Here is a 57,671-nt window from a genome sequence, read left to right on the forward strand (position 1 = left end):
TCGTCTCGCCGCCGCGATCAGGCGCGGCGAAGGAGATCTCGTCGAGGATGCGCTCCATCACGGTCTGCAGCCGGCGGGCGCCGATGTTCTCGACCGTCGAGTTGATCTCGACCGCGATGCCGGCGATCTCGTCGATCGCGTCATCCGTGACGACCAGGGTCACGCCCTCGGTCTGCATCAGCGCGACATACTGCTTGATCAGGCTCGCTTCCGTTTCGGTCAGGATCCGGCGGAAATCGCTCTTGTCGAGCGGCTTCAGCTCGACCCGGATCGGCAGACGGCCCTGCAGCTCGGGCAGGAGGTCGGCCGGGGTCGCGACATGGAAGGCGCCGGAAGCGATGAACAGGACGTGGTCGGTCTTCACCGGCCCGTACTTGGTCGCGACGGTCGTGCCCTCGATCAGCGGCAGCAGGTCGCGCTGCACGCCTTCGCGGCTGACGTCGCCGCCGACACGGCCCTCGCGGGCGCAGATCTTGTCGATCTCGTCGAGGAAGACGATGCCGTTCTCCTCGACCGCCGCGATCGCCTCCTGCACCAGAGCGTCCTGATCGAGCAGCTTGTCGCTCTCCTCGGCGACGAGGACGTCATAGCTGTCCTTCACCAGGATGCGGCGCTGCTTCTTCTGACCGCCGAAGGCCTTGCCGAGCATGTCGGAGATGTTCATGACGCCGATCGAGGCGCCCGGCATGCCGGGAACCTCGAAGCTCGGCACCGACGGGCCGCCGGCGGTCACTTCGATCTCGATCTCCTTGTCGTCGAGCTCGCCGTTCCGGAGCTTGACGCGGAAGCTCTCGCGCGTCGCCGGGCTCGACGATTTGCCCACCAGCGCGTCGAGCACACGCTCTTCGGCCGCGAGTTCGGCCTTGGCCTTCACCTCGGCGCGCTTGGAAGTGCGGACGAGACCGATCGCGGTCTCGACCAGATCGCGCACGATCGATTCGACGTCGCGGCCGACGTAGCCGACCTCGGTGAACTTGGTCGCCTCGATCTTGATGAAGGGGGCGTTGGCGAGTTTCGCCAGACGGCGGGAGATCTCGGTCTTGCCGACGCCGGTCGGGCCGATCATCAGGATGTTCTTCGGCAGCACCTCGTCGCGCATCGCGCCTTCGAGCTGCTGGCGGCGCCAGCGGTTGCGGAGCGCGATGGCCACAGCGCGCTTGGCGTCCTTCTGGCCGACGATGAACCGGTCGAGTTCGGAGACGATCTCCCGGGGCGAGAAATTGGTCATCTTGGGGAGCCTCGTGGGGCGCGGGCGATCAGAGAGCGATGCCTCGGGCCCGCGGTACTGGACAGGGGGACGATCTCAGGGGCCGGAGCGGGCGCCGGCCCCGTGTTGGTCGATAACGTTGCTAGATATGTTGGGGCGGCAGGCGGTTCTTCAAAGCGTCCGGCAGCGGCTTCATCACGAAGCCGCGCACCGGGCGCCAGGCGATCCCGAGCACCAGGACGAACAGGCCGACCAGCGTCAGCGCGACTGCCACCGGCGTCTCGCCCGAAAGCGACGATGCCCGCGCGATCAGGAACACGACGCCGGCCAGATAGGACAGCGCCGAGACCAGCAGCGCGCGACGGTCGACCACCAGCGCGACCGCCACCAGCAGCGCGGCGAGCGCGATGATCGCCCAGGCGCTGGACGGCTCGATCGAGCGCGCGGCCCACAGGCCGAAGGGCCCGGCGCCACCCTCGGCGAACTGGCCGAGCACGCCGTGGACGAGCGCCGCCGCTGCGATCATGTGCAGCCAGAACCCGGCCGCCGCGCGGGCCGTGCGCCGATGCGGATCGCTGGCGTCGAAGGCCATGGCGACCGCGAAGGTCGCCAGGCCGTAGACCGCGACGACCTTCAGCGCGTGGGCGGCCGCGAAGCCGGGCGCGAGCTGATAGAGCGCCGTTCCGGTGACGACCGCACCCGCCGCGGCGGCGAGGCCGGCCGCGAACGGCACGCCGAAACGCAACCCGAACAGCACGGAGCCCACCAAGGCGGCACCGGCCGCCGCCGTCACCGACCACGGACCGTCGGGCGCGAACACGTTCGCGTCGATGACGATGCCGAGCGCGAAGCCCGCGGCCAGAACGATCATCGGCAGCCGGGTCCGCCGCCAGAGCCGCAGGGCCTCGGCGAGGCCCCAGACCACCAGCGGCATGAACACCAGCGCGCCGGCGACCGCGACGCCGATGCAGAACAGGATCACGCCGATCGAGAGGAACACCTCGTTGAAGTTCCTCGCGACCTCGACGACCTCGCCCTCCGACGCCGCGTCGTCGGCATCGGCGCGGGCCTTCAGGAAGGCCGCGAGCCGGTCGGCGGTGGCGCGGTCGAGAATGCCGGCGGCGACAGCCGCGGCGAGGTCGTCAGGCCGCATCGGCGAGCGTCTCCACCACGAGGTTCTCGTTGGTATAGACGCAGATGTCGGCGGCGATCTTCATCGCCTTGCGGGCGATCGCCTCGGCGTCGAGGTCGCCGTCGGCGAGCGCGCGGGCGGCGGCCAGCGCATAATTGCCACCGGAGCCGATCGCGGCGATGCCGTGCTCGGGCTCCAGCACGTCGCCGGTGCCGGTCAGGACCAGCGTCGTGGTCTTGTCGGCGACGATCATCATGGCCTCGAGCCGGCGCAAATAGCGATCGGTGCGCCAGTCCTTGGCGAGCTCGACGCAGGCGCGGGTGAGCTGGCCCGGATATTGTTCGAGCTTCGATTCCAGCCGCTCGAACAGCGTGAAGGCGTCGGCGGTCGCGCCCGCGAAGCCGGCGACCACATCGCCGCCCTTGCCGAGGCGGCGCACCTTGCGCGCGGTCGACTTCATCACGGTCTGGCCCATGGAGACCTGGCCGTCGCCGGCGACCACCACCTTGCCGCCCTTGCGGACCGACAGGATGGTCGTCGCGTGCCAGCCCGGGAACTCGGACCGGCCGTTCATCTCGTAACTCATGCGGAAACACCGGGGTTGGACCCGGCCGGAACGGCGCGGACTGGGGCGTCCGGGGCCGTGCCGTCGGTCGGGGGAGGTTTGAAGTCGACCTTATGTAAGCGGGACGACGTGAACTGCAAATGAGCGACGCGGCTGCGCCTGATCCGGCCGGTGAGAGCCGGGCCGGCACTTCAGCCGATCAGCTTGCTGACCACCTTGGCCGTGTAGTCGACCATCGGGATGATGCGGCCATAGTTCAGGCGCGTCGGGCCGATGACGCCGAGCACGCCGACGATGCGGTTCTCCTGATCGCGGTAGGGCGATACCACCAGCGACGATCCGGAGAGCGAGAACAGCTTGTTCTCCGAGCCGATGAAGATGCGCACGCCGTCGCCGCTCTCGGCATTGCCGAGCAGCTGGATCAGGTCGCGGTCGCGTTCGAGGTCGTCGAACAGGAGCCGCAGCCGCTCGAGATCCTCGGCGGCCTTCAGGTCTTCGAGCAGGTTCGCCCGGCCGCGCACGATCAGCTGCTGCGGCCGGCCCTCGGCGGCGCCGGCCCAACTGACCAGCCCGGTCTCGACCACGCGCTGGGTCAGCGCGTCGAGCTCGGCCTGCCGTTCGCGCTGCAGCCGCTCGAATTCGGCGCGCGCCTCGTTGAGCGTGCGGCCGCGGATGTTGGCATTGAGGTAGTTGGCGGCCTCCACCAGCGCCGACATCGGCAGACCGGTCGGCAGGTCGACCAGCCGGTTCTCGACCGACCCGTCCTCGCCGACCAGCACAACGAGGCCGCGCGCCGGCTCCAGCCGGACGAACTCGATATGCTTCAACCGAACGTCGGACTTATGGGCGAGCACGACGCCGGCGCCGCGCGACAGGCCGGAGAGCAACTGGCTCGCCTCGGTCAACACCTGCTCGGTCGAGCGCTGCTCGCCGCCGGCGCGCACCTCGGCCTCGATGCGGGTGCGCTCGTCCTGGCTGAGATCGCCGATCTCCAGCAGTGCATCGACGAAGAACCGGAGGCCCAGTTCGGTCGGCAGCCGGCCGGCGGATGTGTGCGGGGCGAAGATCAGGCCGAGATGTTCGAGATCGGCCATGACGTTGCGCACCGAGGCCGGGGACAGCGTCTTCGACAGGATGCGCGAGATGTTGCGCGAGCCGACCGGCTCGCCGGTGTCGAGATAGGTGTCGACGATACGCTTGAAGATCTCGCGCGAACGCTCGTCGAGCTGGGCGAGGGAGGTCTTCGGGATCTCGGTCACTGGCGGCCTCGGCATTTCGGACCGTGGGGCGGTCCAACCCCGAACATGACCTTCCGGGGGGCGCCTCCGCAAGAGGCGGGATCGCGCGGGCCTCGGGACGGGAGCGATTGACGCTGGGGCCGATCGGAGACAGCATGAATGCGCGTTAACCCTTCGGGATGTTTCACCATGTCCTTTTCGAGCAGGATGCCGGCCCTTGCCCTCGCCTTCGGCCTGATCGCGACCGGGCCGGCCCTGGCCGAGCCTTGCGGCGCCGACAGCCAGCCGTCGCCGGCGAGCCATGACGCCGCCAGCATCCAGTTCTGGAACGGCACCGACTTCCCCAACGACGTGCTCTGGTCGGATTTCCGCGGCGGGCTCAAGAGTTACGGCTCGCTCAGCCCCGACGAGGGCAAGGACCAGCAGACCTACGCCGGCCACGTCTGGTACGTCGAGGTCGACACGCCGCAGGGCCGTCAATGCGTCGGGCCGGTCGCGGTGTCGCGGCGCGGCGGCGAATGTCAGGTGTTCATCAAGCGCGCGGGCGGGCGCTTCACCATGAAGGCGCAGGGCGACTGCGAGTTCTGAGGCTCAAGCTGCCGCCAACTGCGCTCCCGCCCGCGCGAGGGCAACGATCCTCGCGCTCTCGCTTTACCTGCCCCGCCCTTCGGGATAGGGAACGCGCAGCTTTGACAAGTCCGGAACGAGAACCCTATGCGCCCGTCCAAACGAGCCCCCGCCGAACTGCGCCCGATCACCCTGGAGCGCGGCGTCTCCAAATATGCGGAAGGCTCGTGCCTGGTGAAGTTCGGCGACACGCATGTCTTGTGCACCGCGAGCCTCGAGGACGGCGTGCCGTCCTGGCTGCGCGGCCAGCGGCGCGGCTGGGTCACGGCCGAATACGGCATGCTGCCGCGCGCCACCCATGACCGCACCCGCCGCGAGGTCACCTCCGGCAAGCCGTCCGGCCGCACCCAGGAGATCCAGCGGCTGATCGGCCGCTCGCTTCGTGCCGTCGTCGATCTCGAAGCGCTCGGCGAGCGGCAGATCTCGATCGACTGCGACGTGATCCAGGCCGACGGCGGCACGCGCACGGCGGCGATCACCGGCGCCTGGGTGGCGCTGCGCGACTGCCTCGAATGGATGGGCGCGCGCGACATGATCAAGAAGACCGTGCTCAAGGACCATGTCGCCGCGGTTTCCTGCGGCATCTGGAAGGGCGTGCCCGTGCTCGACCTCGACTATGCCGAGGATTCCGTCGCCGAGACCGACGCCAATTTCGTCATGACCGGTACGGGCGGCATCGTCGAGATCCAGGGCACCGCCGAGGGCAAGCCCTTCACCGACGAACAGCTCATGGCGCTGATGGGCCTTGCCAAGGACGGCATCGCCAAGCTGGTCGAGCTGCAAAAGCTCGCCATCCTCTGAGACCCTGCCCGCTCCGCGAGCGCGCGTCCTCTCCGACCCCGAGGCGTCCATGACCCACCGAAAGCTCTCCGGCGGCCGCCTCGTGGTCGCGACCCACAACAAGGGCAAGCTCGCCGAAATCGTCGACCTGGTCGGCCCGTTCGGCCTCGATGCGGTCTCGGCCGGATCGCTCGGACTGCCCGAGCCCGACGAGACCGGCACGACCTTCGAGGCCAATGCCGAGCTGAAGGCACTCGCGGCGGCCAAGGCGTCCGGCCTGCCGGCGCTGGCCGACGATTCCGGCCTCTGTGTCGAGGCGCTCGGCGGCGACCCCGGCATCTATTCGGCGCGCTGGGCCGGTCCCGACAAGGACTTTATGCGCGCCATGCGCAACATCGAAGAGCTCCTGCAGGACAAGGGTGCGACCACGCCGGAGGCGCGCCGCGCCTATTTCGTCGCCGCGCTCTGCCTCGCCTGGCCGGACGGTCACGTCGAGACGTTCCGGGGCGAGGTGCACGGCGATCTCGTCTGGCCGCCGCGCGGCGACAAGGGCTTCGGCTACGATCCGATGTTCCGGCCCGACGGCTACGCCGTCACCTTCGGCGAAATGGCCGCGGAGGAGAAGCACGGCTGGAGCCGCGGCGGACCGGAAGGCCTCAGCCACCGCGCCCGCGCCTTCGCGATCTTCGCGCGCGCCTGCCTGGAATGACCTTGCCCGGATTGCCCTCGTCTGGAATGCCCCGTCTGGAATGCCCCGCCTGGAATGATAGGGCTCGCTTTCCCATCTTGAGATCGGCGCGGCGATGGCGGACCCTGCGGCAGCATCGACGAATCGCAACCGCGCCGCATGGTCCGGCCGAGACGGCCGACTATGGGCCGCCCGTCGATCCGAACGTCCAAGCTTTGAATGGTGGCCGATCCCATGACAGTCGCAGTCACTGCCGCCTCCGTCGCGGGGCGCGCGAACACGAACGCGAGCCATCAGGGCGAAACGAACCGGGGCGCCCCCGGCTTCGGCGTCTACGTGCACTGGCCGTTCTGCGCCGCGAAGTGCCCTTACTGCGACTTCAACAGCCACGTCCGCCACGATCCGCCCGATCAGGCGCGCTACATCGCCGCCTTCAAGGCCGAGCTCGATCACATGGCGGCGCTCGCCCCTGGCCGGACGGTCGATTCGATCTTCTTCGGCGGCGGCACACCGTCCCTGATGGCGCCGAAGACGGTCGGCGCCATCCTCGACCACGTCGCCGCCAAGTGGCGGCTGTCCAAGGATGTCGAGATCACGCTGGAGGCCAATCCGACCTCGGTCGAGGCCGAGCGGTTCAAGGGCTATCGCGCGGCCGGCGTCAATCGCGTCTCGCTCGGCGTGCAGTCGCTGAACGATGCCGACCTCAAGGCGCTCGGCCGGCTGCACGACGTTGCCCAAGCGCTGACCGCGATCGGCATTGCGCGCGAGACCTTCCCGCGCATCTCCTTCGACCTGATCTACGCCCGGCCGCACCAGACGGTCGCGGACTGGCGCGACGAGCTCGGGCGCGCGCTCGCCTTCGCGGCCGATCATTTGTCCGTCTACCAGCTCACCATCGAGGAAGAGACGCGCTTTGCCGATCTTTACCGGCTCGGCAAGCTCGCCGTGCCGGACGAGGACACCGCGGCCGACCTCTACCATGCGACGCAGGAGATCCTGACCGCGGCGGGCATGCCGGCCTACGAGATCTCCAACCACGCCGCGCCGGGCGCGGAATGCCGGCACAACCTCGTCTACTGGCGCTATGGCGAATATGTCGGCGTCGGTCCCGGCGCGCACGGCCGGCTGGCGCTCGCCGACGGCCGCCACGCGACCGCGATCGAGAAGGCGCCGGAGCGCTGGCTGACGCGCGTCTCCGGCCAGGGCCACGGCATGGTCACGGACGAACTGCTGACGCTGGACGAACAGGCCGACGAATACCTCCTGATGGGCCTCCGGCTCAACGAGGGCATCGATCTCGACCGCTACGAGGCATTGGCGGGGCGCACGCTCGATCCGGCACGGCTCGCGAGCCTGGTCGAGCACGGGCTCGCAGTCGTGGTCGAGGATCCGGCGACCGGCGAACGGCGCGTGCGCGCCACGCCGGCGGGCTTCTCGGTACTCGATGCGGTGGTGGCGGATCTCGCGGCGTGAGGAGCGCGGATCCGATACAACCTGAGCGAAATCCTCAAGCTTAACCGCCCCTTAAATCGCCATCTTTAGCCTGCACTCGGGGACGATCGGCACCCGCGCGATCGATCGCGCCGGACCGCGACGAGGATGGCAATGGCTCCGCGAAAGACGCAGCGGCGGGAACCGGTGTTCGAGAGCGACGACGACGCTCCGGACCGGCTGGACCTGCGCCTGCACCCGGAAGACCGCCCCTCGAACGGCCGCGCCGCGTCTCGTGGCGGCAGCGGCCGAGGCGGGCGCGTCGAGCCCTCCGCCTTGTCCTTCGAACCGGAGCTGCGCGCCAGCGCGGCCGCGCGCGCAAGCCCGAACCGGACGACGACGAGGATTTCGACGAGGCGCCGGCGCCGAAGCGCGGCCGGGCCAAGGCCGAGGCGCCCTCAAAAACGAAGCGCCGCATGCCGCGACCGCCGCGCACGACCTTCATGGGCGTGGTGCGCCGGCTGTTCTACTGGGCGATCGTGCTCGGCATCTGGGCCGCGATCGGTGTCGGCGGCATCATCGTCTATTACGGCGCCCACCTGCCGCCGACCTCGGAATGGGCGGTGCCGAAGCGGCCGCCCAACGTCAAGATCGTCGGCATCGACGGCGCGCTGATCGGCAATCGCGGCGACACCGGGGGCGAGGTCGTCAAGCTGAAGGAGATGTCGAAGTACATCCCCGAAGCCGTGATGGCGATCGAGGACCGGCGGTTCTATTCGCACTGGGGCGTCGATCCGATCGGCCTGGTGCGCGCCTTCACGGTCAATCTCGGCTCCAAGGGGCTCGTGCAGGGTGGCTCGACGCTGACCCAGCAGCTCGCCAAGAACCTGTTCCTGACGCCGGAGCGCCATTTCGGCCGCAAGGTGCAGGAGCTGATCCTGTCGTTCTGGCTCGAGAAGACCTACACCAAGGACCAGATCCTCGAGATGTACCTGAACCGCGTCTACATGGGCGCGGGCGCCTATGGCGTCGACGCGGCGGCGCGGCGCTATTTCGGCAAGTCGGCCAAGGATGTGAGCCTAATGGAGGCGGCCATGCTCGGCGGCCTCCTGAAGGCGCCGTCGCGCTATGCGCCGACGCGCAATCCCGACCTCGCCAAACAGCGCGCCTCGGTGGTGCTGCAGGCGATGGTCGACAGCGGCTACATTTCCGCCGAGGAGCGCAAGGCCGCGCTCGACGCGCCGAACACGATCATGACGCATCCGAACGCCGGCGCGGAAAACTACGTCGCCGACTGGGTGATGGACATCCTGCCGAGCTACGTCGGCGCACTCGACAAGGACATCACGGTCGAGACGACGGTCGACGGTTCGCTGCAGATCCTCGCCGAAGCCGCGTTGCAGACGGCGCTGCTCCAGTACGGCGACAAGAAGGACGTCAGCCAGGGCGCGCTGGTCGCGATCGATCCGACCGGCGGCGTCAAGGCGCTGATCGGCGGCATCGACTATTCGAAGAGCCAGTTCAACCGCGCCGTCCAGGCCAAGCGGCAGCCGGGCTCGACCTTCAAGGTGTTCACCTATCTGACCGCGATGGAACAGGGCCTGACGCCCGACACCATCCGGCCGGACGAGCCGTTCAGCTACAAGGGCTGGAGCCCGAAGAATTTCGAGAAGGAATACAAAGGTCCGATCGCGCTCAAAGACGCGCTGGCGCAGTCGATCAACACGGTCGCGGCCCGGCTCGCGGTCGAGGTCGGGCCGAAGAAGGTCGCCGACACCGCGATGCGCATGGGCATCACCTCGGCCATGATGCCGACGCCGTCGATCGCGCTCGGCACCTCGGAGGTGACGCCGCTCGAGATCACCGGCGCCTATGTGCCGTTCTCGAACGGCGGCTACGGCGTCGTGCCGCATGTGATCGAGCGGATCCGCTCGGCCGACGGCAAGGTGCTCTACGAGCGCAAGGGCTCCGGCCCCGGACGTGTGCTCGATCCGGTGCCGCTGGCCGAAATGAACGTCATGCTGCAGGAGACGCTGATCTCCGGCACCGGCAAGAAGGCCGCGCTGCCCGGCTGGCCGTCCGGCGCGAAATCCGGCACCAGCCAGGATTTCCGCGATGCCTGGTTCATCGGCTACACGGGTCTCCTGACCACCGGCGTCTGGCTCGGCAACGACGACGGCACGCCGACCAAGCGCGCCACCGGCGGCTCGCTCGCCTCGATCGTCTGGCACCGTTTCATGACCGATGCGCTGCGCGGCAAGCACCCCGTGCCGATCCCCGGCGCCGACGGCCGCGTCGATCCGAACGCGGTGCCGGCGGCCCTGCAGCCCGTGCCGGTGCAGCCGGGCCAGCCGGATGCCGCGACGCCGATGGCGAGCGGTCAGCCGACCGCGCCGAGCCCAGCCCCGAACCAGCCGGCTTCGAACCAGCCCGTCGCGCTGGCGCCACTGCCCGCGCAACAGCCGGCGTCGAGTGCCCAACCGGACGCTGGGCGGCCGATCTCGCTCGCGCCCGTCCCCGTGGCTCCCTCGGCCCCGACCCGGCCGGCGCAGCAGCCCACGCCGGCGGCGGCGCAACCCGCACCGCGCCCGGCGCAGACCGTTCAGCCCGCACCGGTCGCGCGTACCCAACAGCAAGCCGTGCAGCCGCAGCCGGTTCAGCCGCAGCCCTACCCGGTCCAGCAGCCGCGACCCTATCCCGCGCAGGCGGCCGTGCCGCCGCAATATGCGACCGGCCGAGCCGTGCCGCAGGCTTATCCCGCGCCCGCGGGCCCGATCCCTCCCGGCACGATCGGCGAGGCGGCGCGCGGTGGCGCGAACGGCCCCGTGCCGCCGCGTCCGGTCGGCCCTCCGGCCGGCTACTCGACCATGCAGCCGAGCCGCGGCGGTCTCGACGGCGTGCTCGACAGCCTGTTCGGGCGGTGAGGGTCGGCCTTTCCCTTCCGGCATTGGACTCTTCCCCCCATCCGTGGCACTGATCGCGGCTCGAAACGAGGCGCGTGTCATGGCGGTCGGGGTAAAGATCTGCGGGCTGAAGACGGAAGAGATGCTGCGGGCGGCGATCGAGGCCGGCGCGGATCAGATCGGCTTCGTGTTCTTCCCCAAGAGCCCGCGCAATGTCAGCGTCGAGACCGCCGCCGGGCTCGCGCCGGTCGCGCGGGGCAAGGTCGAGATCGTTGCGCTGGTGGTCGATGCCGACGATGCGCTGATCGATGCGATTGCGGCACAGGTGGTGCCGGATCTGTTCCAGCTGCACGGGTCCGAAACGCCCGAGCGGGCGGCGGCGATCCGGTCGCGCACCGGTATTCCGGTCATGAAGGTGATCAAGATCGCCGACGCGGCCGACCTCGCGCCGGTTTCGCGCTTCGCGCCGGTGGTCGACCGCTTCCTGTTCGAGACAAAGCCGCCGGCCGATCTCAAGGGCGCGCTGCCGGGCGGCAACGGCGTCACCTTCGACTGGCGACTGATCCGCGGTCTTGACCCCGGACGGCCCCATATGCTTTCCGGAGGGCTCGACGCGGAAAACGTCGCCACCGCGATAGCGACTGCGCAAGCGCCGGCGGTAGACGTCTCTTCCGGGGTCGAGCGGGCGCCGGGCGAGAAGGATCCCGACAAGATCCGCGCCTTCATCCGGGCGGCCCGCGAGGCGGTGGTTCCCGCGTGAGCCGCGGCCGGCCCGCGCCGGAGCACTCCATCCGGGACCGGCTGCCGCCGAAGGCACCGATCCGAACAGTTTTCAGAAGAACAAGGTCTTGTCTCCGGTGAACACGCTAGCGAACACCCTCCGCGCCGGCCCCGACGATCGGGGCTTCTTCGGCCTCTACGGCGGCCGCTTCGTCGCCGAGACCTTGATGCCGCTGATCCTCGAATTGGAACAGGCCTATGAGGACGCCAAGGCGGATCCGGCGTTCCATGCCGAGCTGAAGGCGCTCAACACCCATTACACCGGCCGGCCGAGCCCGCTCTACTACGCCGAGCGGCTGACCGAGCACCTGCGCGAGACAGCGGCTGCGGCTGGCAACAAGGCCGGCGGCGCGAAGATCTACTTCAAGCGCGACGAGCTGAACCACACCGGTTCGCACAAGATCAACAACTGCCTCGGCCAGATCCTGCTCGCCCGCCGCATGGGCAAGACCCGGATCATCGCCGAGACCGGCGCCGGTCAGCACGGCGTCGCCTCGGCGACCGTTTCGGCGCGCTTCGGCTATCCCTGCTTCGTCTACATGGGCAAGACCGACGTCGAGCGTCAATCGCCGAACGTGTTCCGCATGAAGCTGCTCGGCGCGGAGGTGATCCCGGTCACCTCGGGCGCCGGCACGCTCAAGGACGCGATGAACGAGGCCCTGCGCGACTGGGTCACCAACGTCACCGACACCTACTACATCATCGGCACCGCCGCCGGCCCGCATCCCTATCCGGCCATGGTGCGCGACTTCCAGTCGGTGATCGGTGTCGAGACGCGCGAGCAGATCCTCGCGGCGGAAGGCCGTCTGCCCGACGCGCTTGTCGCGGCGATCGGCGGCGGCTCGAACGCGATCGGCCTGTTCCATCCGTTCCTCGACGACGACGTCAAAATCTACGGCGTCGAGGCCGGCGGCCACGGCATCGACGTCGAGAACGGCCATGCCGCCTCGATGACCGGCGGTCGCCCCGGCGTGCTGCACGGCAACCGCACCTACCTGTTGCAGGATGCCGACGGCCAGATCCTCGAAGGCCATTCGATCTCGGCCGGCCTCGACTATCCGGGCGTCGGCCCGGAGCATTCGTGGCTCAAGGACACCGGTCGCGTCTCCTACGTGCCGGCGACCGACAAGGAGGCGCTCAATGCCTTCCAGGTCTGCACCCGGCTCGAAGGCATCATCCCGGCGCTGGAGCCGAGCCACGCGCTCGCCCACGTGCTCAAGCTCGCGCCGACCATGGATCGCGAGCAGATCATCGTCATGAACCTGTGCGGCCGTGGCGACAAGGACGTGTTCACCGTCGCCAAGGCGCTCGGACAGGAGATGTGAGACAGACCATGACCCAGTCCCGCATCACCAAGCGTTTCGCCAAATGCGCCGCCGAGGGCCGGCCGGCGCTGATGACCTATGTCGTCGCCGGCGACCCGGACTACGACGCCTCGCTCGCGATCCTGAAGGCGCTGCCGGCGGCCGGCGCCGACATCATCGAGTTCGGCATGCCGTTCTCCGACCCGATGGCCGACGGCCCGGCGATCCAGGCGGCGGCGCTGCGCGCGCTCCACGGCGGCCAGACGATGATCCGCACGCTCGAGATGGTGCGCGCGTTTCGCGAGGGCGACGCCGAGACGCCGATCGTGCTGATGGGCTACTACAACCCGATCTATTCCTACGGCTGCGAGGCGTTCCTGATCGCCGCCAAGGCCGCCGGCGTCGACGGGCTGATCATCGTCGACCTGCCGCCGGAAGCGGACGACGAGCTCTGCATCCCGGCGATGGCGCACGGCATCCATTTCGTGCGCCTCGCGACGCCGACGACCGACGACAAGCGTCTGCCGGTCGTGCTGAAGAACACCTCGGGCTTCGTCTACTACGTCTCGATCACCGGCATCACCGGCATGGCCTCGCCCGACGCGGCGCGGGTCGCCGGCGCGGTGCAGCGGATCAAGCGCCATACCGACCTGCCGGTCGCGGTCGGCTTCGGCGTCAAGACCGCCGAACAGGCGCGCGAGATCGGGCGCGATTCCGACGGCGTCGTGGTCGGCTCGTCGATCGTCGCGGCGATCGCCGGCAGTCTCGACGCGGCGGGCAAGCCGACGGCCGAGACGGTGCCGGCCGTGACGCGGCTCGTCGCCGAACTCGCCGGCGGCGTCAGGAGCGCGCGCGACGAAGTGGCGGCTTGAGGCAAGCCACTGTCGGCCCCAAAACATTCCCCGGCCGGGTGATCCCGGCCATTCTGAAGGCTCGGGCGATCCCGGCCATCCTCGTGACCAGATCGGCGGCGATGCTCGCGCTCCCGCCGATCGTCCGGAGCAAATCCCGTGAACTGGCTCACAAACGTCGTCCGCCCGAAGATCAAGAACCTCCTCTACAAGAAGGAGGTGCCCGAGAATCTCTGGATCAAGTGTCCGGAGACCGGCGAGATGGTGTTCCATCGCGATCTCGAGGCGAACCAGTTCGTGGTGCCGAGTTCGGGCTACCACATGCGCATCACCGGCAAGGCGCGGCTCGGCCACCTGTTCGACGACGGCCGCTGGGACGCGCTGCCGCTGCCGGCGGTGGTCGCTGATCCGCTCAAGTTCCGCGACGAGCGCCGCTACACCGACCGCCTGCGCGACGCCAAGGCCAAGACCGGGCTCGAGGACGCGATCGTGGTCGGCGCGGGCGCGATCGACGGTCTCGCGGTGACGGCCGCCGTACAGGATTTCGACTTCATGGGCGGCTCGCTCGGCATGGCGGCCGGCGAGGCGATCGTCACCGGCCTGATGAGCGCCCGCGACAAGGGCACGCCCTTCGTGCTGTTCGCGGCCTCGGGCGGCGCGCGCATGCAGGAGGGCATCCTGTCGCTGATGCAGATGCCGCGCACGACCGTCGCGATCCAGGCGCTCAAGGCGGCGAAGCTGCCCTATATCGTCGTGCTGACCAATCCGACCACCGGCGGCGTCACGGCCTCCTACGCCATGCTCGGCGACGTCCATATCGCCGAGCCCGGCGCGCTGATCGGCTTCGCCGGTCCGCGGGTTATCGAGCAGACCATCCGCGAGAAGCTGCCGGACGGCTTCCAGCGCTCGGAATATCTCTACGATCACGGCATGGTCGACATGGTCGTGCATCGCCACCAGATCCGGCCGACACTGTCGCGCCTGCTGCACGTGATGATGAAGAAGCCGCGGCCCGAGACCGCCGGGGCCGCCGTCCCGGCGGTGGCCGCCTGACCAGCTGATCAATGCGGGCTCGCTCCCGCGGGAGCCGTTCGATCGATGAACCAGTCCGCGCTCGACGCGCTCCTCGGCCGTCTGGAAATGGCGATCCCCGCGGGTTGGGATCTCGGGCTCGACCGCATCACGCGGCTGCTCGCGCGGGTCGGTGACCCGCATTTGAGGCTGCCGCCGGTCATCCATGTCGCCGGCACCAACGGCAAGGGGTCGACCACCGCGTTCCTGCGCGCGATCCTGGAGGCCGACGGCAAGAGCTGCCACGTGTTCACCTCGCCGCATCTGGTGCGCTTCAACGAGCGCGTCCGCATCGGCCGGCCCGGCGGCGGGCGGCTCGTCTCGGACGACGAGATCGTCGCCGCGATCGAGGCAGCGGAGCGCGCGAACGGGTCGGATCCGATCACCTTCTTCGAACTGTCGACGGTCGCGGCCTTCATGCTGTTCGCCGAGCATCCGGCCGACTACACGCTGGTCGAGGTCGGCCTCGGTGGCCGGCTCGATTCGACCAATGTCGTGCCGACGCCGCTCGTCTCGGTGATCACCTCGATCTCGATCGACCACGAGAAGTTCCTCGGCGACACGATCGAGAAGATCGCGGGCGAAAAGGCCGGCATCATCAAGCGCGGCGGCCGCGTGGTGTCGAGCCCGCAGGTGCCGGCGGTCGAGGCCGTGCTGCGGCGCAAGGCGGATCGCGAACGCGCGCCGTTCTTCAACGGCGGCGAGGACTGGACGGCGACGGCCGAGAACGGCCGGCTGGTCTATCAGGACGAGATGGGCCTGCTCGATCTCGTGCCGCCGCGCCTGCTCGGCCGGCACCAATACATCAACGCCGGCACGGCGATCGCCACCTTGCGTGCCGCCGGCATCGCGCCCGACGCCGAGACGATCTCGCGCGGACTGGTCGGAGCCGAATGGCCGGCGCGCATGCAGCGGCTCTCGTCCGGCCCGCTGACCGAGCAGGGACCGGCCGGCGCTGAGGTCTGGCTCGACGGCGGACACAATCCCGGCGCGGGCGTGGTGGTCGCCGAGGTGATCGGCGATCTGGAGGAACGCGTCTCGCGGCCGTTCTTCATCATCGCCGGCATGCTGGAGACCAAGGATCCGATCGGGTTCTTCCAGCCCTTTGCAGGCCTCGCCCGGCACGTGTTCACGGTGCCGATCCACGGCGGCCACAAGGCGCGCAGCCCGGAGGATCTGGCCGCGACCGCGCGGGCGGCCGGGCTCTCGGCCGAGCCGGTCGACAGTGTCGAGGCCGCCCTGCAGCTCATTGCGCGCAACTGGCGGCTGGAGCCGTCTCCGCGCATCCTGATCTGCGGCTCGCTCTATCTCGCCGGCGAAGTGCTCAAGGCCAACGACTGCATCCCGGCCTGACGAGGCGTCTGTACCGGGACGACGGGGCCGCCGGAAACGCGCCGGAAATCGATCTCGCGCGATCGTGACCGGAGCCTGTCGGCTCCGCTCGCATGGCATGGCACCTGCGACTTGCATTCCCGCATCGCAGCATGAAGGGTGCCGGCGCCGCATCGCGCGGCGCCCTACCCACTTCCCCCGCCGGACGCCCCCACCGTGCTGAAGCCCGATACCTTCGCCCTGACCGCGTTGCTTGCTGCGCTGACCGCGCTCGGGCCGCTCTCCACCGACATGTACCTGCCGTCGCTGCCGGCGATGACCAAGGCGCTCGGCACCGACATTCCCTCGGTGCAGCTCACCCTGTCGGCCTACATGTTCGGCTTCGCGCTCGGGCAGATTGTCTACGGCCCGCTCTCCGATCGCAACGGCCGGCGTCCGGTGCTGCTCGCCGGCATGGCGCTCTATGTCGTGGCCTCGCTGGTCGCGGCGACGGCGTGGTCGATCGAGGCGCTGATCGCGATGCGCTTCGTGCAGGCCTTCGCGGCTTGTGCGCCGGTCGTGATCGGCCGATCGATCGTGCGCGACCTCTATCACGGCTCGCGCGCGGCGCGGGAACTCGGCCTCATGGGCACGATCATGGGCGTCGTGCCGGCGGCCGCGCCGCTGCTCGGCGCGCTGGTCGAGACCTTCGCCGGCTGGCGGCTCAACTTCGGCCTGATGGCCGCCGCCGGCGCCCTGATCGCCACGATCGCCGCGCTCCGGCTGCCGGAGACGCTGCATACGCGTGCCGAGGGCCGCTTCTCGATCCCGACCGTGATCGGCGATTTCCGCCATCTGCTCCGGCATCCGAGCTTCCGGCTCAACGTCACCATCATGTCGGTGGTGTTCGGCGGCCTGTTCACCTTCATCTCGGGCTCGTCGTTCATCCTGCAGGAGATGTATGGCCTCGCCGAGATCACCTACGGCATCGCCTTCGGCGCCTGCGCCTGTGCCTTCGTCTCCGGCACGCTGATCGGCCGGCGGCTGATCGGTCGGCGCGGCATCGACCGCACGATCGCGATCGGCACCTGGTGCGCGACCGCCGGCGGCTGGATCATGCTGGCCGCGATCGGCCTCGGCTCGCAGCTTTGGGGGCGCAACCCGTTCGAGGTGATCCTGCCGATGATGCTCTACATGATCGGGGTCGGCATGACGCAGCCGCTCGCCATGGCGCGCGCGATGATGCCGTTCCCGAGCCACGCCGGCGCCGCCTCGTCGCTGTCGGGCTTCGCGCAGATGACCTTCGCGGCGCTGGTCGGCGTCGGCGTCGCCGCGCTGCTCGAATGGGCGGCGGCGCCCTGGCCGCTCGCCGCCTCGCTCGCCGTCATGGGCACGATCGGCGCGCTGGCGGAATGGGCGCACGGCCGCCATGCGGCGCCCGCCGCCGGACACTGATCTCGTCCGCGTCAGCCACGGACGCTCGGTCAGCTTGCCGAAAGGCCACTTCGGCTATGGTCCGCCCGACAGGATCCGGGCATGATCATTCCGACGCCGTTCGCGGCAGCCTTGCTTTGTTGTAGCCTCGCCAGCGCGACGGCCGCGCATGCGGACGGCCTCGGGCCGGAGGATGCGTTGCGCGGCGTCGATCGCGGGCAGATCCGGCCGCTCGGCCAGATCCTCGCGGCCGCGGGGGTCGACGAACAGAGGTCGCGGCTGGTCGAGATCTCACTCGTCACCGAGCGCAGCCGGCTGGTCTACACCGTGACCGTCCTGTCGGAAAACGGCCGTTATCGTGTCCTGAAACTGGATGCGGCGACGGCGAAGATCCTCACCGAGGAGACGAAGTAGGCATGCGCGTTCTCGTGGTCGAAGACGAAGACCGGATCCGGCGGGACATCGCCGTCCAACTGCAGCACGCCGGCTATGTCGTGCGCGAGGCTACCGACGGCGAGCAGGCCTGGTTTCTGGGCGATACCGAGGATTTCGACGCCATCGTGCTCGATCTCGGCATGCCGAAGCTCGACGGGCTCGCCATCCTCAAGCGCTGGCGCGATTCCGGGCGCGACTTCCCGATCCTGATCCTGACCGCGCGCGGCAGCTGGACCGACCGCGTCGAAGGCATCGACGCCGGCGCCGACGACTATCTGGTCAAGCCGTTCCGCATGGAGGAGCTGATCGCGCGCACCCGCGCGCTGATCCGCCGTTCGGCCGGGCGCTCGAACCCGGTCCTGACCGCACAGGGCGTGACGCTCGACACCCGTCGCGCCCGCGCGCTGGTCGACGGCACGCCGGTCGCGCTGTCGCCGCTCGAATTCCGCCTGCTCTCCTACCTGCTGCACCACCGCGGCCGCGTGGTCAGCCGGCCGGAGCTGGTCGAGCACATCTATCATGCCGACGTCGAGCCGGGCTCCAACGCGCTCGAAGTGCTGATCGGCCGCGTGCGCAAGAAGGTCGGCGCCGACCTGATCGAGACGCGGCGCGGCCACGGCTATCTGGTGCCGACCGAGTGACGGTTTTCCGCCCGGCGGCGCCGGTGCACACCCACCGGAACGGGATCGGTCCTTGAACGACGAGACGACGGAACCGGACACCCAGGTCGAACCCGCCCCGGTCGAACAAGGCCGCGGCGCCTGGCGACGGCGCGGCTCGCTGCGGCTGCGCCTGCTGCTCGCCTCGGTCGTCTCGGCGCTGCTGGTGGTCGCGGCGGCCGGCGTCACGCTGGTCGTGCTGTTCGACCGCCATGTCGAGCGTCGCATCGAGCGCGAGCTCGACGGGCACCTCGATCAGCTCGTCTCGTTCTTCCGGCTGACCTCCAACGGCAAGCCCGCCGTCGAGGGCGAACTGTCGGATCCGGATTTCCGGCGCCCCTATTCCGGGCTCTACTGGCAGGTCGAGGAGAACGGCGCCGCCATCCTCCGGTCGCGGTCGCTGTGGGACTTCGTGCTGGCGCCGAGCCCGCAGACCGGCGCCGAGCCGGCGATCCGCTCCGGCATCGGTCCGAACAAGCAGCATCTGGTCACCCAGTATCGGCATGTCGTCCTCACCGATCCCGCCGATCCGACGCGCACGCGGACCTTCGCGCTCGTCGTCGCCGAGGATCGCGCGGAGACCGACGAGCTCCTGCGCGAGTTCACGATCGAGGCCGTGGTGTTCCTGAGCGCGCTGGTGATCCTGCTCATCGTGGCGGCGCAGTTCCAGGTGTCGATCGGCCTCAGACCGCTCGCCCGGCTGCGCGGCATGGTGCTCGATATCCGGCGTGGCCAGTCGAGCCGGCTCGACGGCTCGTTTCCGGACGAGGTCCAGCCGTTGGTCGAGGAACTGAACGGGCTGATCGGCGTGCAGCAGAAGGCGATCGAGCGCGCCCGGGCGCGCGCCGGCGATATGGCGCATGGGCTGAAGACGCCGCTCGCGGTGATCGCCTCGCAGATCCGCGCGCTCGAACAGGGCCACGAGGATGAAGCCGCGCGCGTCATCGAGGGCGAGGTCATGGGTATGTCGCGCTTCGTCGAGCGCGAGCTCGCCCGCGCGCGCATCTCGGCGCATCCGGTCGGGCGCGGGCTCGATCTGCTCGCCGCGATCGATCGTCTCGTCCGCGCCATGCAGCGCCTGCCGCGCGGCGACGAGATCGAGTGGCGCGTGCAGATTCCCGAAGAGCTGCAGATCGCGGTCCATCGCGAGGACGCCGACGAGATCTTCGGCAACCTGCTCGACAATGCCCGCAAATGGGCACGCAAGCGCGTCACCGTCACCGCGCGGATCGCTGGCGGCCGGGTGGTGACGACGGTGTCGGACGACGGCCCCGGCGTGCCGGCGTCCCGGCGGGAGGCGGTGCTGCTGCGCGGGCACCGCCTGGACGAGAGCGTGCAGGGCTCCGGGCTCGGGCTCTCGATCGTCGACGACCTCGTAGCGAGCTATGGCGGCGACCTGTCGCTCGGCGATACCGTCGGCGGCGGGCTCAAGGTCGAGCTCAGCCTTCCGGCGACCGCGGCCGGCTGAACCGCGCCGAACGAGCGAACCTGCCGAACAAACGAAAAGGGCCGGAGCGACGCGGCCCCGGCCCTCTCAATTCCCGCCCGATGCCGGGCCTGCCGGCTCAGGCGCCGCGGCCGAACTGCTGCGGCGCCGGGTCGATCACCTTAGCGCCGCCGGCGCCGATCTCGTAGACGGCGAGGCCGCGCTCGCTAGTGCCGTCGGCCTTGAACCGGAACAGGCCGGTCTTGCCGATGAAGCCCGAGCGCGACAGCATGATCTCGTCGCGGAACGGCTGCGGCCCGGCCTTGCGCTCCAGCCCGGCGGCGAGGAACACCGCCTCGTAGCCGAGCACGCCGAGCGACCCCGGATCGCTGTTGAAGGCGGCGCGGTAACGGCGCTTGAAGTCCTCGATGCCGGTCGCATCCGCCGCCGGGAACCACGCACCAGCGAGTGCGGGCGCCGCGAAGGCGGTCTGCTCGTTCCAGCGGCCGGTGCCGAGGATCTTGACCTTGTTCTTGTCGAGACCCGCCGCCGTCATCGCGGAGACGATCTGAGCGGCATTGCCGGCGGCATCGGGCACGAAGACCGCGTCGATCTGGCCCCCGAGCTTGGCGATCGCCTGCGCCTTGGCCTGCATGTCGTTCGGATCGGCCTTGTAGCGCTCGATGGCGAAGGCGCGGACGCCGGCCTGCGCGGCGGCCTGGCGGAAGGCCGCCTCGGTGACGAGGCCGAAGGCGTCGTCCGGCACGATCGCGGCCATGGAGCGCCGGCCCTTGGCGGCGGCGTAGGAGACGATGCGCTCGACGTCGGTCGAGGGCAGGAAGCCGATCAGGTAGACGCCGCGCGTCGCGACGCTGGTGTCGGTGGTGAAGGTCACGACCGGAATGCCGGCCTGCCGCGCCGGGCCGGCGGCACCGCGCGCCGCAACCGCGTTGAGCGGGCCGATGATCAGCGACGCTCCCTCGCCGATCGCCTGCGAGGCCGCGGCCTGGCCGCCCTCGGTCGTGCCGCCGTCGTCCTTGATCAGGATCTGGACGTTGGCACCCTGGAAATCGCGCAGTGCGAGGTCGGCGGCGTTGCGAAGCTGCTGGGCGACCTGACTGGACGCACCACCCGCAGACATCGGCAGGATCATCGCGACCTTGACGGAACCCTGGCCGAGCGTGTCGCCGCCGGGGGTGACGGGACCGGGCCCCTGTGCGATAGGCTGACCGGACGGCCGGTCGAACAGACCGGTCGACGTCGTGCTGCCGCCGCAGCCCGCCAGCAGCAGCGCGAGACCGGTTGCGGCGAAAGCGGCGACCGCGGACAATCGGCGCTTCACTTCGAGGGGTCTTGTGGAACCTGCCACCGTTTCGGCCTCCCTGGTGCTTCCGGTGGTCGATATCCGATGGCTGTGCAGACAACCATCGGATATCGACCACGTCTCGACGAGTTGACGGTTCGATCGCACCGTCAAGCCCCATCGCCCGATCGCGGCCGTTTCGGCCTTGGCGACAAGGAGATGTGATCAGCGAGGGTAGCACGGCGGATTGTGGCCGCAGGATGACGGCAAGTCAAAAGAACCCCGGTATCCCCAACCCGCCGGACCGTGTCGCAACGTCCCTCGGCGATCTGAAATCACAAGGAATTCCGGCGGAATTCCGATCCGAACGACGAGTTCGCCCCATGTCCGAGCGTTCCCCAGAGCCGACCCGCGCCTTTCATATCGATGCCAACCGATTCGCGGCGCCGCGACTAGATCCGGCGCTCTACGTGGTGGCGACGCCGGTCGGGCATCTGGCCGACGTCACGCTGCGCGCGCTGGAGACGCTCGCCGCCGCCGACCTCATCGCCTGCGAGGATACGCGCGTTACGCGCGTACTCACCGACCGCTACGGCATCCACACGCATCTCGTCTCCTACAACGACCACAACGCGGCCGAGCGGCGGCCGCGGCTGATCGCGGCGATCGCCGAGGGCAAGGCGGTGGCGCTGGTCTCCGACGCCGGGACCCCGCTCGTCTCCGATCCCGGCTTCAAGCTGGTGCAGGAGGTCGCCGCGGCCGGCCACCGTGTGGTGCCGATCCCCGGCGCCTCGGCGATGCTGGCGGCGCTGGTCGCGGCCGGGCTGCCGTCGGACACGTTCCTGTTCGCAGGCTTCCTGCCGGTGAAGCTCGAAGCGCGCCGGCAGCGGATCGAGGAGCTCGCCCCGGTCCGGGCGACGCTGATCTTCTACGAATCGCCGCATCGGCTCGACGAGACGCTCGCCGATCTCGCGACCGTGCTCGGTCCGGATCGACCCGGCGTGGTGGCGCGCGAGCTGACCAAGACCTTCGAAGAGGTCGTGCGCCTGCCGCTCGGCGAGCTCGCCGCCCGCTATGCCGCGACGAAGCCGAAGGGCGAGATCGTGGTGCTGGTCGGCCCGCCGGGCGCGGAGGCGCCGGCGGGGGCCGACGACGTCGATCGGCTGCTCGGCCTCGCCCTGTCGCGCCTACCGCCCGGCAAGGCGGCGGCCGAAGTCGCGCGGCTGACGGGGCAGGACCGCAAGGCGCTCTACGAGCGGGCGCTGGCGCTGAAGCCCGGCGCGGAGGCGCCATCCAAGTAATACGCGGAAGCGCCATCCAAGTGATGCGCGGAGGCGCCGTCCAAGTGAAGCCTGGACACGCCATCGAAGAGAGGACCGCATGCCGCCCCGCTCGCCAGACCGCATGCCCCGTGCCCCGGCGCCACCGTCCGAAGAGCGCCGGCGCGCCTATCGCTGGGGCCTGTCGGCCGAGACGCGCGCGGCCTGGCTGCTGCGCCTGACCGGCCACCGGATCCTGGCGCGGCGGTTCAAGCTGCCGATCGGCGAGATCGACCTGATCGCCCGACGCGGCCGCACGGTCGTCTTCGTCGAGGTCAAGGCGCGCGACAGCCGCGAGGCGGCGATCGAGGCGATCACGCCGAAGGCGCGACGCCGGATCCTCGCCACCGCCGATGCGTGGGTGGCGCGCAATCCCGCCTTCGCCGATCACGACCGCCGCTTCGATCTCGTGCTCGTGCTGCCCGGCCGGCTGCCCGAGCACCTGCGCGACGCGTTCCGCGCCGATGATTGAGCCGGCGCGGAAAGGCAACGGTCGCCCGTCGCCGGCTTCAAGGCCCCGCTCCAGCCGGGCCGGCATTCGCCGGTGCGGCGTTGTCGCCAACAGACCGAAGGGCTAAGAGGGTTCAGCCGTTCGCCCAACCGGGGATGCAAGCCCATGTCGCTCGACGTCGCGGTCCAGATGGACCACATCGCCTCCATCAAGATCCGCGGCGACTCGACCTTCGCCCTGATGCTCGAAGCGCAGGCGCGCGGGCATCGGCTGTTCCACTACACCGCCGAGCGGCTGGGACTCCTGAACGGCACGCTCTACGCGACCGTCGAGCCGGTGACGGTCCGCGACGTCGAGGGCGATCACTTCACGCTCGGCGCGCCCGAGCGCATCGATCTCGGCCGCATGGACGTCGTGCTGATGCGGCAGGATCCGCCGTTCGACATGCATTACGTGACGGCGACGCACCTGCTCGAGCGCATCCATCCGAAGACGCTGGTGGTTAACGATCCGGCGCATGTCCGCAACGCGCCGGAGAAGATTTTCGTCACCGAGTTCCCGGACCTGATGCCGCCGACGCTGATCACGCGCGACCTCGCCGAGATCAAGGCTTTCCGCGCCGAGTACAAGGACATCGTGGTGAAGCCGCTCTACGGCAACGGTGGCGCCGCCGTGTTCCGCGTGCGGCCCGAGGACGAGAACTTCGGCTCGCTGGTCGACCTGTTCGGCACGACCTGGCGCGAACCCTGGGTCGTGCAGCAGTACCTGCCGGCCGTGCGCGACGGCGACAAACGTATCATCCTGGTCGACGGTGTGTTCGCCGGCGCGGTCAACCGCGTGCCGGCGCCGGACGACCTGCGCTCGAACATGGTGCGCGGCGGTCAGGCGGCGGAAACGGAACTCTCCGACCGCGAGCGCGAGATCTGCCACCGGATCGGCCCGGCACTGCGCGAGCGCGGCCTGATCTTCGTCGGCATCGACGTGATCGGCGGCAACCTGACCGAGATCAACGTCACTTCGCCGACCGGCATCCGTGCCGTGCGGCGGCTCGGCGGCCCGGATATCGCCGCCCTCGTCTGGGACCGGATCGAGGCGCCGCCGCGGGCGCCTGAGCACGCGGAGACGGAGGAGGTTCGCATGGATGCGCTGCCGGACGCCGCCGGAACCGGGGCCTCGCCGACCGACGGCGCGCTCCGCCGCGTCGCCGGCCGACTGCGCGCCGTCGCGGCCGTTTTCGCCGCCTTCGCCGGGCTCGGCCTGACGCCGGCCGCCGCCGATCTCCGGATCGCCATCGTGCCGCCGACCGCCGGCGCGCCGTTCTTCGAGCAGATCCGCGACGGCTGCGCCGAGCGCGCCAAGGCGCTCGGCTCGATCGAATGCCTGTTCGTCGAGCCCGGCGTCGACGGCCGGCCGGCCGATCAGGCGGCCGTGCTCACCGGCCTGATCGAAGCCAAGATCGACGGCATCGCGCTGTCGCCGGGACCGCAGCCCGCCGTGGCGGCGGCCATCGCGGCGGCGACCAAGGCCGGCATCGCGGTCGTCACCTTCGATGCCGACCTGCCGAACTCCGGCCGGCGTGCCTTCATCGGTACCAACGCGCGCGACTTCGGCCGCTCGCTCGGCGCCTCGCTGAAGCGCTGGAAGCCGAAGGGCGGCCGGTTCGCGATCCTCAGCGCCGATCCGAAAGCGCCCAACCTCGCCGAGCGCGTCGCCGGCGTGCGCGATGCGCTCGACGCCGGCTGGACCGAGATCCCGTCCTCGCCGCTGATCACCACCGGCGATTTCCGCGACGCGGTGCGCGTGCTCGACGCCACGCTCGGCGCCGAGCCGACGCTCGATGCGATCGTCTCGGTCGGGGCCTGGCCGATGCTCGCCGTCGACGACTGGCGCGAGCTGGTCGCCAAGTACAAGCAGCGCTTCGATCAGGCACAGGTCGTCGTCGTGGTCGCCGACGCGCTGCCGGTGCAGATGGATCTGGTCCGCGAGGGCCTCGGCCATGTGCTGGTCGGCCAGCGGCCGAAGGACATGGGTTCGCGCGCCGTCGATTTGCTGCTCGCGCTGTCGCACGGCAAGCGCGTGCCCGAAATCGTCTATGTCGGCTTCGACACCTACACGCGGCTCGATCTGGTGAAGCCGAAGGACGAAGCCCCGAAGCCGGCCGAGACGGGCGCCCCGACCGTGCTCGCACCGACGTCCCCCGCAACGTCGTCCGCGGCAACACCCGCCCCTCGGCAACGGCTCCCGCCGCGCCGCAGGCGAACCGTCCTGCGGCCGGCGCGGCGCCGGCGCGAGCCGAGCCCGCGATCAGGTCGCCGCAAGGCGGCTGCGCCGCCCCGCGCAACAGCCGGCGCGACCGCAGGCGATCACGCCCTGAGCGCGACGCGCCGGGCCCCGCGGGGCGCCCGGCCCCTTTCGTTTCTCTCTCCGAAATGGCTTGGCAAATCACATAAGTCTGTGCTTATGTGATGTCATGATCGAGAACGACGTCTTCCGTGCCCTCGCCGATCCGACCCGCCGAGCGATTTTCGATCGCCTGGCGGGGGGCGCCATGAACGCGAGCGCGCTACGGCAGGGTCTGGACATCAGCCAGCCGGCCATGTCGCAGCATCTCGCCGTCCTGCGCGACGCCGGTCTGATCCGGCAGGAGCGTGACGGGCGTTTCGTCAACTACGAGGTCGATCCCGACGGCCTGGCACTGATCGCCCAGTGGCTGGCGAAGTACCGCGCCTACTGGCCGGCACGGATCGATGCCCTGAAAGTCTTGCTGAAGGACATGGACCAATGACCGATGCGACGGCCACAGGGCATGACCATGCCGGGGTCGAACTCGAGTACGATCTCGACGCGCCGCCGCAGAAGGTGTGGCGCGCACTCAGCGTGCCCGAACTGCTCGATGCGTGGCTGCCGGGCGGCGCCTTGGCCGAACCAGACCCGGTCACGGTCAGGCCGGGCGAGGAGATCCGCTATCGGATGCGCGAAGAAGGCCCGCCCTTCCTGGAAAGCACGGTGACGTTCCGTATCGCGCCCAATGCGGCCGGCGGCACGCGGCTCAGGATCATCCACGCGCTCGACGATGGCCGCCTGGCCCGTATGACCAGGGCGGCGGCCAACGGCAACAGCCCGGCCCACGCCCTGGCGGCCTGAGGTCGACCCTTCGTCCTCGCCTTCTTTCCTCCTCTGACGATCGGAGTTCGCCGATGCGCGAAGCGATGCAACTCGTCCCAATGGTGGTCGAACAATCGAGCCGCGGCGAACGCTCGTTCGACATCTACTCGCGGCTACTGCGCGAGCGGATCATCTTCCTGAACGGCGAGGTGAACGACACCGTCTCCGCCCTGGTCTGTGCGCAGCTGCTGTTTCTGGAAGCGGAAAACCCGCGCAAGCCGATCAATCTCTATATCAACTCGCCCGGCGGCGTGGTGACCAGCGGTCTGGCGATGTACGACACCATGCGCTACATCCGCGCGCCCGTGCACACGCTGTGCATGGGGACGGCGCGATCGATGGGATCGTTCCTGCTCATGGCCGGCGAGCCGGGCGAACGGGCCGCGCTGCCGAACGCCAGCATCCTGATCCACCAGCCGTCCGGCGGCTTTCAGGGGCAGGCGTCGGACATGCTGATCCACGCCGAAGAAATCAAACGCACCAAACAGCGCATGACGCGGCTCTACGCCGAGCATTGCGGCCGCTCTTACGAGGACTTCGAACACGCGATGGATCGCGACCGGTTCATGACGCCCGAAGAAGCGCTCGAATGGGGCCTGATCGACCGCATCCTGGAGAGCCGCGCCGACGAGCAGGCCGCCTGAAGGCCCGCAAGGGCGCTGCCTGAAGCCGCGTTTCGGCGAACTCGACCGGCCCTCGGCCGGACCCGCCTCATCGCGTCCAGGTCGCGACGATCTGGTTGCCGAAACGCACGGTGGTCACGCCCGCGGTATCGGTGCGGACGTTGAAGCATTTTTCGCGCGGGGAGCCGGTCCAGCGCGAGCAATAGCCTTCGGCGATCACACGCCAGAAGCCGTGGGTGACCGAGCCCTTCTTGCCGATCGGCGTGCGGGTCGACTTGCCGTCGGCGGTGAACACGAGCTTGAAGGCGGCCCCTTCGGGCGAGGTCGAGGTGAACGGCCGGCCGTCGAACCACCCCGTCTTGATCTCCTCGCCGGAGAGCTTTTCCGGCAGCGTCGAGACCTTGTCGCCGGGCTTGACGATCGCCGGCGTCGCCGGCTTCAGCGGCACGGCCGGACCGGCGACGTCGGGGGTCGCGACCTGCGGCGTGGTCGGCGCGACCGGCGCGGGCGCGGTGGCGGTGCCCGGCGCCTTCGGCTGCGGCGTGTTCGGCGCGGCGGGCGTGGCGGCCGGGGCCTTGACCGCCGGCGCCTTCGGGGTGGCGAGGGGCTCGAGCGCGGAAGGCTGCTTGGCCGACGGAGCCTCGAGCGGGATCAGCCCCTTGGGCAGACCCGTCGCCGGGTCCGACTGGGCGAGGCAGGCGCCTGCCCCGGCGACAACCACCAGAGACACCAAAGCGGTCCGGGCGCACGCCCGGCCGGCCGCAACTGCAAATGCCATGGTCCAGCCCCGGTCTTTCCGACTTCCTGTTCCGAACTGCTGTTCGTCCTGTCCGATATCGCCCCGACGCGGGTGGCCTCCCCACGGGGCCGCCGTTCAGAGCATGGACGGCAGCACGCGATCCGGCGGACGGTGGCCGTCCATGTAGGTCTTGATGTTGATGATCACGCGCTCGCCCATGTCGATGCGGCCCTCGACGGTCGCCGAACCCATGTGCGGCAGCAGCACCACGCGCGCAGACTTGGCGAGCTTCGGATTGACCGCCGGCTCGTGCTCGAACACGTCGAGACCGGCTCCGGCCAGTTCATCGGCGTCGAGCATGCGCGCGAGCGCGTTCTCGTCGATGACCTCGCCGCGCGCGGTGTTGACGATGTAAGACTCCGGCCGGATCAGCTTCAGGCGGCGGGCACTGAGCAGGTGATAGGTCGCCGGCGTATGCGGGCAATGGATCGAGATGACGTCCATGCGGGCGATCATCTGGTCCAGGCTCTCCCAATAGGTCGCCTCGAGTTCTTCCTCAACCACGCCCGGCAGGCGGCGGCGGTTGTGATAATGGATCGACATGCCGAACGCCTTGGCGCGGCGGGCGACGGCCTGACCGATCCGGCCCATGCCGACGATGCCGAGGCGCTTGCCCCAGATCCGGTGGCCGAGCATCCAGGTCGGCGACCAGCCCTTCCAGCCGTCGGACTGCATCACCTTGATGCCCTCGGCCATGCGGCGCGGCACGGCGAGGATCAGCGCCATGGTCATGTCGGCGGTGTCTTCGGTCAGCACGCCCGGCGTGTTGGTGACCGTGATGCCGCGATTGAGCGCCGTCTGCACGTCGATGTTGTCGACGCCGTTGCCGTAGTTGGCGACCAGCCGGAGCTGCGGCCCGGCCTGACTGAGCACGGCGGCATCGAGATGGTCGGTGACGGTCGGCACGAGCACCTCGGCGGTCTTCACCGCCTCGACCAGCTCGGCCTGTGTCATGGGTTTGTCTTCGATGTTCAGCCGGGCGTCGAACAGCTCCCGCATGCGGGTCTCGATCACGTCCGGCAGCCGGCGCGTGACGACCACCAACGGCTTCGACTTCGGCATGGACAGACGCTCCCACTTCCCTTCGTGACGGTCACGCGTCGGCTCTCCGGGGCCTCGCGCCACCTGCGGCCCGCGCAGTGTAGCGATCGAGAGACACCGTCCGGATGACGGACCGGCCGTTCAATTGTCGTTAACCCCACCGCTTCCAGAGTCGGACCGGTTGCGGCATGGTCCCGTCCCTCTGTACCAGAAGCCCGGCAAATGACAATTCGCCGGAATTCCGCCCGGACCCGGCCTTTCGTCGCGTGCCGGGCCCGCGTCGCCCGGAAACCGCCCGCCGGGCCGGCAATCAGGGGCCGCCGACCGCGGCATTCGTTCCGGTTCGCCGCCGGCTTGCGTCAAGGATCCTGCTCGACATGCTGAATGCCCTCGCTCGCTATGCGCTGATCGCAATGCTCGCCGTCGGTTCCGGTGCGAGCCCCGCCTCGGCGCAGGGCATCCAGCGCGGCCCGAGCGGCTATCCGTTGCCGCGCTTCGCGAGCATCAAATCCTTCCCCGTCAATGTCCGGCAGGGGCCGAGCCGCGATCACGACGTCGCTTGGACCTTCATGCGGGCGGGCGTGCCGGTCGAGATCACGCAGGAATACGACATCTGGTTCCGGATCCGCGATTCCGAGGGTCAGGAGGGCTGGGTGCAGAAGACGCTGCTGTCGGGCCGGCGCACCGCGCTGATCACGCCCTGGGAGAAGGGTCCGAACGCCCCGGTGCGCGACAAGCCGGATCAGGCGGCGCGCGTCACCGCCTATCTGGAACCGATGGTGCTGGTCGATGTCGCCGAGTGCAACGGCACCTGGTGCCGGATCGCCGTCGAAGGGATCAAGGGCTGGATCGACCAGACCAAGGTCTGGGGCGTCTATCCGGGCGAAAAGGTCGAGTGACGCGGTCGCGGCCCCCTTGCGAGCGCGTCACGACCCACATAGGATACGAACGTCTCTTATCGTAGACGATCCTTCTCCGACCGCGGACATACCATGACCCAGGCCTCGAGCCCTGCCGCTTCTCGGATCATCATCCGCGACGCCACCGACGCCGATCTCGCCACCGTGCGCGACATCTACAACGACGCCGTGGTGAACACGACGGCGATCTGGAACGAGCGCGTCGTCGACCTCGCCGACCGGATCGCCTGGGCCGAGGCGCGCCGCAAGCTCGGCTATCCGGTGCTGGTCGCCGAGGTCGAGGGGGTGGTCGCGGGCTATGCGAGCTTCGGCGATTTTCGCGCCTTTGAAGGCTATCGTCACACGGCCGAGCATTCGATCTACGTCGGAAGCGCGTTCCGCCGGCGCGGACTGGCGGAGAAGCTGCTCGCCGCGCTGGAGATCCGCGCGATCGGCTGCGGCAAGCATGTGCTGGTCGGCGGCATCGAGGCCGGCAACCACGGTTCGATCGCGCTGCATACCAAGGCCGGCTACGTCGAGGTCGGCCGCATGCCCGAGGTCGGGCGCAAGTTCGACCGCTGGCTCGACCTCGTGTTCATGCAGAAGATCCTGCCCGCGACCATCACCGTGTGACAGCCGCGGGGAACGAGGCCGTTGCCCAAAATCGGCGCAAGACCGGGGATTTGCCGCATTGCGAAATGCCGGTCCGCAATCTATGCATAGGACATGCATGAGCGTCTGACCGCCAATCGCCTCGCCGCGCTCGCCACCGCCCTCGACGACGCCATGACGGCGGAGACCGACGGGCTGTCGGAGAGCGCCGTCGCCGCCCTGCTGGTGGTCCGCCGGTCGGAACCGGTGCCGATCCAGGACATCGCCCGCACGATCGGGCTGACCCATTCCGCGACCGTGCGGCTGATCGACCGGCTCGAAGAAGGCTGGCTGGTCCGGCGCCTGTCGCGCAAGGGCCGCGAGGTCTCGGTGGAGACCACCGCACGCGGCAAGCGCCGCGCGAGCCAGCTCCAGGATCGGCGGATCGGCGCCGCCGACGCGCTGATCGGCGCGCTCGACGAGGAGGAGCGCGCGCTGCTCGCCGGTCTGATCGATCGCATGCTCGAAGTGCCCGTCGACGGCCGCGCCCGTGCCGAACGCATCTGCCGGCTCTGCGACCACGGCGTCTGCCGCGGCGCCGACTGCCCGGTCGACGCGGCGGCCGACCGCATGGACGCCGCCAAGTCCGGCGCGGCCTGAGCGGATCCCCAGCCAGGCTTCCGCCTTTCGGGGAAAGACCGAGGCACGCGGCCCTGCCACCGCTCGACAGACAGCCCGCCCGCGGTCTAAGACGCCTGCCCATGCTGGTTCTCGCCCTCGATACCGCCCTCGATGCCTGCGCTTGCGCCGTTCTCGACCACGGCGCCGCGCTGGCGCGCGTCACGGCCGAGACGGACGTCATCGGGCGCGGCCACGCCGAACGGCTGATGGACCTGATCGCGGCGACGCTCGACCGGGCGGGGGTCGCGCTGACCGCTATCGACCGTTTCGCGGTCAGCGTGGGACCGGGCAGCTTCACCGGCATCCGCGTCGGCGTTGCGGTCGCCCGCGGCTTCGCGGTCGCGACCGGCCGGCCTGTGTCGGCATTTCATCGCTGGAAGCGCTCGGCGCGGACGGCCGGGCGGCCCTGCCGGGCCGGGCGATTCTCGCGGCGATCGATGCCCGGCGCGGCGAGGTCTACGCCCAGGCTTTTTCGGCCGACGGCACCGCGCTCTCCGACCCCGCCGCCATGGCGATCCCGGCCGCGGCGGCGCTCGCGACCGCCCATGGCGCGGCGCTGATCGGTTCGGGCACAGGACTGTTGCGCGGCGAAAATCCCGCGCTCGCCATCGCGGCCGAGCGGGCGTTTCCCGCCATCGAGACGATCGCGCGCCTTGCCGCCGAGCGCCCCGACCTGCATCTGCCGCCGAAGCCGTTCTACCTGCGCGCCGCCGACGCCAAGCCGCAGGAAGGGTTCCGCATCGCGCGCGTGGCCGGAGCGGCATCGCCCGATGCCGGCACAGGCGCGAGCGGCGCGGAGCGCGAAGGGGCGTCGCATGAGCGCGTCCGGATGGCTCTGGTGGTGGCCGGCGACGCCGGTCGTCTATGAGGCCGCGCAGCCGGGCGACGCGGCGCGGCTCGCCGAGATCCATGCCGGCTCGTTCGCACACGAGTGGAGCGAGCCCGAGATCTCGAATTTCCTCACCGATCCGACGGTCTTCGGCATCGTGGCGCGCCGCGCCAACGCGTTCGGCACCAAGAGCGCGATCGCCTTCGGCCTGTTCCGCCACCTCGGCGACGAGGCCGAGGTGCTGACCATCGCGGTCGACCCGCGCTACCGGACGCGCGGTCACGGTCGCGGCGTGCTCGACGCCGCGATCCGCAGGCTCTATCGCGACCGGGCGGAGGCGCTGTTCCTCGAGGTCGACGCGGAGAATACCCCGGCCCTGGCGCTCTACCGCCGGCTCGGCTTCCGGCAGGTCGGCGAACGCAAGGGCTATTACGCACGTCCCGATGCGCCGCCCGCGACCGCGCTTGTCATGCGCGCCGATCTTCGCTAAGCCGCGACCATTCCAGATCCAACGGCGAGGCCCGCCCCTTGAGTGCCGGCGACACCGCCCATAGCGACAAGACCCGCCGGGACGGGCTCGAGCGCAGCCTCGAGGACCTGTGCACCGACCAGGGCATGCGCATGACCGACCAGCGTCGGGTGATCGCGCGCGTCATCGCCGAGGCGACCGACCACCCGGACGTCGAGGAGCTGCATCGCCGCGCCGCGCAGGTCGACCGGCGTATCTCGATCTCGACCGTCTATCGGACCGTCAAGCTGTTCGAGGACGCCGGCATGATCGAGCGCCACGATTTTCGCGACGGCCGCTCGCGCTATGAGACCGTGCAGGACGAGCACCACGACCATCTGATCGACCTGCGCTCCGGCCGCGTCATCGAGTTCCGCAACGAGGACATCGAAAAGCTGCAGGAGTTCATCGCCCGCGAGCTCGGCTTTCGGCTGGTCGATCACCGGCTCGAACTCTACGGCGTGCCGCTCGGCGACGACGAGGCCCCCGCCGCGCCGCGCGACCCCGGCGATCCGGACGAGCGGACCCGATGATCCCGAAGCTGCGCGCCTATTTCGCCCTCGCCTGGCTCGCGGCGATCACGGTCGTGGCGCTGCCCTTGCAGATCATCGCTGTCAAATTCGGCTGGGGCATCGCGAAGTCGCTGCCGGTCTGGTGGCACGGCAAGGCCTTGCGCGCCGCCGGGCTCGCGGTGCGCGTCACCGGCGCGCCGGCGCGCGAACGGCCGCTGATGATCGTCGCCAATCATGCGTCGTGGGCGGACATCTCGGTGATCGCGAGCCTGATGCCGTGTTCGTTCGTGGCCAAGTCGGAGGTTGCGACCTGGCCGCTGTTCGGTCTCTTCGCCAAGCTGCAGCGCTGCATTTTCGTCGAGCGCGCCCGGCGCTCCAAGACGGCCGAGACCGCGGCCGAGATGGCCGACCGGCTGTCGGACGGCGACGCGATCGTGCTGTTTCCGGAAGGCACCTCGTCGGACGGCAACCGCGTGCTGCCGTTCCGCTCGGCGCTGATCGGCGCGGCGCATGCCGCGATCTCCCGTGGCGGCCACGAGCGGGTCCATGTGCAGGCCATGTCGGTCGCCTACACACGGCTCGGCGGCCTGCCGATGAGCCGCAGCGAGCGGCCGCTCGTCTCCTGGTTCGGCGACATGGAACTGCCGGGCCACCTGTGGGGCGTGTTCCTGAAGGGGCCGATCGACGTCGAGGTCCGGTTCGGCGAGCCGATCCCGGTCGACGGCACCACCGACCGCAAGGTGCTGACGCAGACCCTCGAACTCCAGGTCCGCGCCATGACCATGGCCGCGCTGCATGGCCGGCCGCTGCCGCATGGCGGCCTGCCGGCACCGGCCGAGCCGCGGGCTCTGGCGATCGTGCGCTGATCCGGCCGCACGCACGGCGCGCGTCCGTCGCAGCCGTGTCGTGAGCCGGCGCTATTCTCTCCGACGCCGATCCGCGCTAGAGATGCGAAAATCGAGGCGGAGGGCGGCCGGCCGCACGCACGGCGCCGTCGAACGAGGTTGTCCAGCCGGTGAGCGGAATTCGCAAAGTCCACGTCAAGACCTACGGCTGCCAGATGAACGTCTACGACAGCGATCGTATGACGGACGCGTTGGCGCCGGAGGGCTACGTCGAGACCGACAACATCGACGAGGCCGATCTCGTCATCCTGAACACCTGCCACATCCGCGAGAAGGCGGCCGAGAAGGTCTATTCCGAGCTCGGCCGCCTGCGCGTGATGAAGCAGGAGCGCGCCGCGCGCGGCGATAGCCTCATGGTCGGCGTCGCGGGTTGCGTCGCCCAGGCCGAGGGCAAGGAGATCGTCCGCCGCGCGCCCGTGGTCGACATAGTGTTCGGCCCGCAGAGCTATCACCTCTTGCCCGATCTGGTCGCCAAGGCGAAGGCCGGCCGCGTGGTCGAGACCGAGTTCCCGGTCGAGGACAAGTTCGAGCACCTGCCGGCGCCGACGCGCGAGAAGACCATCGCGCGCGGCGTCACCTCGTTCCTGACCGTGCAGGAAGGCTGCGACAAGTTCTGCGCCTTCTGCGTCGTGCCCTACACGCGCGGCGCGGAAGTGTCGCGCCCGGCGGCGCAGATCATCGCCGAGGCGGAACGGCTGGCCGGGGCCGGCGTGCGCGAGGTGACGCTGCTCGGGCAGAACGTCAATGCCTACCACGGGGCCGATCACGGCGAGGGCTGGTCCGCCGAGACGGGCGGCCGCGACTGGAACCTCGCGCGGCTCCTCACGCGCCTCGCTGAGATCCCCGGCCTCGACCGGCTGCGCTACACGACCAGCCACCCGCGCGACATGGACGACGAGCTGATCGCCGCGCATCGCGACCTGCCGCAGCTGATGCCCTACCTGCATTTGCCGGTGCAGTCCGGCTCGGACCGCATCCTCGCGGCGATGAACCGCAAGCACGATGCCGCCGACTACCTGCGCCTGATCGAGCGGATCCGCGCGGCGCGGCCGGACATCGCGCTGTCGGGCGACTTCATCGTCGGCTTTCCGGGCGAGACGGAAGAGGACTTCCGCGACACGCTCCGGATCATCGACGAGGTCGGCTACGCCTCGGCCTTCTCGTTCAAATATTCGCCGCGGCCGGGCACGCCGGCGGCGACCGCGACGGACCAGGTTCCGGAGCCGGTCAAGACCGAGCGGCTCGCCCGCCTGCAAGAAGTGCTGGATGCTCGAACGAAGGCCTTCAACGAATCGCGAAACGGCATGATCATGGACGTGCTGTTCGAAAAGCCCGGCCGCAAGCCGGGACAGATCGTCGGCCGTTCGCCCTGGCTCCAGCCGGTCCAGGTCGATGCGCCGACCGAGATGATCGGCACCATCGCGCGGGTGCGCATCGAGGCGATCGGAACCTTCAGTCTCTTCGGAGCTTTGGTTTCGACTGCCGGGGCGGTCGTCGCCGGGGATACCGGCGCGGCGGCCAGGGGGGCCTCCGGCCTTCCGACGACCGCGCACCCGGCCAATGTTCACCCCGCCCTCGGGGCGGGTGCGGGAGGATCGTGAAGGCATGAAGGTGCCCGGGGCCAAGACTACCTCCGTGCCGGCATTTCCGGCGGTCGCTCACGCCTCGGACCTGACCCATGTGGTCCTGGCCTTCGACGACAATCGTCTGGTCGGGGATCTCTACGGGCAGTTCGACCAGAACCTCGCCGAGATCGAGCGCCGCCTCGGCGTCGCGGCGATCGCGCGCGGCAACCAGGTCACCATCAAGGGGCCGCATCTGGCCTGCGAGCAGGCGCGACAGGTGCTGGAAGGCCTCTACGACCGCCTGCAGAAGGGCGAGGACGTGCACCCGGGCGACGTCGATGGCGCGATCCGCATCGCCGAGACCGATACGGCGCAACTGCCGCTGCCGACGCTCGAATCGAAGGCGCGTTTCGCGCCGGCGCAGATTTCCACGCGCCGCAAGACGGTCGTCGCGCGCACGGCGGCGCAGGATGCCTATATCCGGGCCATGGACCGCGCCGATCTCGTGTTCGGCATCGGTCCGGCCGGCACGGGCAAGACCTATCTCGCGGTCGCCTATGCCGCCGCGCTGATCGAGCGCGGCGACGCCAGCCGCCTGATCCTGTCGCGGCCGGCGGTCGAAGCGGGCGAGCGGCTCGGCTTCCTGCCCGGCGACATGAAGGAGAAGGTCGATCCCTATCTCCGCCCGCTCTACGACGCGCTCTACGACATGATGCCGGCCGAGAAGGTCGAGCGCGGCCTGCAGTCGGGCATGATCGAGGTGGCGCCGCTCGCCTTCATGCGCGGCCGCACGCTCGCCAACGCCGTGGTGCTGCTCGACGAAGCGCAGAACACCACGACGATGCAGATGAAGATGTTCCTGACCCGCCTCGGCGAGAACTCGAAGATGATCGTCACCGGCGATCCGACGCAGGTCGACCTGCCGCCGGGCCAGAAGTCGGGGCTCGTCGACAGTCTCGAGGTGCTGCACGACGTGCAGGGCATCATCCGGGTGAACTTCACCGACAAGGACGTGGTGCGCCACGAGCTGGTCGCCCGCATCGTCAAGGCCTACGACGACACCTCGCGCGAACGGCTCGCCGGCCGCAACGACGGCGGTCAGCCGCTCGCGGGGACGGGACGGCCGTGAGCCCGCAAGGTCAGAGTGCCGCGCCGGCGGCGTTCCCGCCGGCAGCCGTCGCGATCGATGTCGCGGTCGAGGCGGACGCGTGGACCGCCGGTCCGCTCGGAACCGAAGCCGACCTGACGCGTCTTCTGGAAACCGCGGTCTCGGCGGCCGTCGCCGTCGGCGAGCTGGATCTGCCGGAGGCGGCGGAACTGTCGGTGGTGCTGACGGACGACGCACGGATCCGGGTGCTGAACAAGACCTGGCGCGGCCTCGACAAGCCGACCAACGTGCTGTCCTTCCCGGGCTCCGACGAGGACGACGAGGAGATCGGGCCGCTGCTCGGCGACATCGTCGTCGCCTACGAGACGACCGCGCGCGAGGCCGAGACCGAGGCCAAGCGGCTCGGCGACCACCTCACTCACTTGGTCGTGCACGGGCTGCTGCATCTTTTCGGCTATGATCACATCGACGACGACGAGGCCGAGGAGATGGAGGCGCTCGAGACCGAGATCCTCGCAGCCATCGGCATCGACGACCCTTACGCCGATCTGGAGCCGGGGCACCGGCCGATCGACGCGGACTGAGGGCCTGCCATCGCGACCTCGGGCCGCCGACCGCAAGGGCCGGCGGCGAGCAACAAACGAACGGAACCATGAGCGACACACATTCTTCGAGTACCGGCACCGCGGGTTCGACCGCCGGAGGCGATGCCTCTGTCACCGTCGAGGCCCGCGGCGACAGCGAAGGCCGATCTAGCGAGAGCTGGATCGATCGATTGATGATGGCGGTCGGACTGAAACAGTCGGCCGCCGCGCTCCGGGACAATCTCGAAACCGCTCTGGAGAACGCCACCCCCGGCGAGGGGGGCTTCTCGGCCGAAGAGCGGGCCATGATCCGCAACATTCTCCACCTGCGCGAAACGCGCGTGGAGGACATCATGATCGCGCGGTCCTCGATCGCGGCGGTCGCGGCGGATGTCACGCTGACCGAACTGATGATCGCCTTCCATGCCTCCGGCCACAGCCGGATGCCGATCTATCGCGAGACGCTCGACGACGCGATCGGCATGGTCCACATCCGCGATCTCATGTCCTTCATCGCCGCGCAGGCGACCGTGCCGGCCTCTCGGGTCGAGACGCGCGACCGCGAGGCGGCCGGCATCGCGCTGACCCAGGTCGATCTCTCGCAACGGCTCGATCAGACCGATCTCGTCCGGCCCGTGCTGTTCGTGCCGGCCTCGATGCCGGCGACTGACCTGCTCGCCCGCATGCAGCAGAACCGTATCCAGATCGCGCTCGTCATCGACGAGTTCGGCGGCGTCGACGGGCTCGTCAGCCTGGAGGACATCGTCGAGACCGTCGTCGGCGACATCGAGGACGAGCACGACATCGAGGAGGCGATGATCGCCGCCGACGAGGACGGCCATTGGATCGCCGATGCGCGCGTCGAGCTCGACGAGGCGGCCGAGGCGCTCGGGCTCGATCTCGCGACGCTGGCGGTCGACGAGGACGTCGAGACGCTCGGCGGCCTGGTCGTCGCGCTGTTCGGCCGCGTGCCGACGGTCGGCGAACGGCTGGAGAGCGAGCGGTTGCCGACACTCGCCTTCGAGATCATCGACGCCGATCGCCGGCGGCTGAAGCGCCTCGGCATCCGCCGCCGCGACACGGCCGAGGCGGACACGGCTCCCTCGATACCGCCGCGGCCGCTCGGGACGGTTTGACCGCCGGCGCGGTCGGACCGGTTTTGACGACCTGACATGGCCGGAACGGCGCGTTCCAAGGCCCGGAACGGTCATCGTCGCGCGTGCCGGCAGCCGTCGTTCCGCCGCAGTCTTGACGTTGGTGTCCGCGCCGTCGGAACTGTGACCGACCACCGGAACCGGCCGATTCGCCGCGGAGGACGATGCTCGGAGTCTTGCCCATCGCGTGGTGCTGGCGTGGGGCTGGCGACGCGCCGGCCTCGCGATCGGCGCGGGTGCGCTCGCCGCGGGCGCCATGGCGCCGCTCAATGCCTTCCCCGTGCTCTGGATCGCGCTGCCCGTTCTGGTCTGGCTCGTCGATGGTTCGGTCGAGGTGCGCGCCTCCGGTGCGCTCGCGCGCGTCTGGCCGGCGTTCCGGACCGGCTGGCAGTTCGGCTTCGGCTACTTTCTGGCAGGCCTGTGGTGGATCGGCGCGGCGATGACCGTCGATCTCGCCCAGTTCGGCTGGATGATCCCGATCGCCGTGCCCGGCCTCGCGGCGGGGCTCGCGATCTTCTTCGGCCTCGGCGTGGTGATCGCGCGGATCGGCTGGACCGAGAGCCCATGGCGCATCGTCGCACTGGCGATCGGGCTGTCGCTGTCGGAATTCCTGCGCGGCGTCGTGCTGACCGGCTTTCCCTGGAATGCGCTCGGCTATGGGCTCGCGGCCAATGTGCCGATGATGCAGATCGGCGCCGTCGTTGGCCTGCCGGGCATGACCTTTCTCGCCGCGCTGCTGTTCGCCGCCCCGGCCGCGCTCGCCGATCGCGGCGGCCGGCGGTTCTTCATCGGCTGCGCGGTGCTGTTCGGGCTGGTGGTCGGGTTCGGCTTCCTGCGGCTCGCCATGGTCGCGGGCACGCCGGCGGCCGGCGATGTCGCGGGCGTCAAGCTCCGGATCATGCAGCCGTCGGTCGACCAGTGGAAGAAGTGGCGGCCGGACTACCGCGAAGAGATCGTCGCACGCTATCTGGCGCTGTCGTCCGGCAAGGCTGTCGACGACAAGGCCGGGGTCGCGGTGCCCGCCGGCACGGGGCTCGACGGCATCACGCATCTGATCTGGCCCGAATCAGCCTTCCCGTTCCTGCTCATGAACGAGCCGGCGGCGCTGGCGTCGATCGCGCAGCTGATCGGCGACAAGACGACACTGATCACCGGCGCGATCCGTGCCGCGCCGCCGGGGCCGGGCGAGACGACCACGCGCTACTACAATTCGGTGTTCGCGATCGGCGCCAACGCCTCGATCCTCGGCGCCTACGACAAGGTCCATCTGGTGCCGTTCGGCGAATACCTGCCGTTCCAGGAGACGCTGGAGTCCTACGGCATTCGCCAGCTCACGCACCTGCGCGGCGGCTTCAGCGCGGGATCGGCGGTACAGACGCTGCGTGTGCCCGGCACGCCGCCCTTCAGCGCCCTGGTCTGCTACGAGGCGATCTTCCCGGGCGCGATCGTGGACGAAGCCGACCGGCCGGAGTGGCTGGTCAATGTCACCAATGATGGCTGGTTCGGCCTGACGCCGGGGCCGTGGCAGCACCTCCAGCAGGCGCGGCTGCGCGCCGTCGAGGAAGGATTGCCGCTCGTTCGCGCCGCTAACACTGGAATATCAGCAGTTGTCGATGCTTTCGGGCATATCCGGGCCACACTGTCCTTGGGTGAAGCTGGAGTCCTCGACGCGGCTCTCCCCGCCGCTGCCCCGCGGACACCTTATTCCCGATATGGCAATTGGGTATTCCTGACGATGATCATAGTGGCAACAACGCTGGTGTCGTTCAGAGCAATTAAACTTTTCCGATAGTCCGTCGTTGACTTCCGCCTTGTGAGAGCATCATGATCACCTCGCGGAAAACCACGGAGGTGACGAGCGAATCGACCGATTTGCGGCGTTTCGGCCTTTCGCATACTCTATCACAAGATGTAGCGGGAGCATCCTATCCGTGTAGCCGCCTCCCTGCGTGAACGAACGCGAGGAGAAGACAGAACGAAGCAAAGGCACAAAATCATGGCCAGTAAAAAATCCCCGAATCCCATCGACATACACGTCGGCAGCCGCGTCCGGCTGCGCCGCATGATGCTCGGCATGAGCCAAGAAAAGCTCGGCGAGCATCTCGGCATCACGTTCCAGCAGATTCAGAAGTACGAGAAGGGCACCAACCGCATCGGCGCGAGCCGCCTGCAGGCGATCGCCCGCGTGTTGAGCGTTCCGGTCGCCTTCTTCTTCGAAGACGCACCCGGCCTGCCGCCGGTGGCCGGCAACCAGGGCTTCGACGAGCCGCAGCAGACGTCCTACGTCGTGGACTTCCTGTCCAGCGCCGAGGGCCTGTCGCTCAACAAGTCCTTCGTCCGCATCAAGGATCCGAAAGTGCGCCGCAAGGTCGTCGATCTCGTCCGGACGCTCGCCGGCGAGGAAGACTGAGCCGCGCGGATCCCGCCCATGGCCGAAACGGATCGAGGCACCGCCGATCGGGCGGTGCCTCTTCCTTTTCGTGCAACAGATCTGCGTACGTTGTTTGTATGACGTTTCGACGATAGAAGGGCGTCCCGAGGAATGTTGTTCCAGGCCGACAGTCGGAGTCGTTACAGAGCCGCCTTGACCCGGTTTCTTGTCGGCTGCTAGAGGTGACGGCCCTCGGAAGTCCTCCGTGGGCATCCGAAATTCCGAGCGGAGGCTCAATTCCGTGGCGCGCCCGTCTTACCTTTTCACCAGTGAATCCGTTTCCGAAGGCCATCCGGACAAGGTTTGCGACCGCATCTCCGACGAGGTCGTCGATGCGTTCTTCCGCATCGGACCGGAGCTCGGCTGGGATCCGGCGCATCTGCGCGTCGCCTGCGAGACGCTCGCGACCACCAACCGCGTGGTGATCGCCGGTGAGACCCGTGGTCCGGCCCAGATCACCAAGGATCTGGTCGCCCATCTCGCCCGTCTCGCCATCCGCGACATCGGCTACGAGCAGGACGGCTTCCACTGGGAAACGGCCTCGATCGACGTGCACTTGCACGCGCAGTCGGCCCACATCGCGCAGGGCGTCGATGCGGCCGGCAACAAGGATGAAGGCGCCGGCGACCAGGGCATCATGTTCGGCTACGCCTGCCGCGAGACGCCGGAGCTGATGCCGGCGCCGATCTACTATTCGCACAAGATCCTCAAGCTCCTCGCCGAGGTCCGCAAGTCGGGCAAGGAGAGCGCGCTCGAGCCCGACGCCAAGAGCCAGGTCACCGTCGCCTACGAGAACGGCAAGCCGGTCCGCGCGACCCAGATCGTGGTGTCGACCCAGCACGCCGTGGGCCTCTCCTCCGCCGAGGTCGCCGAGATCGTCAAGCCCTATGCCACCGCCGCCCTGCCCGAGGGCTGGGTCGACGACAAGACGGTCTGGCACATCAACCCGACCGGCAAGTTCGAGATCGGTGGCCCGGACGGCGACTGCGGCCTGACCGGCCGCAAGATCATCGTCGACACCTACGGCGGCGCGGCGCCGCACGGCGGCGGCGCCTTTTCGGGCAAGGATCCGACCAAGGTCGACCGTTCGGCGGCCTATGCCGCGCGCTATCTGGCCAAGAACGTGGTCGCGGCCGATCTCGCCGACCGGGCGACGATCCAGCTCGCCTACGCGATCGGCGTCTCCGATCCGCTGGCGATCTATGTCGACCTGCACGGCACCGGCAGGGTCGAGGAAGCCAAGCTCGAAAAGGCGCTGCGCGAGGTGATGAGCCTGACGCCGCGCGGCATCCGCACGCACCTCGACCTCAACAAGCCGATCTATGCGCGCACCTCGTCCTACGGCCATTTCGGCCGCGCGGCCGAGGCGGACGGCGGTTTCTCCTGGGAGAAGATCGATCTCGTCCACGCGCTGCGCACCGCGGTCGGCGTCTGAGACGACGCATGAGCGGGAGCAACGACGGTTCGGCCGAACGCGCCGCCGCCTTCTACGGCCGGCGCAAGGGCAAAGCGCTCCGGCCGGGCCATGCCTCGCTCATGGACGACCTGTTGCCGCGGCTCGCGATCGTTCTCGCGAGCCCGGCGCCCGCTCGTCTCAGCGGCCTGTTCTCCGCGCCGGTCGACGAAGTCTGGATGGAGAGCGGCTTCGGCGGCGGCGAACACCTGATCGCGACCGCCGAGGCGAACCCGTCCGTCGGCTTCATCGGCGCCGAGCCCTTCGTCAACGGCATGGCCAAGGCGCTCGCCGCGATCGACGACCGCGATCTCGGCGAGCGCATCCGCCTGCACCATTTCGACAGCGTGCCGCTGCTCGACTGGCTGCCGGATGCCTCGCTCGGCCGCTTCTACCTGCTCTATCCCGATCCCTGGCCGAAGACGCGGCACTGGAAGCGCCGCTTCGTCGGCCGGGACAATCTCGACCGCATCGCGCGCGTGCTGCGCCCGGGCGCCGAGTTCCGTTTCGCCAGCGACTGGGCGCACTACGTCGACTGGACGCTGCGCCACATTCTCGCGCACCCGGCCTTCGAGTGGACGGCCACGACCTCGGCCGACTGGAAGGAGCCCTGGGCCGGCTGGCCGGGCACGCGCTACGAGGCGAAGGCGATCCGCGAAGGCCGCACACCGGCCTACATCATCGCGCGCCGGCGCTGAGCCGGGATTCCGGCCCGGAGCGATCGATCGGCACCCACGGACGGAACACCCGCCCGGCGCCTTCGTTGCCCCTCTCGCAACAGACGAGGAGGCACCTCATGGGCCGCGAACCGGATCTCGACGAAGCGACCGAGCTCTACGGCACGAAGCCGCAACGAAGCGCCGAGGTGGCGCCGGCGGATCGCGTCCTGCTCGATTCCGATCTCGGCCATGAGGACGATCACGGCATCACGCTGCCGGAGGCGCTCGCCTATGACGAGCTCGAAGGCGCCGATGTCGGAGCGCGGCCGGTCAGCGAAATCACGGCCAAGCCCGACCCGGGCACGCCGGACGAGACGATCGACGGCCTCGACCCGACCGAAGAGGCGGTGCGGCGAGAAGCCGAGGACCGGCCGGTCGGGTTCCGGGACGACTGACGGGATCGTCGCGGGCTTTTGCCCTTGCTCAGGCCGCTGCCGCAAGCCGGCGTTCGACGAAGCGGCGGATACGGCGCGCGCCCTCGGCGATGCGTTCGTCGGCGGCGGCAAAGGACAGGCGCACGAAGTCGCGCGCGGTCGGGCTGAAGGCCGAGCCGTCGAGCACCGAGACCTTCTCCTCGGCCCATAGCGCCTCGGCGAAGCCGGCGCCGTCGAGCCCGGTGCCGGAGACGTCGATCATCGCGAACATGCCGGCCTGCGGCGACAGCACCGCGAGGCCGCGGACCCGGCCGAGCTCGCCGACCATGATGTCGCGGCGGCGGCGGTAGAGCGCGGTCATCTCGGCCGGCGCGTCGGCCGCGCTCGTCAGCGCCGCGAGCGCGCCCTCCTGGATGAAGCCGGGCAGGCCATAGAGCATCGCCTGCGCGACCAGCAGGGCGTCCTTGATCAGCGCCGGCGGCGCGACCATCCAGCCCATGCGCCAGCCGGTCATGGCGTGGCTCTTCGACAGGCTCGACACGGTCACGGTGCGGCCGCGCGCGGCCGCAACCGACGCCATGGGCACGAACGTGCCCTCGAACACCAGATCGGCATAGACCTCGTCGACCACGATCCAGAGATCGTGACGCACCGCGATGTCGGCGATCGACTCCAGTTCGGCGCGGGTCAGCACGCCGCCGGTCGGATTGTTCGGATTGGCGAAGACGATCGCGCGGGTCTCCGGCCGGATCGCGGCCTCCAGCGCGGCCGCATCGAAGGCGAAGCCGCGCTCCGGCGGCGACACGACATAGTCGATCACCGCGCCGGTCCATTCGATCGTGGCCGGGTAGGTCACGTAGGCCGGCTCGATCACCGCGACCCGGTCGCCGGGGTCGAGCAGGCAGGCGGCCGCGAAGAACAGCGCGTTCTGGGCGCCGGAGGTGATCATCACGTTCCGCTCGGCGACCACTTCGCCCGTGCGCGCCTCGTGGCGGCGGGCGATCTCGGCGCGCAACTGCGGGCGGCCGCCGGACGGCGTGTAATGGGTATCGCCGGCATCGATGGCGGCCTTGGCGGCGGCGGCCACGGCCTCCGGCGAGCGGCAATCCGGATCGCCGACCGACAGGATCACCGTGTCCTCGCCGCGTCGCTCGGCCGCGATCGCCTGCTCGTGGATGCGCCAGGCATGCGCACCACGGCCGGAAACGCGATGAACGAGCGCGGACGCATGACGCGGCATGGAGGACTCCCGGATTGTCGAGGAACGAGATCTTATTGAACGATCGTACGACAAGTGCGCCAAGTCAACCCCGGCGCGCCGAGACCGAGCTCTGCGCGGCCGGCCGGTCCGGGGCAAATCCCGCCGCGAGCGAACCGCTCCGAGCAAAAAGACTAGCCTGACCAGGAGCAAGAGAACGGCATCTGGTCCGATCGGATACCGTGGTTGCGCCGCACGACCGGGCGTACCGGCCTTGCGCGGCGCCGCGCTCGTCCCCACAAAGGCGGGCGACACTGCCGGAGGCCCGCGCCTTGCTCTCGTCCGACGAACTGGAACGCTACGCCCGCCACATCGTGCTCAAGGATCTCGGCGGTCCGGGGCAGCAGAAGCTCAAGGCCGCGCGCGTGCTGGTGATCGGCGCGGGCGGGCTCGGCGCGCCGGCGATCCTCTACCTCGCGGCGGCAGGAATCGGCACGATCGGCATCGTCGACGACGACACGGTGTCCCTGTCCAATCTGCAGCGGCAGGTGATCCATGCGACCGCCGACGTCGGCCGGCCGAAGGTCGACAGCGCCGCCGACCATGTCGGACGCATCAACCCGCATGTGACAGTCGAGACCCACGCCGTGCGGCTCGGTCCCGCCAATGTCGGGGCCCTGGTCGCGGCCTATGATCTGGTGATCGACGGCTCGGACAATTTCGAGACGCGCTACACGGTCTCGGACGCGTGCTTTCACGCCAAGAAACCGCTCGTGACCGCCGCCGTGTCCGAATACGACGGCTCGCTCACCACCCTGCTGCCGCACATGACCGACGCGGAAGGCCGGCCGAACCCGACCTATCGCTGCCTGTTCCCGGAGGCGCCGCCGGCCGGACTGGTGCCGTCCTGCGCCGTCGCCGGCATCCTCGGGGCGCTGGTCGGGGTGATGGGGTCGTTGCAGGCGCTGGAAGCGCTGAAGCTGATCGCCGGGATCGGCGAGCCGCTGGTCGGGCGCCTCCTGCTGATCGACGCCCGATCGATGCGGTTCGAGACGATCGGCTATCGCTGGAACCCGCGCAATCCCTTGAACGGCGCGAGCTCCCAAGGGGTCGAGGCGTGAGCCTCACATGCCCTTGATCTTGGTGCGATCGGCGCGCGCGGCGTCCAGGTCCTTCATCCGCTCGCGGAACGGGCTCGACCGGTAGACGCCGAGGATGCGGTACTCTGCGAAGAAGCCGAGCTCCTGCAACGCGAGCGCCAGGCCGCGCTCGTCCGGATGGCCCTCGACATCGGCCATGAACTGGGTCGCGGTGAAGGCGCCGTCGATCATGTAGCTCTCGAGCCGGGTCATGTTGACGCCGGAGGTCGCAAAGCCGCCGAGCGCCTTGTAGAGCGCGGCCGGCACGTTGCGGACCTTGAACACGAAGGTGGTCATGGTCGGCGCGACGCCATAGGCGGCACGCAGATCCTCGCGCGACAGGATGATGAAGCGGGTCGTGTTGTGCGCCTCGTCCTCGATGTCCTGCTTCAGGATGTCGAGACCGTAGATCTCGGCCGCCAGCCGCGAGGCGATCGCGCCGCGCTTCGGATCGTTGAGTTCGGAGATCTGGCGCGCCGACCCGGCCGTGTCGGCGCCGACCACCGGGGTCAGGCCCATCGAGCGCAGCGCCTCGCGGCACTGGCCGAGCGCCTGCGGATGGCTCTGCACCATCTCGAGGCCGGAGAGCGTCGCGCCCTTGATCGCCATCAGCTGATGGCGCACCGGCAGGAAATATTCGCCGATGATGTGCAGGTCGGAGCGCGGCAGCAGGTGGTGGATGTCGGCGACACGGCCGGCGATCGAGTTCTCGATCGGGATCATGCCGAGATCGGCCGAGCCGTTCTCCAGCGCCGCAAAGCAATCCTCGAAGGTCGCGCAGGGCACCGCCTCGAAGTCCGGATAGACCTCGCGGCAAGCGATATGCGAGTTGGCGCCCGGTTCGCCCTGGAACACGATCTTCTTGCGGCCGGTCATGACTTGTCCCTTCGCGGTTCGTTTTCGTTGCGGCACCGGCGGTTCAGCCGTGGCCGAGGAGGTCGCGCGCCCGTTCGAGATCCTCGGGCGTATCGACGCCGAGGGGCACGGTCGCGACGATTTCGACGTCGATGCGCATGCCGGCCTCGAGCGCGCGCAGCTGCTCGAGCTTCTCGCGCTTCTCGAGCGTCGAGGGCGGCATGCGCACGAAGCGCTCGAGCGCGGCGCGCCGGTAGGCGTAGAGCCCGATGTGGTGATAGAGCGGACCGTCGCCATGGGGGCGGTCGCGCGGGTGAAGTAGAGCGCGCGCAGCCGCGAGGGGCCGAGCGGCGCGCCGACGACCTTCACGACGTTCGGATTGGTCTTCTCGTCGTCGCGGACGATCGCGGCGGTCAGCGTGGCAATGTCGACGGCCGGATCTTCGAGCGGTCGGATCGCGGCGCGGACCGCCTCGGGCTCGATGGTTGGCAGGTCGCCCTGGACGTTGACGACGACCTCGGCCTCGGCGTTCGGATCGACGAGCCGCAGTGCCTCGAAGATGCGATCGGAGCCGGAAGGGTGGTTCGGGTCGGTCAGCACGGCGCGGCCGCCGGCAGCCTCGACGACGTCGACGATCCGCTGGTCGTCGGCGGCGACCACGACAGGGCCGATGCCGGCCTCGGTCGCGCGGCGCCAGACCTGCACGATCATCGGCACCCCGGCGATGTCGGCGAGCGGCTTGCCGGGCAGGCGGGTCGCGGTCATGCGGGCGGGGACGAGCACGAGCGTGCGGGAGATCGGCGCGGGGGGCGGCGCAGGCGGACGGCTCATGGGACGCTACTCACGAAACGCTGCTCATCGAACAACGGCGGCTTCTTGGACTGCGGCGGGCGCCGCCGCCTGACCGGGGCCGTCGGAGCGAGGCGTCGAAAATGGCGCGCGTCTTGGACGGAAGTGGCGGTTCGCGGCGGCGAGGCATGCCGTTATACGTAGGGACATCGGCGAGAGGAAGCTTGTAGTTTTCGCGCCGCCGTAATAGACCCCCATCAGGCCGGCTGACGGCTGTCGAGACGAGTGCGCGCGCCCGCGCGCCGCACGCGATCAGCGGAGCGGAAAAGGCATGGATTCCTTCGAGTTGAACAAGATCGCCGGTGCGGTGCTGGGCGCCTGCCTGTTCGCGATGGGTCTCGGAATCATCACCGACATCATCTTCGACCAGCCGGCGCCCGAGAAGCCGGGCTTCATGGTCGCGGTCGCCGAGACCAAGGCGGGCGGCGACGCCGGCGCCAAGGCCGCCGAAGTGGCGCCGATCGCGGCGCGCCTCAAGACCGCCACGGCCGATGCCGGCCAGAAGGTCTTCGCCAAGTGCGCCTCGTGCCATACCCCGGAGAAGGGGGCTGGCAACAAGGTCGGCCCGAACCTCTACGGCGTCGTCGACCGCGTGAAGGGCTCCGAGGCCGGCTTCGGCTATTCGGGCGCCCTCGCCGACCTCGGCAAGCAGGGCCAGAAGTGGACCTACGATGATCTCGATCACTTCCTCGCCAACCCGGGCGCGGTCGTGAAGGGCACCAAGATGTCGTTCAAGGGCCTCGACAACCCGGACGATCGTGCCGCGGTGATCATGTTCCTGCATTCGAAGGCCGATGCGCCGGCGCCGCTGCCGAACTGATCGGCACGCGAGATCTGAATTTCGAGAAGGCCGGGCTCGTCCCGGCCTTTTTCATGGGCCGTGTTCACGGACTCTCTCATGGGCCGGCCCACGGCCGCGCTCCCGCCCGCTCCGCGGGTCACGGCCGGCTCGACGACGATGCCGCGTCCAATTCGCGCCTCAGGCGACGAGCCCTCTTCCGAAGCGGCGCGGGCGCGTTATTTTGGACATATTGTCATGGCCCATTCGCGCTCGCGGGGTGATCTCGAAGCGCGACGGTGTCGCGGCGCCAGCGAAGGGGCGCCGGGACGCGCGGGTCGGACGACGTTCGTCGACCGGCCGAACCGTCGGCCCGATGTAATCCAAGTGGAGACGAAGTTCGCCCCATGCGCCATTCCGCCCCGCGCTCGATCTGCCCGCACCCGATCCGGTCCGCCACGCTCGCCATTCTCGGGTTCGCCGCCGCCTTCATCCTGCCGGCCGGCCCGTCCCACGCGGAGGATCTCCCCTGGCGCCACGGCGCGGCGCTGCTCGGCGAGCTCAAGTATCCGCCGGATTTCAAGCGCTTCGACTACGTCAATCCGGATGCGCCGAAGGGCGGCACGCTCAGGCTTTCGACCGACGGCACCTTCGACAGCTTCAATCCGCTGATCCCGAAGGGCAATCCTGCCGCCGGCGTCGGGCTGATCTACGAGCAGCTCATGACGCCGTCGCTCGACGAGGTCTCGACGGAATACGGCGAGATCGCCGAGGCGCTGCAGTATCCGCCCGATTTCGCGTGGGCGAAGTATCGGCTTCGGCCCGAGGCCAAGTGGCACGACGGCAAGCCGATCACGCCCGACGACGTGGTGTGGTCGTTCGAGGCGACCGTCGCCAACAATCCGAGCCAGGCCTTCTATTATCGCCACGTGAAGAAGGTCGAGGCGACCGGCGAGCACGAGGTCACCTTCACCTTCGACCAGACCGGCAACCGCGAACTGCCGCAGATCATCGGCCAGCTCACCGTGCTGCCGAAGCACTGGTGGACCGGCACCGGGCCGGACGGCCAGAAGCGGGACATCACGCGCACGACGCTCGAAATCCCGCTCGGCTCCGGGCCCTACCGGCTGAAGGAGTTCAGCCCCGGCCGCAGCGTGACCTATGAGCGGGTGAAGGACTACTGGGGCAAGGATCTGGCCGTGAACGTCGGCCAGAACAACTTCGACCAGATCCGCTACGAGTATTTCCGCGACGACCAGGTCGAGCTCGAGGCCTTCAAGGGCGACAATTACGACGCCCGCTTCGAGAACTCGGCGAAGAACTGGGCGACCGCCTACGACTTCCCGGCCCGCCAGCAGGGCCGCGTGGTGCTCGAGAAGCTGACCGAGCGCGGCTCCGGCGTCATGGTCGGCTTCGTGCCGAACCTGCGCCGGCCGATCTTCCAGGATCCGCGCGTGCGGCAGGCGCTCAATCTGGCCATGCCGTTCGAGGACATGAACCGGACGACGTTCTTCGGCCAGTACGAGCGCATCTCCAGCTACTTCTACCCGACCGAACTCGGCGCGACCGGCGTGCCGCAGGGCGCCGAGCTCGCGATGCTGAACGAGGCCAAGGACAAGGGCCCGATCCCGGCCGAGGTGTTCACCAAGCCCTACATGAACCCGGTCGCGGCCGACGCGACCGCCGAGCGCACCAACCTGCGCGAGGCGCTGAAGCTGCTCGGCGAGGCCGGCTGGACCATCGAAGGGACGAAGCTCGTCAACGCCAAGAAGGAACCGTTCCGGATCGAGTTCCTGATGAACGGCCCGACCTTCGAGCGCGTCGGCGTGCGCTACCGCGAGCAGCTCGCCAAGATCGGCATCGACCTCACCATCCGCTCGGTCGACAGTTCACAGTATCAGAACCGCGTGCGGTCGCGCGATTTCGACCTGATCTACACCGGCTGGGGCCAGTCGCTGTCGCCCGGCAACGAGCAGAACGACTTCTTCGGCTCCGAGGCCGCCGACCGAGAGGGTTCGCGCAACTACGCCGGCATCAAGAATCCGGCGATCGACTATCTGATCAAGCGCGTGATCTTCGCCAAGGACCGCACCGAGCTGGTCGACGCCACCCACGCGCTCGATCGCGTGCTGCTCTGGAACCACTATGTGATCCCCGGCTGGACCACCACCGCGACCCGCATGGCGCGCTGGGACCGGTTCAGCCACCCGGCGACCCTGCCGAAATACTCGACCGGCTTCCCGACCATCTGGTGGTGGGATGCCACCAAGGCCGCCAAGACGGGGGCGCCGAAGTGAGCCGGCGCGGCACGCCGCGCGGCATGGACGGATCGCTCGTGCCGATCGGCCTGGAGCGGATGGCCGAGGTGCTGTACCGCACCACCCCGAGCCGCCGCGGCGTGCTCGGCGGGTTGGGACTTGCGGCCGCAGGTCTCGCGTTCGGCGGACCGGACGGCTTCAGCCGTGCCGCGGCGGCGCTGCCGGAGGGTGTCGAGAGTCACGGGCTCTCGGTGTTCGGCGATCTCAAATACCCGGCCGACTTCAAGCACTTCGCCTATGTGCGGCCGGACGCGCCGAAAGGCGGCCGGCTTTCGACCATCGCCGGGCGCTGGGCGTTCAACCAGAACCCGCAGACCTTCAACAGCCTCAACACGCTGATCCTGAAGGGCGACGCGGCGGTCGGCCTGACCGTGATCTACGATACGCTGATGGTGCGCGCGCTCGACGAGCCGGACGCGGTCTACGGGCTCGTCGCGAAGTCGGTGCGCGCCGCCGACGGCGGCAACACCTTCGTGTTCACGCTGCGCCCCGAAGCGCGCTGGCATGACGGGACGCCGCTCACGGCCGAGGACGTCGCCTTTTCGCTGACGCTGCTGAAAGAGAAAGGCCATCCGCAGATCACCGAAACGATCCGCGACATGGTCTCGGCGACCGCCGAGGGGCCGTCGACGGTGGTGGTGAAACTGTCGGGCAAGCAGTCGCGCGGGCTGATCCAGGTGATCGCGACGCTGCCGATCCTGTCGAAGGCCTACTACGCCAGCCACGATTTCGAACAGTCGACGCTCGACGTGCCGCTCGGCTCGGGGCCCTACAAGGTCGGCCGGTTCGATGCCGGCCGCTATATCGAATACGAGCGCGTCGCCGACTACTGGGCCAAGGATCTGCCGGTCAATGTCGGCCAGAACAATTTCGACGTGATCCGCTACGAGATGTATCGCGAGCGGACCACGGCCTTCGAGGGTTTCAAGGCCGGGCAGTATCTGTTGCGCGAGGAGTTCACCTCGATCGTCTGGGCGCAGCAATATGATTTCCCGGCGTTCAAGGACGGCCGCGTCGTGCGCTTCGAGCTCTCCGACGGCTCGCCGTCGGGCGCACAGGGCTGGTTCCTGAACACGCGGAGGGAGAAATTCGCCGATCCGCGCGTGCGGGAGGCGATCGGGCTCGCGTTCGATTTCGAGTGGTCGAACAAGAACCTGTTCTTCGGCTCGTATCGGCGCACCCACTCGTTCTTCGAGAACTCCGACCTCAAGGCGAGCGGCAAGCCTTCGCCGGAAGAGGTCGCGCTGCTCGAGCCGTTCCGCGGCAAGGTGCCGGACGAGGTGTTCGACGAGCCGTGGTCGCCGCCGGTCTCGGACGGCTCGGGGCGTGACCGCAAGCTGTTCCGGCGCGCCAACGAGCTGTTCACGGCGGCCGGCTGGGTCAACAAGGACGGCCGGCTGCGCAACGCCAAGGGCGAGACGCTCGATATCGAGTTCCTCGATTCCGATCCGATCTTCGGCCGCGTCGTCGGCCCCTATGTGCAGAACCTCGCGGCGCTCGGCGTCAGCGCGACGAGCCGCGTGGTCGACCCGTCGCAGTTCGAGAAGCGGCTGCGCGACTTCGACTACGACGCCATCGTGCGGCGCTATTCCTTGTCGCCGACGCCCGACGAGGGCATGCGGCTCTACTGGGGTTCGAAGAGCGCGGCGCAGCCGGGCTCTTCGAACCTGTCGGGCATCCGGGATCCGGTCGTCGACGCGCTGATCGAAAAGGTGCTGGGGGCGCCGACCCGCCCGGCGATGGTCGCGGCAGCCCGCGCGCTCGACCGCGTGCTGCGCGCCGGCCGCTACTGGGTGCCGCACTGGTTCAAGGCCTCGCACTGGATGGCGATGTGGGACGTCTACGGCCGGCCGGAGACGCCGCCCTACGATCTGGCGCTCGCCGCGATCTGGTGGATCGATCGGGACAAGGCGAAGCGGCTCGACAAGGGGCTCTGATCGGCAACGCCGAATCCGTTATGGGAAGTGGATCGGGCTGCGCGCCCTGAAACCGGAAAGACCGCCGCGACGATGGCAGCCTATATCTTCCGCCGCATCCTCCTGATGATCCCGACGCTGATCGGCATCATGGCGATCAGCTTCGTCATCGTGCAGTTCGCGCCCGGCGGGCCGGTCGAGCGCGTGATCGCGCAGCTGACCGGCACCGACGTCGGCGCCACGGCGCGCATCTCGGGCGGCGGCGGCGACTTCGCCGGCGTCCAGGGCGCCGGCGCACAAGGCGCGGACGCCGGGAGTTCGAAGTATCGCGGCGCGCAGGGACTCGATCCGGAGTTCATCAAGAAGCTCGAGAAGCAGTTCGGCTTCGACAAGCCGCCGCTCGAGCGCTTCTTCATCATGTTGAAGAACTACGCTACGTTCGATTTCGGCGAGAGCTACTTCCGCTCGATCTCGGTATTGCAGCTGATCAAGGAGAAGATGCCGGTCTCGATCTCGCTCGGGCTCTGGATGACGCTGCTCTCCTACGGCATCTCGATCCCGCTCGGCATTTCGAAGGCGATCCGCGACGGCTCGCGCTTCGACGTCTGGACCAGCGCCGTGATCGTCGTCGGCTACGCGATTCCGGGTTTCCTGTTCGCGATCCTGCTGGTCGTGCTGTTCGCCGGCGGCTCCTACTTCAACTGGTTCCCGCTGCGCGGCCTGTGGTCCGAGCAGTACAACGGCATGCCCTGGTATCACTGGATCACCGATCCGCGCGCGATGGCCGACTATTTCTGGCACCTCGTGCTGCCGCTGATCGCCATGGCGATCAGCGCCTTCGCCACCTCTACGCTGCTGACCAAGAACTCGTTCCTCGACGAGATCCGCAAGCAATACGTCACCACGGCGCGCATGAAGGGGCTCAACGACCGGCAGGTGCTCTACGGCCACGTGTTCCGCAATGCCATGCTGCTGGTGATCGCCGGTTTCCCGGGCGCCTTCATCGGCGCGTTCTTCGGCGGTTCGCTGCTGATCGAGACGATCTTCTCGCTCGACGGGCTCGGCCTGCTCGGCTTCGAGTCGGTCGTCAACCGTGACTACCCCGTCGTATTCGCCACTCTCTATATCTTCTCGCTGATCGGCCTCGTCGTGAACCTGATCTCCGACCTCACCTACACCTGGATCGATCCGCGGATCGACTTCGAGAGCCGGGAGGTCTGATCATGGACGCACTGACGCCCGCCACCGCCACGCCCGAGGCGCCCCCCCAGACCACGCTGGCGAACCCGGCCGGCACCGCCGTGCCGGTGACGCGGAAGCGCCGACTATCGCCGCTCAACGAGCGGCGCTGGCGCAACTTCAAGGCCAATAAGCGGGGCTACTGGTCGCTCTGGGTGTTCCTCACCCTGTTCATCCTGTCGCTGTTCTCCGAACTGATCTGCAACGATCGGCCGATCCTGATCTCCTACAAGGGCGAGTTGCTTTCGCCGATCCTGAAGGACTATCCGGAAGCGAAATTCGGCGGCTTCCTGCCGCAAACCCAGTATCGCGACCCGGTGATCCAGGACGAGATCGCGGCGAACGGCTGGATGCTGTGGCCGCCGATCCGGTACTCCTACAACACGCCCAACAATGAGATCCCGGATCCGGCACCTGCCAAGCCTTCATGGATGTACGACAAGGCCAAGCGCTGCGAGCGCTATACGAAGGGCGTCGACGATCCGAACTGCACGATCGGCAACTGGAACTGGCTCGGCACCGACGATCAGGCCCGCGACGTGGTCGCGCGGCTGATCTACGGCTTCCGGATCTCGGTGCTGTTCGGCCTCGTCCTGACGATCGTGTCGTCGTTCGTCGGCGTTGCTGCCGGCGCGGTGCAGGGCTTCTTCGGTGGCTGGACCGATCTGCTGTTCCAGCGCTTCATCGAGATCTGGAGTTCGCTGCCCCACTTGTACCTGCTCCTGATCATCTCCTCGATGTTCGTGCCGAGTTTCTGGATCCTGCTCGGCATCCTGCTGCTGTTCTCCTGGGTCAGTCTCGTGGGCGTGGTGCGCGCGGAGTTCCTGCGTGCGCGGAACTTCGAATATGTGCGCGCCGCCCGCGCGCTCGGCGTCGGCAACTTCACCATCATGATCCGGCACCTGCTGCCGAATGCGATGGTCGCGACGCTGACCTTCATGCCGTTCATCCTGAACGGGTCGATCACGACGCTGACCTCGCTCGACTTCCTCGGCTTCGGCCTGCCGCCCGGCTCGCCGTCGCTCGGCGAGCTGCTGGCGCAGGGCAAGAACAACCTGCAGGCCCCCTGGCTCGGCCTGACCGGCTTCTTCCTGATCTCGCTGATGCTGTCGCTCTTGATCTTCGTCGGCGAGGCCGTCCGCGACGCCTTCGACCCGCGCAAGACCTTCGGGTGAGCGCATGGTAGGATCGGGCCGAGGAGGCGCGGTGATGAACAAGATCGTGCGCAGCACCATCGTCGCGGGCGAATTGCCGGAGCGGGTCCGGGGCGACATCGATCCGAGCCGGGAGGTGACCGTGGTTGTCACCGAGACCGAGGCGGCCGAGACGCCTGCGGCCGGCGAACGGTTGGATCTCTCCCGGCTCTTGCCGCCGGGCGAGCCGCGCGAGCCGGTGTTCACGCCCCACTTCGGTATCCGGCGCGACAACTTCGCCAATGCCGAAGAGGTCGTCGCCTGGATTCGCGCCGTCAGGGACGGGGAGCCGGACTGACCGATGCGGAGGCCGCGGATCTACGCCGACACCAACGTCTTCGTGGCGGCGATGGAAGCTGCGGACCGGGTGCGCGATCTCGCCCGGGAGGTCGTCGCTCTCCGGGACGCGGGACAGATCGACGTGGTCACCAGCGAATTGACGCTCTCCGAACTTCTGGTCCACCCGATCAAGGTCGGCGACATCGTGCTGATCGACGCATATGAACAGCAGATCGCGAGCCTGGGGCCGGACCACGCGGTCCCCGTCACGATCGAGATTCTGCGCGACGCGGCCGCTCTGCGTGCACGCTCCGGCGGATTGAAGTTGCCCGATGCCGTCCACGTCGCGACGGCGCTTAGAGCCGGCTGCGACGCGGTCCTGTCCGAAGACTGCCGGCTCGGGCGTTACCACGGGATTCCCGTCCTCGGTCTCGAAGCGGATTCGTTGGCCGCCTTCTTCATCGGATATCGCTGACATGACATCGCCCCTCCTCTCCGTCCGCAATCTCTCGGTCGCCTTCCGGCAGGACGGGCGCGAGTTCCGGGCGGTCGACGGCGTCTCCTTCGACATCGCCAAGGGCGAGACCGTCGCGCTCGTCGGCGAGTCCGGTTCGGGCAAGTCGGTGACCGCCATGTCGATCCCGCGGCTCCTGCCCTATCCGGCCGCCTCGCATCCGACCGGCGAGATCCTGTTCAAGGGTCGCGATCTGCTGCAGGCCTCCGACGCCGAACTGCGCGCGGTGCGCGGCAACGACATCACCATGGTGTTCCAGGAGCCGATGACGTCGCTGAACCCGCTCCACACCGTGGAGCGGCAGGTGGCCGAGATCCTGCGCCTGCACAAGGGGCTCGGCGAACGCGCCGCCCGCGACCGGGTGCTGGAGCTGCTCTCGGCGGTCGGTATCTCCGATCCGGCGAGCCGGCTCGCCTCCTATCCGCACCAGCTCTCCGGCGGCCAGCGCCAGCGCGTCATGATCGCCATGGCGCTCGCCAACGAGCCGGACCTGCTGATCGCCGACGAGCCGACCACGGCGCTCGACGTCACGGTGCAGGCACAGATCCTGAAGCTGCTCGAGGAGATCCAGGCCCGCATGGGGCTCGCGATCCTGTTCATCACCCATGACCTCGGCATCGTCGGCCGCATCGCCGACCGGGTCTCGGTGATGACCAAGGGCAAGATCGTCGAGACCGGTCCGACGACCGAGATCTTCCGCAGCCCCCAGCACGCCTACACCCGGCATCTGCTGGCGGCCGAGCCGAAGGGCGAGCCGCCGGCGAGCGATCCGGCCGCGCCGGTGGTCGCGGAGACCGACAACCTCAAGGTCTGGTTCCCGATCAAGCGCGGCCTGTTCCGCAAGACGGTCGGGCACGTCAAGGCGGTCGACGGCGTGACGGTGCGGGTCCGCGAGGGCCAGACCGTCGGCGTCGTCGGCGAGTCCGGCTCGGGCAAGACCACGCTCGGCCTCGCCATGCTCCGGCTGATCGCGTCCGAAGGACGGATCGTGGTGATGGGCCGCGACGTACAAGGTCTGAAGTCGGCCGAGACGCGGCCGATGCGGCGCAACATGCAGGTGGTGTTCCAGGATCCGTTCGGATCGCTGAGCCCGCGCCTGTCGATCGAGGACATCATCGCCGAGGGCCTCGCGGTGCACATGCCGAAGCTCGGCGAGGCCGAGCGCACCGCGCGGGTCGTCGCGGCCTTGCAGGAGGTCGGCCTCGACCCCGAAACGCGGCATCGCTACCCGCACGAATTCTCCGGCGGCCAGCGCCAGCGCATCTCGATCGCGCGCGCCATGGTGCTGGAGCCGAAGTTCGTCATGCTCGACGAGCCGACCTCGGCCCTCGACATGTCGGTGCAGGCGCAGGTGGTCGACCTGCTGCGCGATCTCCAGCGCAAACACGGCCTCGCCTATCTGTTCATCTCGCACGACCTCAAGGTCGTGCGCGCGCTCGCCAACGACGTCATCGTCATGAAGGACGGCAAGGTCGTCGAGCAGGGACCGGCCGCGACCGTGTTCGACGCGCCGACCTCGGACTATACGCGCGCCCTGATGGCGGCGGCTTTCCGGATGGAGGCCGTCGACGCCCCGGACGTGGTGCGGCAGTAGCGTCGCCCACGGCTCCGCGGCATCTGCCCGGCCGAGAAAGACACCGACCCGAGCTCGGCGCAGCCAGCGGCGGCGGACGATTTGTGTCGCAGGCTTCATTCCCGCGCGACATTGCCGCCGCGACGATTTTTCATATCATAGTACTATTCAGATCGCCTCCGACATGTCACAGTCGACCTGCGCTGGGCCGAGAGGGGCTCCGCGAAAGGGCGCGGACATTGCCGGGACCGCGCGGAGAGGAGCGACGCATGACCGCGAGCAGCTACGGCGCCGGCCGCGGCCCGGCGAGCCGCCTCGCCCCGCCGCATGCGCTGTCGAGCCAGGCGCGGGTCGCCCGCGCGCTCGGCATCGAGATCCTGACCGGCACGCTGAAGCCCGGCGACATCGTGCCGAACGAGACCGAACTCATGACGCGCTTCGGCATTTCGCGCACGGTGCTGCGCGAAGTGATGAAGACGCTCGCCGCCAAGGGCATGGTGCAGCCGAAGACCCGGGTCGGCACCCGTGTGCTCGATCCCGAGCATTGGACCATGTTCGATGCGGACGTCATCGCCTGGCGCATCGAACTCGGCATGGATGCCGGGTTCCTGAAAAGCCTGTTCGAGGTACGGCTGGCACTGGAGCCGGCCGCGGCCGCGCTGGCCGCCGAACGCCGCACCGATGCGGACGTGACCTTTCTGGAAGACTGCGTCTCGGACATGCGCCGGCCCGGCCATTCGCGCGAGAGCTATGCGCTGATCGACAACGCCTTCCATCTGGCGGTGGCCTCGGCCTCCGGCAATCCGTTCATGCGCTCGATGGGCGCGGTGATCGAGGCGGCGCTGACCGCCTCGTTCACGCTTCACTCGCCCGTCGACGATCCCGAGCGGCAGCGCGCCACCGCCGATGCGCACGAGCGCATCGTCGATGCGATCCGCGAACACGATCCGCGCGGCGCGGAGGC

56 protein-coding genes and 1 pseudogene (2 of these 57 running past the window's edge) are annotated in these 57,671 nt (G+C 69.0%); 47 read left to right on the forward strand and 10 right to left on the reverse strand.

The genetic code is table 11. The annotated features are described in order from the left end of the window. The 4 genes from hslU to hrcA form a co-directional block, all read right to left on the reverse strand. On the reverse strand, positions 1-1,228 hold the 5' portion of the coding sequence (gene hslU, locus ABS361_17755) for an ATP-dependent protease ATPase subunit HslU (protein XBY43887.1). The gene continues 80 nt to the left of window position 1, outside the view; the window shows 1,228 of its 1,308 coding nt (coding positions 1-1,228); the start codon lies at positions 1,226-1,228; the stop codon falls past the left edge of the window. Between the two features lie 121 nt (positions 1,229-1,349). Continuing rightward, entirely contained in the window at positions 1,350-2,360 is a 1,011-nt protein-coding gene (locus ABS361_17760; GenBank protein ID XBY43888.1) for a hypothetical protein, read from the reverse strand. Further along, positions 2,350-2,925, reverse strand: a complete 576-nt coding sequence (hslV, locus tag ABS361_17765; GenBank protein XBY43889.1) for an ATP-dependent protease subunit HslV — start codon at positions 2,923-2,925, stop codon at positions 2,350-2,352. Before hslV ends, ABS361_17760 begins: the two co-directional genes overlap by 11 nt. Positions 2,926-3,095: 170 nt before the next feature. Further along, on the reverse strand, positions 3,096-4,163 hold the full coding sequence (gene hrcA / locus ABS361_17770) for a heat-inducible transcriptional repressor HrcA (GenBank protein XBY43890.1): 1,068 nt from the start codon (positions 4,161-4,163) through the stop codon (positions 3,096-3,098). A 168-nt stretch (positions 4,164-4,331) separates the two neighbouring features. Between hrcA and ABS361_17775 the strand changes: the two genes are divergently transcribed. The 14 genes from ABS361_17775 to ABS361_17840 all read left to right on the forward strand — a co-directional run bounded on the left by ABS361_17775 (position 4,332) and on the right by ABS361_17840 (position 19,884). Continuing rightward, entirely contained in the window at positions 4,332-4,730 is a 399-nt protein-coding gene (locus ABS361_17775) for a hypothetical protein (GenBank protein XBY43891.1), read from the forward strand. A 126-nt stretch (positions 4,731-4,856) separates the two neighbouring features. Beyond that, on the forward strand, positions 4,857-5,570 hold the full coding sequence (rph, locus tag ABS361_17780; GenBank protein ID XBY43892.1) for a ribonuclease PH: 714 nt from the start codon (positions 4,857-4,859) through the stop codon (positions 5,568-5,570). A 49-nt stretch (positions 5,571-5,619) separates the two neighbouring features. Then, a complete protein-coding gene (gene rdgB, locus ABS361_17785; GenBank protein ID XBY43893.1) occupies positions 5,620-6,258 on the forward strand; it encodes an RdgB/HAM1 family non-canonical purine NTP pyrophosphatase in 639 nt (212 codons plus the stop codon). 213 nt (positions 6,259-6,471) lie between these two features. Next, a complete protein-coding gene (gene hemW, locus ABS361_17790; protein ID XBY43894.1) occupies positions 6,472-7,710 on the forward strand; it encodes a radical SAM family heme chaperone HemW in 1,239 nt (412 codons plus the stop codon). 434 nt (positions 7,711-8,144) lie between these two features. Next, on the forward strand, positions 8,145-10,592 hold the full coding sequence (locus ABS361_17795) for a PBP1A family penicillin-binding protein (protein ID XBY43895.1): 2,448 nt from the start codon (positions 8,145-8,147) through the stop codon (positions 10,590-10,592). A 79-nt stretch (positions 10,593-10,671) separates the two neighbouring features. Further along, entirely contained in the window at positions 10,672-11,331 is a 660-nt protein-coding gene (locus ABS361_17800) for a phosphoribosylanthranilate isomerase (protein XBY43896.1), read from the forward strand. Between the two features lie 97 nt (positions 11,332-11,428). Further along, entirely contained in the window at positions 11,429-12,676 is a 1,248-nt protein-coding gene (trpB, locus tag ABS361_17805) for a tryptophan synthase subunit beta (GenBank protein ID XBY46933.1), read from the forward strand. A gap of 8 nt (positions 12,677-12,684) precedes the next feature. Further along, positions 12,685-13,527, forward strand: a complete 843-nt coding sequence (gene trpA / locus ABS361_17810) for a tryptophan synthase subunit alpha (GenBank protein ID XBY43897.1) — start codon at positions 12,685-12,687, stop codon at positions 13,525-13,527. Between the two features lie 138 nt (positions 13,528-13,665). Beyond that, entirely contained in the window at positions 13,666-14,559 is an 894-nt protein-coding gene (accD, locus tag ABS361_17815) for an acetyl-CoA carboxylase, carboxyltransferase subunit beta (GenBank protein XBY43898.1), read from the forward strand. Between the two features lie 45 nt (positions 14,560-14,604). After that, positions 14,605-15,930: a folylpolyglutamate synthase/dihydrofolate synthase family protein gene (locus ABS361_17820; GenBank protein ID XBY43899.1), complete on the forward strand. Its 1,326-nt coding sequence runs from the start codon at positions 14,605-14,607 to the stop codon at positions 15,928-15,930. A gap of 195 nt (positions 15,931-16,125) precedes the next feature. Next, positions 16,126-17,343, forward strand: coding sequence for a multidrug effflux MFS transporter (locus tag ABS361_17825; GenBank protein ID XBY43900.1), 1,218 nt, complete (start codon positions 16,126-16,128; stop codon positions 17,341-17,343). 81 nt (positions 17,344-17,424) lie between these two features. Next, the gene (locus ABS361_17830; protein XBY43901.1) at positions 17,425-17,736 is read left to right on the forward strand and encodes a hypothetical protein; all 312 of its coding nucleotides are present in this window, start codon (positions 17,425-17,427) and stop codon (positions 17,734-17,736) included. A gap of 2 nt (positions 17,737-17,738) precedes the next feature. Next, the gene (locus ABS361_17835) at positions 17,739-18,398 is read left to right on the forward strand and encodes a response regulator transcription factor (GenBank protein XBY43902.1); all 660 of its coding nucleotides are present in this window, start codon (positions 17,739-17,741) and stop codon (positions 18,396-18,398) included. Between the two features lie 52 nt (positions 18,399-18,450). After that, entirely contained in the window at positions 18,451-19,884 is a 1,434-nt protein-coding gene (locus ABS361_17840; protein ID XBY43903.1) for a HAMP domain-containing sensor histidine kinase, read from the forward strand. A 97-nt stretch (positions 19,885-19,981) separates the two neighbouring features. On the opposite strand, the gene ABS361_17845 is transcribed toward ABS361_17840, so the two are convergent. Further along, positions 19,982-21,172, reverse strand: a complete 1,191-nt coding sequence (locus ABS361_17845; GenBank protein XBY43904.1) for a penicillin-binding protein activator — start codon at positions 21,170-21,172, stop codon at positions 19,982-19,984. A gap of 356 nt (positions 21,173-21,528) precedes the next feature. Between ABS361_17845 and rsmI the strand changes: the two genes are divergently transcribed. The 6 genes from rsmI (at position 21,529) to ABS361_17875 (ending at position 26,724) form a co-directional block, all read left to right on the forward strand. Beyond that, positions 21,529-22,446, forward strand: coding sequence for a 16S rRNA (cytidine(1402)-2'-O)-methyltransferase (gene rsmI / locus ABS361_17850; protein ID XBY43905.1), 918 nt, complete (start codon positions 21,529-21,531; stop codon positions 22,444-22,446). A 103-nt stretch (positions 22,447-22,549) separates the two neighbouring features. Next, positions 22,550-22,936 (forward strand): YraN family protein, encoded by a 387-nt coding sequence (locus ABS361_17855; GenBank protein ID XBY43906.1) that lies wholly within the window; start codon positions 22,550-22,552, stop codon positions 22,934-22,936. A gap of 144 nt (positions 22,937-23,080) precedes the next feature. Beyond that, complete coding sequence (gene gshB, locus ABS361_17860; GenBank protein XBY43907.1) at positions 23,081-25,381, forward strand: glutathione synthase; 2,301 nt, start codon at positions 23,081-23,083, stop codon at positions 25,379-25,381. 4 nt (positions 25,382-25,385) lie between these two features. Then, the gene (locus ABS361_17865; protein XBY43908.1) at positions 25,386-25,700 is read left to right on the forward strand and encodes a metalloregulator ArsR/SmtB family transcription factor; all 315 of its coding nucleotides are present in this window, start codon (positions 25,386-25,388) and stop codon (positions 25,698-25,700) included. Continuing rightward, entirely contained in the window at positions 25,697-26,059 is a 363-nt protein-coding gene (locus ABS361_17870) for an SRPBCC domain-containing protein (protein ID XBY43909.1), read from the forward strand. The genes ABS361_17865 and ABS361_17870 overlap by 4 nt, the downstream gene beginning before the upstream one ends. Before the next feature lie 53 nt (positions 26,060-26,112). After that, positions 26,113-26,724, forward strand: a complete 612-nt coding sequence (locus ABS361_17875; GenBank protein ID XBY43910.1) for an ATP-dependent Clp protease proteolytic subunit — start codon at positions 26,113-26,115, stop codon at positions 26,722-26,724. Positions 26,725-26,791: 67 nt separating this feature from the next. Here ABS361_17875 and ABS361_17880 read toward each other — a convergent pair whose 3' ends face one another. Both ABS361_17880 and ABS361_17885 read right to left on the reverse strand, forming a co-directional pair. Continuing rightward, positions 26,792-27,433: a hypothetical protein gene (locus ABS361_17880; protein XBY43911.1), complete on the reverse strand. Its 642-nt coding sequence runs from the start codon at positions 27,431-27,433 to the stop codon at positions 26,792-26,794. Between the two features lie 144 nt (positions 27,434-27,577). Further along, positions 27,578-28,564: a D-glycerate dehydrogenase gene (locus ABS361_17885; GenBank protein XBY43912.1), complete on the reverse strand. Its 987-nt coding sequence runs from the start codon at positions 28,562-28,564 to the stop codon at positions 27,578-27,580. Between the two features lie 356 nt (positions 28,565-28,920). Here ABS361_17885 and ABS361_17890 point away from each other — a divergent pair, with 356 nt between their 5' ends. The 17 genes from ABS361_17890 (at position 28,921) to ABS361_17970 (ending at position 42,877) form a co-directional block, all read left to right on the forward strand. Then, positions 28,921-29,442 (forward strand): SH3 domain-containing protein, encoded by a 522-nt coding sequence (locus ABS361_17890; GenBank protein ID XBY43913.1) that lies wholly within the window; start codon positions 28,921-28,923, stop codon positions 29,440-29,442. 93 nt (positions 29,443-29,535) lie between these two features. Next, positions 29,536-30,075, forward strand: coding sequence for an N-acetyltransferase family protein (locus tag ABS361_17895; GenBank protein ID XBY43914.1), 540 nt, complete (start codon positions 29,536-29,538; stop codon positions 30,073-30,075). A 93-nt stretch (positions 30,076-30,168) separates the two neighbouring features. After that, a complete protein-coding gene (locus tag ABS361_17900) occupies positions 30,169-30,693 on the forward strand; it encodes a MarR family transcriptional regulator (GenBank protein ID XBY43915.1) in 525 nt (174 codons plus the stop codon). Between the two features lie 101 nt (positions 30,694-30,794). Beyond that, entirely contained in the window at positions 30,795-31,274 is a 480-nt protein-coding gene (tsaB, locus tag ABS361_17905) for a tRNA (adenosine(37)-N6)-threonylcarbamoyltransferase complex dimerization subunit type 1 TsaB (GenBank protein ID XBY43916.1), read from the forward strand. Next, on the forward strand, positions 31,223-31,582 hold the full coding sequence (locus tag ABS361_17910) for a hypothetical protein (GenBank protein ID XBY43917.1): 360 nt from the start codon (positions 31,223-31,225) through the stop codon (positions 31,580-31,582). The genes tsaB and ABS361_17910 overlap by 52 nt, the downstream gene beginning before the upstream one ends. Then, a complete protein-coding gene (locus ABS361_17915; protein XBY43918.1) occupies positions 31,530-32,033 on the forward strand; it encodes a GNAT family N-acetyltransferase in 504 nt (167 codons plus the stop codon). The genes ABS361_17910 and ABS361_17915 overlap by 53 nt, the downstream gene beginning before the upstream one ends. A gap of 125 nt (positions 32,034-32,158) precedes the next feature. Next, the gene (locus ABS361_17920) at positions 32,159-32,584 is read left to right on the forward strand and encodes a Fur family transcriptional regulator (GenBank protein ID XBY46934.1); all 426 of its coding nucleotides are present in this window, start codon (positions 32,159-32,161) and stop codon (positions 32,582-32,584) included. After that, a complete protein-coding gene (locus ABS361_17925; protein ID XBY43919.1) occupies positions 32,581-33,429 on the forward strand; it encodes a lysophospholipid acyltransferase family protein in 849 nt (282 codons plus the stop codon). Before ABS361_17920 ends, ABS361_17925 begins: the two co-directional genes overlap by 4 nt. Positions 33,430-33,578: 149 nt before the next feature. After that, the gene (gene miaB, locus ABS361_17930) at positions 33,579-35,069 is read left to right on the forward strand and encodes a tRNA (N6-isopentenyl adenosine(37)-C2)-methylthiotransferase MiaB (protein ID XBY43920.1); all 1,491 of its coding nucleotides are present in this window, start codon (positions 33,579-33,581) and stop codon (positions 35,067-35,069) included. Positions 35,070-35,073: 4 nt separating this feature from the next. Then, the gene (locus tag ABS361_17935) at positions 35,074-36,162 is read left to right on the forward strand and encodes a PhoH family protein (protein XBY43921.1); all 1,089 of its coding nucleotides are present in this window, start codon (positions 35,074-35,076) and stop codon (positions 36,160-36,162) included. Then, positions 36,159-36,725, forward strand: coding sequence for an rRNA maturation RNase YbeY (ybeY, locus tag ABS361_17940; GenBank protein ID XBY43922.1), 567 nt, complete (start codon positions 36,159-36,161; stop codon positions 36,723-36,725). Before ABS361_17935 ends, ybeY begins: the two co-directional genes overlap by 4 nt. Before the next feature lie 68 nt (positions 36,726-36,793). Further along, positions 36,794-37,861: a hemolysin family protein gene (locus tag ABS361_17945; protein ID XBY43923.1), complete on the forward strand. Its 1,068-nt coding sequence runs from the start codon at positions 36,794-36,796 to the stop codon at positions 37,859-37,861. 205 nt (positions 37,862-38,066) lie between these two features. Continuing rightward, a complete protein-coding gene (gene lnt / locus ABS361_17950; protein XBY43924.1) occupies positions 38,067-39,671 on the forward strand; it encodes an apolipoprotein N-acyltransferase in 1,605 nt (534 codons plus the stop codon). 204 nt (positions 39,672-39,875) lie between these two features. Continuing rightward, positions 39,876-40,289, forward strand: coding sequence for a helix-turn-helix transcriptional regulator (locus ABS361_17955; GenBank protein XBY43925.1), 414 nt, complete (start codon positions 39,876-39,878; stop codon positions 40,287-40,289). Between the two features lie 262 nt (positions 40,290-40,551). Then, positions 40,552-41,745: a methionine adenosyltransferase gene (gene metK / locus ABS361_17960; protein XBY43926.1), complete on the forward strand. Its 1,194-nt coding sequence runs from the start codon at positions 40,552-40,554 to the stop codon at positions 41,743-41,745. A gap of 8 nt (positions 41,746-41,753) precedes the next feature. Further along, positions 41,754-42,461, forward strand: a complete 708-nt coding sequence (locus ABS361_17965; protein XBY43927.1) for a tRNA (guanine(46)-N(7))-methyltransferase TrmB — start codon at positions 41,754-41,756, stop codon at positions 42,459-42,461. Between the two features lie 98 nt (positions 42,462-42,559). After that, positions 42,560-42,877 carry a hypothetical protein gene (locus ABS361_17970; protein XBY43928.1) on the forward strand — a complete coding sequence of 106 codons (318 nt, stop codon included), beginning with the start codon at positions 42,560-42,562 and terminating at the stop codon, positions 42,875-42,877. A 28-nt stretch (positions 42,878-42,905) separates the two neighbouring features. Here the strand turns inward: ABS361_17970 and ABS361_17975 are convergent, their stop codons facing one another. After that, a complete protein-coding gene (locus tag ABS361_17975; protein XBY43929.1) occupies positions 42,906-44,096 on the reverse strand; it encodes a pyridoxal phosphate-dependent aminotransferase in 1,191 nt (396 codons plus the stop codon). A 290-nt stretch (positions 44,097-44,386) separates the two neighbouring features. Between ABS361_17975 and ABS361_17980 the strand changes: the two genes are divergently transcribed. Then, positions 44,387-45,175 carry a molybdopterin-synthase adenylyltransferase MoeB gene (locus ABS361_17980; protein XBY43930.1) on the forward strand — a complete coding sequence of 263 codons (789 nt, stop codon included), beginning with the start codon at positions 44,387-44,389 and terminating at the stop codon, positions 45,173-45,175. A 3-nt stretch (positions 45,176-45,178) separates the two neighbouring features. Here ABS361_17980 and ABS361_17985 read toward each other — a convergent pair whose 3' ends face one another. Both ABS361_17985 and ABS361_17990 read right to left on the reverse strand, forming a co-directional pair. Continuing rightward, complete coding sequence (locus ABS361_17985) at positions 45,179-46,069, reverse strand: prephenate dehydratase (GenBank protein XBY43931.1); 891 nt, start codon at positions 46,067-46,069, stop codon at positions 45,179-45,181. A 43-nt stretch (positions 46,070-46,112) separates the two neighbouring features. Beyond that, a pseudogene (locus ABS361_17990) lies at positions 46,113-46,879 on the reverse strand (3-deoxy-manno-octulosonate cytidylyltransferase). A 289-nt stretch (positions 46,880-47,168) separates the two neighbouring features. Between ABS361_17990 and ABS361_17995 the strand changes: the two are divergent. The 9 genes from ABS361_17995 to ABS361_18035 form a co-directional block, all read left to right on the forward strand. Beyond that, the gene (locus ABS361_17995) at positions 47,169-47,717 is read left to right on the forward strand and encodes a cytochrome c family protein (protein ID XBY43932.1); all 549 of its coding nucleotides are present in this window, start codon (positions 47,169-47,171) and stop codon (positions 47,715-47,717) included. A 365-nt stretch (positions 47,718-48,082) separates the two neighbouring features. Next, positions 48,083-49,972 carry an extracellular solute-binding protein gene (locus tag ABS361_18000; GenBank protein XBY43933.1) on the forward strand — a complete coding sequence of 630 codons (1,890 nt, stop codon included), beginning with the start codon at positions 48,083-48,085 and terminating at the stop codon, positions 49,970-49,972. Next, positions 49,969-51,930: an extracellular solute-binding protein gene (locus tag ABS361_18005; protein XBY43934.1), complete on the forward strand. Its 1,962-nt coding sequence runs from the start codon at positions 49,969-49,971 to the stop codon at positions 51,928-51,930. Before ABS361_18000 ends, ABS361_18005 begins: the two co-directional genes overlap by 4 nt. Before the next feature lie 72 nt (positions 51,931-52,002). After that, positions 52,003-53,130: a microcin C ABC transporter permease YejB gene (locus ABS361_18010; GenBank protein XBY43935.1), complete on the forward strand. Its 1,128-nt coding sequence runs from the start codon at positions 52,003-52,005 to the stop codon at positions 53,128-53,130. A 2-nt stretch (positions 53,131-53,132) separates the two neighbouring features. Next, positions 53,133-54,323, forward strand: a complete 1,191-nt coding sequence (locus ABS361_18015; GenBank protein XBY43936.1) for an ABC transporter permease — start codon at positions 53,133-53,135, stop codon at positions 54,321-54,323. 34 nt (positions 54,324-54,357) lie between these two features. Then, positions 54,358-54,639 carry a hypothetical protein gene (locus ABS361_18020; GenBank protein ID XBY43937.1) on the forward strand — a complete coding sequence of 94 codons (282 nt, stop codon included), beginning with the start codon at positions 54,358-54,360 and terminating at the stop codon, positions 54,637-54,639. A gap of 3 nt (positions 54,640-54,642) precedes the next feature. Then, entirely contained in the window at positions 54,643-55,095 is a 453-nt protein-coding gene (locus tag ABS361_18025; GenBank protein XBY43938.1) for a type II toxin-antitoxin system VapC family toxin, read from the forward strand. Then, positions 55,088-56,728, forward strand: a complete 1,641-nt coding sequence (locus ABS361_18030; GenBank protein XBY46935.1) for an ABC transporter ATP-binding protein — start codon at positions 55,088-55,090, stop codon at positions 56,726-56,728. The genes ABS361_18025 and ABS361_18030 overlap by 8 nt, the downstream gene beginning before the upstream one ends. Positions 56,729-56,976: 248 nt before the next feature. Beyond that, positions 56,977-57,671, forward strand: partial view of a FadR/GntR family transcriptional regulator gene (locus ABS361_18035; GenBank protein ID XBY43939.1) — the 5' portion only. Its footprint extends 115 nt past the window's final position; the window shows 695 of its 810 coding nt (coding positions 1-695); it begins with the start codon at positions 56,977-56,979; its stop codon lies beyond the right edge, outside the window.

Source organism: Ancalomicrobiaceae bacterium S20 (assembly GCA_040269895.1).
In the GTDB taxonomy this organism is placed as follows: domain Bacteria; phylum Pseudomonadota; class Alphaproteobacteria; order Rhizobiales; family Ancalomicrobiaceae; genus Methyloraptor; species Methyloraptor flagellatus.

Coding starts and splice junctions, on each gene's coding strand:
- ABS361_17760 (XBY43888.1), bottom strand. CDS start 2,360: ATGCGGCCTGACGACCTCGCCGCGGCTGTCGCCGCCGGCATTCTCGAC.
- hslV (XBY43889.1), bottom strand. CDS start 2,925: ATGAGTTACGAGATGAACGGCCGGTCCGAGTTCCCGGGCTGGCACGCG.
- ABS361_17775 (XBY43891.1), top strand. CDS start 4,332: ATGTCCTTTTCGAGCAGGATGCCGGCCCTTGCCCTCGCCTTCGGCCTG.
- rph (XBY43892.1), top strand. CDS start 4,857: ATGCGCCCGTCCAAACGAGCCCCCGCCGAACTGCGCCCGATCACCCTG.
- rdgB (XBY43893.1), top strand. CDS start 5,620: ATGACCCACCGAAAGCTCTCCGGCGGCCGCCTCGTGGTCGCGACCCAC.
- hemW (XBY43894.1), top strand. CDS start 6,472: ATGACAGTCGCAGTCACTGCCGCCTCCGTCGCGGGGCGCGCGAACACG.
- ABS361_17795 (XBY43895.1), top strand. CDS start 8,145: ATGCCGCGACCGCCGCGCACGACCTTCATGGGCGTGGTGCGCCGGCTG.
- ABS361_17800 (XBY43896.1), top strand. CDS start 10,672: ATGGCGGTCGGGGTAAAGATCTGCGGGCTGAAGACGGAAGAGATGCTG.
- trpA (XBY43897.1), top strand. CDS start 12,685: ATGACCCAGTCCCGCATCACCAAGCGTTTCGCCAAATGCGCCGCCGAG.
- ABS361_17820 (XBY43899.1), top strand. CDS start 14,605: ATGAACCAGTCCGCGCTCGACGCGCTCCTCGGCCGTCTGGAAATGGCG.
- ABS361_17830 (XBY43901.1), top strand. CDS start 17,425: ATGATCATTCCGACGCCGTTCGCGGCAGCCTTGCTTTGTTGTAGCCTC.
- ABS361_17835 (XBY43902.1), top strand. CDS start 17,739: ATGCGCGTTCTCGTGGTCGAAGACGAAGACCGGATCCGGCGGGACATC.
- rsmI (XBY43905.1), top strand. CDS start 21,529: ATGTCCGAGCGTTCCCCAGAGCCGACCCGCGCCTTTCATATCGATGCC.
- ABS361_17855 (XBY43906.1), top strand. CDS start 22,550: ATGCCCCGTGCCCCGGCGCCACCGTCCGAAGAGCGCCGGCGCGCCTAT.
- gshB (XBY43907.1), top strand. CDS start 23,081: ATGTCGCTCGACGTCGCGGTCCAGATGGACCACATCGCCTCCATCAAG.
- ABS361_17865 (XBY43908.1), top strand. CDS start 25,386: ATGATCGAGAACGACGTCTTCCGTGCCCTCGCCGATCCGACCCGCCGA.
- ABS361_17870 (XBY43909.1), top strand. CDS start 25,697: ATGACCGATGCGACGGCCACAGGGCATGACCATGCCGGGGTCGAACTC.
- ABS361_17875 (XBY43910.1), top strand. CDS start 26,113: ATGCGCGAAGCGATGCAACTCGTCCCAATGGTGGTCGAACAATCGAGC.
- ABS361_17885 (XBY43912.1), bottom strand. CDS start 28,564: ATGCCGAAGTCGAAGCCGTTGGTGGTCGTCACGCGCCGGCTGCCGGAC.
- ABS361_17890 (XBY43913.1), top strand. CDS start 28,921: ATGCTGAATGCCCTCGCTCGCTATGCGCTGATCGCAATGCTCGCCGTC.
- ABS361_17895 (XBY43914.1), top strand. CDS start 29,536: ATGACCCAGGCCTCGAGCCCTGCCGCTTCTCGGATCATCATCCGCGAC.
- ABS361_17900 (XBY43915.1), top strand. CDS start 30,169: ATGCATGAGCGTCTGACCGCCAATCGCCTCGCCGCGCTCGCCACCGCC.
- tsaB (XBY43916.1), top strand. CDS start 30,795: ATGCTGGTTCTCGCCCTCGATACCGCCCTCGATGCCTGCGCTTGCGCC.
- ABS361_17910 (XBY43917.1), top strand. CDS start 31,223: ATGGCGATCCCGGCCGCGGCGGCGCTCGCGACCGCCCATGGCGCGGCG.
- ABS361_17915 (XBY43918.1), top strand. CDS start 31,530: ATGAGCGCGTCCGGATGGCTCTGGTGGTGGCCGGCGACGCCGGTCGTC.
- ABS361_17920 (XBY46934.1), top strand. CDS start 32,159: ATGCGCATGACCGACCAGCGTCGGGTGATCGCGCGCGTCATCGCCGAG.
- ABS361_17925 (XBY43919.1), top strand. CDS start 32,581: ATGATCCCGAAGCTGCGCGCCTATTTCGCCCTCGCCTGGCTCGCGGCG.
- ABS361_17935 (XBY43921.1), top strand. CDS start 35,074: ATGAAGGTGCCCGGGGCCAAGACTACCTCCGTGCCGGCATTTCCGGCG.
- ABS361_17945 (XBY43923.1), top strand. CDS start 36,794: ATGAGCGACACACATTCTTCGAGTACCGGCACCGCGGGTTCGACCGCC.
- ABS361_17955 (XBY43925.1), top strand. CDS start 39,876: ATGGCCAGTAAAAAATCCCCGAATCCCATCGACATACACGTCGGCAGC.
- ABS361_17965 (XBY43927.1), top strand. CDS start 41,754: ATGAGCGGGAGCAACGACGGTTCGGCCGAACGCGCCGCCGCCTTCTAC.
- ABS361_17970 (XBY43928.1), top strand. CDS start 42,560: ATGGGCCGCGAACCGGATCTCGACGAAGCGACCGAGCTCTACGGCACG.
- ABS361_17975 (XBY43929.1), bottom strand. CDS start 44,096: ATGCCGCGTCATGCGTCCGCGCTCGTTCATCGCGTTTCCGGCCGTGGT.
- ABS361_17985 (XBY43931.1), bottom strand. CDS start 46,069: ATGACCGGCCGCAAGAAGATCGTGTTCCAGGGCGAACCGGGCGCCAAC.
- ABS361_17995 (XBY43932.1), top strand. CDS start 47,169: ATGGATTCCTTCGAGTTGAACAAGATCGCCGGTGCGGTGCTGGGCGCC.
- ABS361_18000 (XBY43933.1), top strand. CDS start 48,083: ATGCGCCATTCCGCCCCGCGCTCGATCTGCCCGCACCCGATCCGGTCC.
- ABS361_18010 (XBY43935.1), top strand. CDS start 52,003: ATGGCAGCCTATATCTTCCGCCGCATCCTCCTGATGATCCCGACGCTG.
- ABS361_18015 (XBY43936.1), top strand. CDS start 53,133: ATGGACGCACTGACGCCCGCCACCGCCACGCCCGAGGCGCCCCCCCAG.
- ABS361_18020 (XBY43937.1), top strand. CDS start 54,358: ATGAACAAGATCGTGCGCAGCACCATCGTCGCGGGCGAATTGCCGGAG.
- ABS361_18025 (XBY43938.1), top strand. CDS start 54,643: ATGCGGAGGCCGCGGATCTACGCCGACACCAACGTCTTCGTGGCGGCG.